48 protein-coding genes (1 of these 48 running past the window's edge) are annotated in these 57,422 nt (G+C 66.2%); 22 read left to right on the forward strand and 26 right to left on the reverse strand.

The genetic code is table 11. The features are described 5' to 3' along the window. Positions 1 to 153: 153 nt before the first annotated feature. Positions 154 to 1,053 carry a LysR substrate-binding domain-containing protein gene (locus AC56K1_RS19830; RefSeq protein WP_497159510.1) on the reverse strand — a complete coding sequence of 300 codons (900 nt, stop codon included), beginning with the start codon at positions 1,051 to 1,053 and terminating at the stop codon, positions 154 to 156. A gap of 105 nt (positions 1,054 to 1,158) precedes the next feature. Here AC56K1_RS19830 and AC56K1_RS19835 point away from each other — a divergent pair, with 105 nt between their 5' ends. After that, positions 1,159 to 2,082: an NAD-dependent epimerase/dehydratase family protein gene (locus tag AC56K1_RS19835; protein WP_497159511.1), complete on the forward strand. Its 924-nt coding sequence runs from the start codon at positions 1,159 to 1,161 to the stop codon at positions 2,080 to 2,082. Positions 2,083 to 2,163: 81 nt separating this feature from the next. Here AC56K1_RS19835 and AC56K1_RS19840 read toward each other — a convergent pair whose 3' ends face one another. After that, on the reverse strand, positions 2,164 to 4,449 hold the full coding sequence (locus tag AC56K1_RS19840) for an OPT family oligopeptide transporter (RefSeq protein ID WP_497159512.1): 2,286 nt from the start codon (positions 4,447 to 4,449) through the stop codon (positions 2,164 to 2,166). Positions 4,450 to 4,557: 108 nt separating this feature from the next. Between AC56K1_RS19840 and AC56K1_RS19845 the strand changes: the two genes are divergently transcribed. From AC56K1_RS19845 to AC56K1_RS19900, 12 genes are all read left to right on the forward strand, one after another. Next, positions 4,558 to 7,011, forward strand: a complete 2,454-nt coding sequence (locus tag AC56K1_RS19845; RefSeq protein WP_497159513.1) for a penicillin-binding protein 1A — start codon at positions 4,558 to 4,560, stop codon at positions 7,009 to 7,011. Positions 7,012 to 7,122: 111 nt separating this feature from the next. After that, positions 7,123 to 7,482 carry a DUF1428 domain-containing protein gene (locus AC56K1_RS19850; protein WP_497159514.1) on the forward strand — a complete coding sequence of 120 codons (360 nt, stop codon included), beginning with the start codon at positions 7,123 to 7,125 and terminating at the stop codon, positions 7,480 to 7,482. Between the two features lie 255 nt (positions 7,483 to 7,737). Further along, on the forward strand, positions 7,738 to 8,130 hold the full coding sequence (locus AC56K1_RS19855; RefSeq protein ID WP_497159515.1) for a phosphonate transporter: 393 nt from the start codon (positions 7,738 to 7,740) through the stop codon (positions 8,128 to 8,130). Positions 8,131 to 8,159: 29 nt separating this feature from the next. After that, complete coding sequence (locus AC56K1_RS19860) at positions 8,160 to 9,503, forward strand: GGDEF domain-containing protein (protein WP_497159516.1); 1,344 nt, start codon at positions 8,160 to 8,162, stop codon at positions 9,501 to 9,503. After that, on the forward strand, positions 9,493 to 11,262 hold the full coding sequence (locus AC56K1_RS19865) for a putative bifunctional diguanylate cyclase/phosphodiesterase (protein WP_497159517.1): 1,770 nt from the start codon (positions 9,493 to 9,495) through the stop codon (positions 11,260 to 11,262). The genes AC56K1_RS19860 and AC56K1_RS19865 overlap by 11 nt, the downstream gene beginning before the upstream one ends. Before the next feature lie 259 nt (positions 11,263 to 11,521). Beyond that, complete coding sequence (locus tag AC56K1_RS19870; protein ID WP_497159518.1) at positions 11,522 to 11,800, forward strand: hypothetical protein; 279 nt, start codon at positions 11,522 to 11,524, stop codon at positions 11,798 to 11,800. A gap of 221 nt (positions 11,801 to 12,021) precedes the next feature. Then, positions 12,022 to 13,026 (forward strand): HDOD domain-containing protein, encoded by a 1,005-nt coding sequence (locus tag AC56K1_RS19875; RefSeq protein WP_497159519.1) that lies wholly within the window; start codon positions 12,022 to 12,024, stop codon positions 13,024 to 13,026. Beyond that, complete coding sequence (locus AC56K1_RS19880; protein WP_497159520.1) at positions 13,026 to 13,970, forward strand: 5'-nucleotidase; 945 nt, start codon at positions 13,026 to 13,028, stop codon at positions 13,968 to 13,970. Before AC56K1_RS19875 ends, AC56K1_RS19880 begins: the two co-directional genes overlap by 1 nt. A 124-nt stretch (positions 13,971 to 14,094) precedes the next feature. Then, entirely contained in the window at positions 14,095 to 17,541 is a 3,447-nt protein-coding gene (mfd, locus tag AC56K1_RS19885; protein WP_497159521.1) for a transcription-repair coupling factor, read from the forward strand. A gap of 18 nt (positions 17,542 to 17,559) precedes the next feature. After that, positions 17,560 to 18,402 (forward strand): phosphoserine phosphatase SerB, encoded by an 843-nt coding sequence (serB, locus tag AC56K1_RS19890; protein ID WP_497159522.1) that lies wholly within the window; start codon positions 17,560 to 17,562, stop codon positions 18,400 to 18,402. 197 nt (positions 18,403 to 18,599) lie between these two features. Next, entirely contained in the window at positions 18,600 to 19,919 is a 1,320-nt protein-coding gene (locus AC56K1_RS19895; RefSeq protein ID WP_497159523.1) for an SGNH/GDSL hydrolase family protein, read from the forward strand. A gap of 113 nt (positions 19,920 to 20,032) precedes the next feature. Further along, positions 20,033 to 20,467 (forward strand): hypothetical protein, encoded by a 435-nt coding sequence (locus AC56K1_RS19900; protein WP_497159524.1) that lies wholly within the window; start codon positions 20,033 to 20,035, stop codon positions 20,465 to 20,467. 66 nt (positions 20,468 to 20,533) lie between these two features. Here AC56K1_RS19900 and AC56K1_RS19905 read toward each other — a convergent pair whose 3' ends face one another. The 3 genes from AC56K1_RS19905 to AC56K1_RS19915 are packed head-to-tail and all read right to left on the reverse strand — an operon-like array spanning position 20,534 to position 22,516. Continuing rightward, complete coding sequence (locus AC56K1_RS19905; protein WP_497159525.1) at positions 20,534 to 20,959, reverse strand: hypothetical protein; 426 nt, start codon at positions 20,957 to 20,959, stop codon at positions 20,534 to 20,536. Positions 20,960 to 20,963: 4 nt separating this feature from the next. Continuing rightward, positions 20,964 to 21,734 (reverse strand): Mut7-C RNAse domain-containing protein, encoded by a 771-nt coding sequence (locus AC56K1_RS19910; RefSeq protein WP_497159526.1) that lies wholly within the window; start codon positions 21,732 to 21,734, stop codon positions 20,964 to 20,966. Next, positions 21,728 to 22,516, reverse strand: coding sequence for a DUF72 domain-containing protein (locus tag AC56K1_RS19915; RefSeq protein WP_497159527.1), 789 nt, complete (start codon positions 22,514 to 22,516; stop codon positions 21,728 to 21,730). Before AC56K1_RS19915 ends, AC56K1_RS19910 begins: the two co-directional genes overlap by 7 nt. 137 nt (positions 22,517 to 22,653) lie before the next feature. Here AC56K1_RS19915 and trxC point away from each other — a divergent pair, with 137 nt between their 5' ends. After that, positions 22,654 to 23,097, forward strand: coding sequence for a thioredoxin TrxC (gene trxC, locus AC56K1_RS19920; RefSeq protein ID WP_497159528.1), 444 nt, complete (start codon positions 22,654 to 22,656; stop codon positions 23,095 to 23,097). 76 nt (positions 23,098 to 23,173) lie between these two features. Then, on the forward strand, positions 23,174 to 23,536 hold the full coding sequence (locus AC56K1_RS19925) for a DUF4870 family protein (protein WP_497159529.1): 363 nt from the start codon (positions 23,174 to 23,176) through the stop codon (positions 23,534 to 23,536). A 105-nt stretch (positions 23,537 to 23,641) separates the two neighbouring features. Here AC56K1_RS19925 and AC56K1_RS19930 read toward each other — a convergent pair whose 3' ends face one another. From AC56K1_RS19930 to phaC, 5 genes are all read right to left on the reverse strand, one after another. Continuing rightward, positions 23,642 to 31,150, reverse strand: a complete 7,509-nt coding sequence (locus tag AC56K1_RS19930; RefSeq protein WP_497159530.1) for a beta strand repeat-containing protein — start codon at positions 31,148 to 31,150, stop codon at positions 23,642 to 23,644. Between the two features lie 199 nt (positions 31,151 to 31,349). Further along, positions 31,350 to 32,516 (reverse strand): cystathionine beta-lyase, encoded by a 1,167-nt coding sequence (locus AC56K1_RS19935; RefSeq protein WP_497159531.1) that lies wholly within the window; start codon positions 32,514 to 32,516, stop codon positions 31,350 to 31,352. 39 nt (positions 32,517 to 32,555) lie between these two features. After that, the gene (gene rimO / locus AC56K1_RS19940; protein ID WP_497159532.1) at positions 32,556 to 34,022 is read right to left on the reverse strand and encodes a 30S ribosomal protein S12 methylthiotransferase RimO; all 1,467 of its coding nucleotides are present in this window, start codon (positions 34,020 to 34,022) and stop codon (positions 32,556 to 32,558) included. Positions 34,023 to 34,147: 125 nt separating this feature from the next. Then, on the reverse strand, positions 34,148 to 34,714 hold the full coding sequence (gene phaR, locus AC56K1_RS19945) for a polyhydroxyalkanoate synthesis repressor PhaR (RefSeq protein WP_497159533.1): 567 nt from the start codon (positions 34,712 to 34,714) through the stop codon (positions 34,148 to 34,150). A 334-nt stretch (positions 34,715 to 35,048) separates the two neighbouring features. Continuing rightward, positions 35,049 to 36,815, reverse strand: a complete 1,767-nt coding sequence (phaC, locus tag AC56K1_RS19950; protein ID WP_497159534.1) for a class I poly(R)-hydroxyalkanoic acid synthase — start codon at positions 36,813 to 36,815, stop codon at positions 35,049 to 35,051. A 52-nt stretch (positions 36,816 to 36,867) separates the two neighbouring features. On the opposite strand from phaC, the gene AC56K1_RS19955 reads away from it, so the two are divergent. Continuing rightward, positions 36,868 to 37,182, forward strand: a complete 315-nt coding sequence (locus AC56K1_RS19955) for a hypothetical protein (RefSeq protein ID WP_497159535.1) — start codon at positions 36,868 to 36,870, stop codon at positions 37,180 to 37,182. 16 nt (positions 37,183 to 37,198) lie between these two features. On the opposite strand, the gene pgeF is transcribed toward AC56K1_RS19955, so the two are convergent. Further along, on the reverse strand, positions 37,199 to 37,984 hold the full coding sequence (gene pgeF, locus AC56K1_RS19960; protein ID WP_497159536.1) for a peptidoglycan editing factor PgeF: 786 nt from the start codon (positions 37,982 to 37,984) through the stop codon (positions 37,199 to 37,201). Next, positions 37,984 to 39,012: an RluA family pseudouridine synthase gene (locus tag AC56K1_RS19965; RefSeq protein ID WP_497159537.1), complete on the reverse strand. Its 1,029-nt coding sequence runs from the start codon at positions 39,010 to 39,012 to the stop codon at positions 37,984 to 37,986. Before AC56K1_RS19965 ends, pgeF begins: the two co-directional genes overlap by 1 nt. Positions 39,013 to 39,109: 97 nt before the next feature. Between AC56K1_RS19965 and AC56K1_RS19970 the strand changes: the two genes are divergently transcribed. Continuing rightward, positions 39,110 to 39,946, forward strand: coding sequence for an outer membrane protein assembly factor BamD (locus AC56K1_RS19970; RefSeq protein ID WP_497159538.1), 837 nt, complete (start codon positions 39,110 to 39,112; stop codon positions 39,944 to 39,946). 48 nt (positions 39,947 to 39,994) lie between these two features. On the opposite strand, the gene yaaA is transcribed toward AC56K1_RS19970, so the two are convergent. Continuing rightward, a complete protein-coding gene (gene yaaA / locus AC56K1_RS19975; protein WP_497159539.1) occupies positions 39,995 to 40,762 on the reverse strand; it encodes a peroxide stress protein YaaA in 768 nt (255 codons plus the stop codon). A 47-nt stretch (positions 40,763 to 40,809) separates the two neighbouring features. On the opposite strand from yaaA, the gene AC56K1_RS19980 reads away from it, so the two are divergent. Further along, positions 40,810 to 41,277, forward strand: a complete 468-nt coding sequence (locus tag AC56K1_RS19980; RefSeq protein ID WP_497159540.1) for a putative toxin-antitoxin system toxin component, PIN family — start codon at positions 40,810 to 40,812, stop codon at positions 41,275 to 41,277. Between the two features lie 26 nt (positions 41,278 to 41,303). Next, the gene (locus AC56K1_RS19985; RefSeq protein WP_497159541.1) at positions 41,304 to 42,461 is read left to right on the forward strand and encodes a pyridoxal phosphate-dependent aminotransferase; all 1,158 of its coding nucleotides are present in this window, start codon (positions 41,304 to 41,306) and stop codon (positions 42,459 to 42,461) included. A 58-nt stretch (positions 42,462 to 42,519) separates the two neighbouring features. Here the strand turns inward: AC56K1_RS19985 and AC56K1_RS19990 are convergent, their stop codons facing one another. From AC56K1_RS19990 to AC56K1_RS20045, 12 genes are all read right to left on the reverse strand, one after another. After that, on the reverse strand, positions 42,520 to 43,611 hold the full coding sequence (locus AC56K1_RS19990; RefSeq protein WP_497159542.1) for a tetratricopeptide repeat protein: 1,092 nt from the start codon (positions 43,609 to 43,611) through the stop codon (positions 42,520 to 42,522). Further along, positions 43,608 to 44,498, reverse strand: a complete 891-nt coding sequence (locus tag AC56K1_RS19995) for an ExeA family protein (protein ID WP_497159543.1) — start codon at positions 44,496 to 44,498, stop codon at positions 43,608 to 43,610. Before AC56K1_RS19995 ends, AC56K1_RS19990 begins: the two co-directional genes overlap by 4 nt. Further along, entirely contained in the window at positions 44,498 to 46,306 is a 1,809-nt protein-coding gene (gene mshL / locus AC56K1_RS20000) for a pilus (MSHA type) biogenesis protein MshL (protein WP_497159544.1), read from the reverse strand. Before mshL ends, AC56K1_RS19995 begins: the two co-directional genes overlap by 1 nt. Before the next feature lie 11 nt (positions 46,307 to 46,317). Next, positions 46,318 to 46,698 (reverse strand): hypothetical protein, encoded by a 381-nt coding sequence (locus tag AC56K1_RS20005; protein WP_497159545.1) that lies wholly within the window; start codon positions 46,696 to 46,698, stop codon positions 46,318 to 46,320. Continuing rightward, the gene (locus AC56K1_RS20010; RefSeq protein ID WP_497159546.1) at positions 46,695 to 47,408 is read right to left on the reverse strand and encodes a type II secretion system protein M; all 714 of its coding nucleotides are present in this window, start codon (positions 47,406 to 47,408) and stop codon (positions 46,695 to 46,697) included. The genes AC56K1_RS20005 and AC56K1_RS20010 overlap by 4 nt, the downstream gene beginning before the upstream one ends. After that, complete coding sequence (locus AC56K1_RS20015; protein ID WP_497159547.1) at positions 47,405 to 48,055, reverse strand: PilN domain-containing protein; 651 nt, start codon at positions 48,053 to 48,055, stop codon at positions 47,405 to 47,407. Before AC56K1_RS20015 ends, AC56K1_RS20010 begins: the two co-directional genes overlap by 4 nt. Continuing rightward, positions 48,052 to 48,984: an agglutinin biogenesis protein MshI gene (locus AC56K1_RS20020; RefSeq protein WP_497159548.1), complete on the reverse strand. Its 933-nt coding sequence runs from the start codon at positions 48,982 to 48,984 to the stop codon at positions 48,052 to 48,054. Before AC56K1_RS20020 ends, AC56K1_RS20015 begins: the two co-directional genes overlap by 4 nt. A gap of 307 nt (positions 48,985 to 49,291) precedes the next feature. Next, positions 49,292 to 49,789 carry a prepilin-type N-terminal cleavage/methylation domain-containing protein gene (locus tag AC56K1_RS20025; RefSeq protein ID WP_497159549.1) on the reverse strand — a complete coding sequence of 166 codons (498 nt, stop codon included), beginning with the start codon at positions 49,787 to 49,789 and terminating at the stop codon, positions 49,292 to 49,294. A 53-nt stretch (positions 49,790 to 49,842) separates the two neighbouring features. Next, positions 49,843 to 50,301, reverse strand: coding sequence for a prepilin-type N-terminal cleavage/methylation domain-containing protein (locus AC56K1_RS20030; protein ID WP_497159550.1), 459 nt, complete (start codon positions 50,299 to 50,301; stop codon positions 49,843 to 49,845). A gap of 45 nt (positions 50,302 to 50,346) precedes the next feature. Next, a complete protein-coding gene (locus tag AC56K1_RS20035) occupies positions 50,347 to 50,838 on the reverse strand; it encodes a hypothetical protein (RefSeq protein WP_497159551.1) in 492 nt (163 codons plus the stop codon). A gap of 44 nt (positions 50,839 to 50,882) precedes the next feature. Next, positions 50,883 to 52,121 carry a type II secretion system F family protein gene (locus AC56K1_RS20040; protein WP_497159552.1) on the reverse strand — a complete coding sequence of 413 codons (1,239 nt, stop codon included), beginning with the start codon at positions 52,119 to 52,121 and terminating at the stop codon, positions 50,883 to 50,885. After that, entirely contained in the window at positions 52,121 to 53,824 is a 1,704-nt protein-coding gene (locus tag AC56K1_RS20045; protein WP_497159553.1) for a GspE/PulE family protein, read from the reverse strand. The genes AC56K1_RS20040 and AC56K1_RS20045 overlap by 1 nt, the downstream gene beginning before the upstream one ends. A 194-nt stretch (positions 53,825 to 54,018) precedes the next feature. On the opposite strand from AC56K1_RS20045, the gene AC56K1_RS20050 reads away from it, so the two are divergent. The 3 genes from AC56K1_RS20050 (at position 54,019) to AC56K1_RS20060 (ending at position 57,197) form a co-directional block, all read left to right on the forward strand. After that, on the forward strand, positions 54,019 to 54,729 hold the full coding sequence (locus AC56K1_RS20050) for a histidine phosphatase family protein (protein WP_497159554.1): 711 nt from the start codon (positions 54,019 to 54,021) through the stop codon (positions 54,727 to 54,729). A gap of 84 nt (positions 54,730 to 54,813) precedes the next feature. Continuing rightward, positions 54,814 to 55,902 carry a phosphotransferase gene (locus AC56K1_RS20055; protein WP_497159555.1) on the forward strand — a complete coding sequence of 363 codons (1,089 nt, stop codon included), beginning with the start codon at positions 54,814 to 54,816 and terminating at the stop codon, positions 55,900 to 55,902. Positions 55,903 to 55,964: 62 nt separating this feature from the next. Then, positions 55,965 to 57,197: an acyl-CoA dehydrogenase family protein gene (locus AC56K1_RS20060; RefSeq protein WP_497159556.1), complete on the forward strand. Its 1,233-nt coding sequence runs from the start codon at positions 55,965 to 55,967 to the stop codon at positions 57,195 to 57,197. A gap of 72 nt (positions 57,198 to 57,269) precedes the next feature. On the opposite strand, the gene AC56K1_RS20065 is transcribed toward AC56K1_RS20060, so the two are convergent. Then, on the reverse strand, positions 57,270 to 57,422 hold the end of the coding sequence (locus AC56K1_RS20065) for a DUF8189 domain-containing protein (protein ID WP_497159557.1). It continues 2,580 nt past the right edge of the window; the window shows 153 of its 2,733 coding nt (coding positions 2,581-2,733); its start codon lies off the right edge, out of view; it ends in the stop codon at positions 57,270 to 57,272.

The raw sequence follows: 57,422 nt of genomic DNA on the forward strand, positions 1-57,422 counted from the left end.
TCGGGGTTTTTACAACCCTAAACCTTTACCTGCAACCCCCTCCCGATACCCTTCAGCAACTCATCTTCGGTAGCCCCTGGCAACTCATCTGCCACTTATCTTGGACACCAGTGCGCGCAGGCGGGGATACAGTTTGCACGCAGGCCAGTTTCGTCAAACCCGCTCCATCGTCGCCCGCAAGGCATCCATCTCCGCCACCATCCACTGCCTGAAGCGCTGCACCTTGAGCATGTGCTCCTTGTGCGGGTTGGCCAGGAAGCGGTAGCCGCTGCCGAAGGGCGCGCTGCGGCAGGCGATCTGGCGCAGTGCGCCCGATTCGATGTCCTGGAAGGCGATCCCGTAAGGCACCAGGGCCACGCCCTGCCCCGCCACCGCCGCCTGCACCAGCACGCCCCAGTGCGTGTAGCCGCGCGAGAAATCGTACTTGCCCTTGAGCGCGCGGTTCTCGTTCAGGAGCTGCAGCCAGGCTTCGGGCGACTGCACCACCAGCAGGCTATGCTGCGGCAGGTCAGCCAGGGTCAAGGCTTCCTGGCCAGGCGCCAGCAGTTCGGGGCTGTACACCGGCACCAGCCGTTCATGGAACAGCACCGAGGGGTCGCCGTCGCTCACCGGCCCGTAGCGCACCGCCACGTCGGTGCTGTCGGCCTGCAGGTCGACCGGCGCGTCGTTCGAATCGATGCGAATGTCGAGTTCCGGATACAGCTTGGTGAAGCGGTGCATGCGCGGCACCAGCCACTTGATCGCGAAGGAATGCGTGGTCGAGATGCGCAGCACCGCTTCCTCGTCGCCGCACTGCAGCGCCGCGACCTTGGCGCGCAGGTCGGCCAGCATGCGGGAGGTAGCAATGGCCAGCTCCTGGCCTTTTTCGGTCAGCGAGATATGACGCGGATGGCGCACAAACAAGGCGAAACCGACGTTTTCCTCGAGCTGCTTGACCTGCAGGCTGACTGCCGCCGGCGTCTTGTGCAGCTCTTGCGCGGCCAGCTTGAAGCTGCCCCAGCGGGCGGCGCAATCGAAGTCGATTAGGCCGGACAGGCTGCGTAGCGGCTTCATGGCGACCCCATGCATAAGTTTTTCTTATTCAATGCTATTACTTTTTCTCGGTTGATGGATTTTGCTGCTTTGCAGAAAATATACTCGATCCTACAAGGAAAAGTCATGCACAAGAATACGTTGGTGATCGGCGGTACCCGGTTCTTCGGCAAGCTCCTGGTCCAGCGCCTGCTGCGCGCCGGCCACCGCGTGACCATCGCAACGCGCGGCTATGCGCCCGACCCGTTCGGCGAGCGCATCACGCGGGTGCGGGTCGAGCGCCGCAACGAGCATGCGATGCGCAACGCCTTCCGCGATGCCTCTTTCGACCTCGTCTATGACCAGATGTGCTATTCGCCGCTGGACGCCGCCATCTCGGTACGCGTTTTTGCGGGCAAGGTCGGGCGCTATGTCATGACCTCGACCATCGATGCCTATCGCGGATTGGCGCCATCAGGTGCAGCCTTGCGTGAAGACGACTTGCAGGTGCGGGCACAAGGGATCGATACGGCCTACCCCTGGCACGACCCGGCGCTGGCCATCGGGAGCTATGTCGCGGGCAAGGTGCAGGCCGAGGCTTACCTGGTGCGCGACGGCAGCCTGCCGGTAGCGACGGTGCGCCTGGCCCATGTGCTCGGCGGGCCAGAGGACTTTACCGGGAGGCTGGCGCATTACGTGGACCTGGTGCGTTTGCGCACTCCCCTGCGCTATTCGAATGCCGGGGCGAAGGTGTCGTTCATGGAGGCGTCGGGGGCGGCGGATTTCCTGGTGTGGGCGGGGTCGCAGGAGTTTCTTGGCGCGGTGAATGCGGGCGATGATGGGGCACTGTCGGCGCTGGATGTGCATTCGCGGGTGGCGCGGGTGCTGGATGAGGCGCCGCATGCGGTGAAGGTAGTCGAACCTGCGCAGCCGGGGGTGTTGTCGCCGTTTGATTTTGGGGCGCCGCTGGTGCTGGATACGTCAAGGGCGAAGTCGCTGGGGTACCGGTTTGGGCATACGGATGAGTGGATGGACGATGTCATTCGCCATCACGATCTCGCGTTCATCTGATCACAGACCAGTTGAACGCGCGGGCGGGTGGACCCGCCCACCCTGCGCAAAACAACGGCCCGGGATTTCCGGGCCGTTCTCTTATCGTTTCGCTTTTTCCCGCGCCACCCGGTAGAGGATGGCGATGATCAGCGCATACGGGATCAGGGTCAGCAGGTTCGCGCTCTCCCCCGCGAAGAACGGGTTCGAGGCCTCGGCCCACTTGACCATGGTGCTGTCGAAATCGGTCAGCACGCCTGCGGTGATGGCGATGATGATGCCGGCCAGCGCGCCGCCGGCGATATAGCCCGAGGCCAGCAGCGTGCCCGAACTGCGGTCGCCCGCGGCCTGGCGCTCCTTGATGTTCATCGCCTGGTTCTGCGGCAGCTTGTCGTTGCGGCGGTCGGCCAGCCAGCGCACCATGCCGCCCACCGCGATCGGCAGCGTCGAGACCAGCGGCAGGTAGACGCCCACCGAGAAGGCCAGCGCCTGCACGCCCGCCATCTCCAGCACCACCGAGATCATCACGCCGAACAGCACCAGGGTCCAGGGCAGTTCCTGGTCGAGGATGCCCTTGATGATGTAGGACATCAGCACCGCCTTGGGCGCATCGTATTTCTTCACCTCGGTGCCGTCGGGACGGGTCTTGTGGGTGCCGTTGATGCCCGGGTCGACCAGGTAGGCCAGCTTGCCCTCGTTCGTCACCAGGTATTTGCCGGCCGGGCCGCCGACCGTGTCGCGCTTTTGCCAGACCTTGTAGGTATTCGCATCCGTCGCGGCCTGAGGGCCCTGCAACTGCGCGGTCTGGGTCAGTTTCGACGCGTCGACCGTGATGCCCGGCGCCACCTGGGCCGCCGGCACGTAGACCGTGCCCGCGTCGTTGAGCTTGAGCAGGATCGGGCCCAGGATCAGGGCCGAGGCGAAGGCGCCGCACAGGATCGCATACTGCTGCATGCGCGGGGTCGAGCCGACCAGATAGCCCGTCTTCAGGTCTTGCGAGGTGGTGCCGGCGTTGCTGGCGGCGACGCAGACGATCGCGCCCACCGACAGCGCGGTGACGTAATACTGGCCGCCGGTCCAGCCCATCAACAGGAAGATCAGGCAGGTGAACAGCAGCGTGGCCACCGCCATGCCCGAAATCGGGTTCGACGAGGAACCGACTTCGCCGGTCAGGCGCGAGGACACCGTAGCGAACAGGAAGCCGAACACCAGGATCAGCAGCGCGCCCAGGAAGTTCATGTGCAGCGGGGTGGCCACCGTGATGATGGCGATGATGGCGAGGCAGCCGATCACCACCCATTTGAGCGGGATGTCCTGGTCGGTGCGCAGGACCGCGCCACCCGCAGTGCCGGCGGCGCCGGCCTTGCCTTTACCCATGCCCGACAGGCCGCCGGTGAGGCCCTTCCAGATGGTCGGCATCGAGCGCACCAGCGAAATCAGGCCACCCGCGGCGACTGCACCGGCGCCGATGTAGAGCACATAGGCGTTGCGGATGTCGTCCGGGCCCATGTCCTTGATGAGCATCGTTCCCGGCGACAGCGGCACGGTGAGCAGCTCGCCGAAGAATTTTATCATCGGGATAAGGAGCAGATAGGACAGCACGCCACCGGCTGCCATGGTGAAGGCAATGCGCGGACCGATGATATAGCCCACGCCCAGCAGCTCGGGCGAGACTTCGGCGCCGGCCGATCCGCCCTTGAGCGGGGCGGCGAATTCGAAGTTGACGTAATCGCGCCAGCCCTTGAACGACACGCTCAGGGTCTTGTACAGCAGGCCGATACCGAAGCCACCGAAGATGATCATGGCGCGGCGCTTGGCCTCAACGGCGGCGTCCGAGCCGGCTTCGCGCACTTCGCCGGCCGCTTCGCGCGAGGTCTCGGTGGCCGCGGCCTTGAGCACTTCAGCGCAGGCCGTGCCTTCAGGGTATTTCAGTTCGCGGTGCGCGTCGACGATCATGGCGCGGCGCATCGGGATCATCATCAGGATGCCCAGCAGGCCGCCCAGCACGCCCACCAGCATCACACGCGAGATTTCCAGGTCGAAGCCGAGGATCAAGATCGCCGGCATGGTCACGCCCAGGCCGAAGGCCAGCGACTCGCCGGCCGAACCGGCGGTTTGGGTGATGCTGTTTTCCAGGATGGTCGATTCGCGCGCGCCGAACTTCTTCGCGGTGTGGAACAGGGTGATCGCGATGACCGCCACGGGAATCGAGGCGCTGACCGTCAGGCCGACCTTCAGCACCAGGTAGAGCGACGAGGCGCCGAAGATCATGCCCAGCACCACACCCATGAGCAGGGCGCGCAGCGTCATCTCGGGCAGTTGCGCGCTGGCCGGAATATATGGCCTGAACGCGGCCGTGGCGTGATCGGGTGGTGGATCGTAAGGCATGGGCTTCCTTCGGAATGCAAACTTAGAGGGGGCTGAATCCGTGACTATCGCACATGCCGAAATGGAATGAAAGCGGTTTAAGGGGGTAAAATCGGGGCTGACGGCCACATGCAGCACCGGCCTTACCTCGAGAGTAAAGTAGTGACCAAGCATGTCAACAACAGCGTCCGGCCGCCGGCGCAGCGTTTTCGCCGCCTGCGCGGTTTCGTCCTCCTGCTCCTCGCCGCAGTGGTCCTGTTCTTCGCGGGCGCCGTGATCTACCTGATGTCCGCGATCCTGCCAAACGTGCCGGACATTGACGCCGTAACGGACTACCGCCCCAAGATCCCGCTGCGTATTTATACGGCCGACAATGTCTTGATCGGCGAATTCGGCGTCGAGCACCGCGACTTCGTGCCGATCGCGAAAGTCCCGCCCCTGATGAAGTCCGCGCTGCTGGCGATCGAGGACACGCGCTTTTATGAACACGGCGGAATCGACTGGATCCGCGCGGCGGGCGCGGCCCGCTCCAATCTGCGCGGCGGCTTCCGCCAGGGCGCGTCGACCATCACGATGCAGGTGGCGCGCAACTTCTTCCTCTCGCGCGAGAAGCTCATATCACGCAAGCTCACCGAGATCGCCCTCGCCTACCGCATCGAGGATGCGCTGACCAAGGACCAGATCCTCGAGCTGTACATGAACCAGATCTATCTCGGCAACCGCGCCTATGGGTTCGCCAGCGCGGCGCGCAGCTATTTCGGCAAGTCGCTCGACGACTTGAGCCTGGCCGAAACCGCGATGCTGGCCGGCCTGCCGCAGAACCCCTCGCGCCACAACCCCGTGGTGAATCCAAAACGCGCGCAGTTGCGCCAGCACGCTGTGCTCAAGCGCCTCTATGAACTGGGAGACATCAGCGAGCCGGATTACCGCGAGGCGCTGGACGAACCGCTGCGCATCAAGCGCGGGGGCCAGGCTTTTGACACCAAGGCCGACTACGTGGCCGAACTGGCGCGCCAGGCGGCGTTCGCGCAGTTCGGCGAAGCCGCCTACGAGCGCGGCATCGTGGTGACCACCACCATCCTCAAGGCCGAGCAGGATGCGGCCTACGAATCGGTGCGCCGCAATGTGCTCGACTACGACCAGCGCCACGGCTACCGCGGCCCGGAAGCGCGCATCGAGCTGCCGCAGGACCTTGACGAGCGCGAGGAAGCCATCGTCGAGGCGCTGCAGAAGCGCCCATCGAGCGACGGCCTGCTGCCGGCGGTGGTGATTGCCGCCTCGCCGAACGCCGTGCGTGTCGAAACCCTGGCCGGAGACGAGATCACCTTGGAGGGCGCCGGCCTCAAATTCGCGGCAAGGGGCCTGGCGCCGGCGGCCCGGGAGTCGCTCGCCATCACGCCGGGCGCAGTCATCCGCATCAGCAAGCGCGGCAAGGACGGCTGGGGCATCACCCAGGTCCCGCAGGTTGCGGCGGCCTTTGTCGCGATCGATGCCGACACCGGCGCCTACCACGCGCTGGTCGGCGGCTTCGACTACAACCTGCAGAAGTTCAACCACGTCACCCAGGCCTGGCGCCAGCCGGGTTCGGCGATCAAGCCTTTCGTCTATGCGGCGGCGCTCGACAAGGGCTATTCGCCGGGCACGCGCATCCTCGACGCGGCGCTCGACATGCCGGGAGAGAACGCCGGCGCCACCTGGTCGCCGCAGAACGACGACGGCGTCTTCAGCGGGCCGATCACGATGCGCTATTCGCTGGCGCATTCGAAGAACGTCACCACCGTACGCCTGCTGCGCGCCCTGGGCGTGGACTACACCCACGATTACCTGGGCCGCTTCGGCTTCGACCTGCCGCGCCACGCCAAGAACATGACCCTGGCGCTGGGCACCGGGGCCGTCACGCCGCTGCAAATGGCGGGCGCCTATGCAGTCTTCGCCAACGGCGGCTACCGGGTCAAGCCGTACTTGATCGCGCAGATCCGCGACGGCAACGGCAGCATAATCCTGGAGAACAAACCGGCGGCGCGGCAGGACGGCGACCGCGTGCTCGATGCGCGCAACGTCTTCATCGCCGACAGCATGCTGCGCGACGTCACCCGCTACGGCACCGGCGCCGCATCGGTGCAAAAACTCGGCCGCACGGATATCGCGGGCAAGACCGGCACCACCAGCGACGCGTTCGACGGCTGGTTCGCGGGCTACGGCGGCAAGGTAGTCGCGGTGGCCTGGATGGGCTACGACGAGCCGCGCTCGCTGGGCGGACGCGAGTTCGGCGCCACGCTGGCGCTGCCGATCTGGATCGACTACATGCGCGTGGCGCTGGCGAAGCTGGCGCCGCAGCCGGAACAGGTCGAACCCGAAGGCGTGGTGCGCGAGAACGACGACTGGATCTATGCCGAGTTTGCGGAGCGGCCTGATTTGCGCGGCATCGACATCGAGCAGGCAGCGGACAATGTCGAGCCGGCCGACGCGGCCGAGCCGGCCGACCCGCTTGACCCGATCGAGGAGGCCGAAGACGCGCCGGCCCAGCCGGCCCCTGTTGCGCCGCCGCCGCCGCCACCGCCCGCGCCTTCGCCGCTGTTCTAGGCTATCCTGACATCGTTCCCGCAAGCCCCTGCGCCTTGCGGGAACCCGGGGGCCATCCCCGGGTCTGTCGCTTAGCGGTTCGCGCTCCGCAACCAACCTGAGGAGATCAGCATGGCCTACGTCGACGGTTTCATCCTTCCGCTTCCAACATCGAATCTCGAGAAATACCGCGAGGTCGCCGCGCGCGCCGGCGCCATCTGGCGCGAGCATGGCGCGCTGCAGTTCCGCGAGTGCATCGCCGAAGACGTCAAGCCGGGCAAGCTGACCTCCTTCCCCCAGGCGGTCAACCTGGAAGACGGCGAGACCGTGATCTTCTCGTGGATCGTCTACGAATCGCGCGAGAAGCGTGACGAGGTCAACGACAAGGTCATGAAAGACCCGCGCATGGCCGACCTCATGAAGCCCGAAGCCATGCCCTTCGACGGCAAGCGCATGGTCTATGGCGGCTTCGACATGCTCGTCGACCTTTAGCCCCTTCCCGAACTGCGGAAACTGACGAGCCCTCCCCCGCACCGCGCACGCCGCAGCAGGCCGCTCCCGGCGCATCCAGCGCGCCGGGTTGCGCACATGCGGCCTGTCACTGTCAATGCTTGTCTGCTGCTTCCATCGAAAGTGACATCCGACAACGAAAAGTGTCAGAACCCACACGCATCCAATTGACAAGCCGGCTGACGGCATGTCAACATCAATTTCCTCAAATCAACTCATCTTCGCCGGAGTCCATTCATGCCTGCAGCCAACTTGTCGTTCTCGTCCGCCGACCTGGCATCACAGCTCGACGACTGCACCCCTGAACAGCTCGACCGGCTCGATTTCGGCGTGATCGGCTTCGACGCCGACACCAAGGTCTGCCTGTATAACGCCTTCGAATCGCAGGCCGCCGGCCTGTCGCCACAGCGCGTGCTGGGCCAGCCGCTGTTCACCAACGTGGCGCCCTGCCTGAACAACTTCATGGTCGCGCAGCGCTTCGACGACGCCATGGAAGATGGCTCCGCGCTCGACGACACCATCGACTACGTGCTGACCCTGCGCATGCGCCCGGTGAAAGTGGCCCTGCGCCTGCTGGCCAGCCCGGGCAGCGCGCACCGCTACGTGCTCGTGCAGCGCCAGCCGCGCTAAGCGGAATGAGCAGCCGGATGGACAATCAGGTGGACGATAGCGAACAGTTGCGCGCCGAGCACGAAGCGCTGATCCAGTTCCTGTACCTGGCGCCGGTGGGCCTGGTGCAGGCCGATATGGATGGCGGGATCGCGATGATGAACCCGATCTCGGCCCAGCTCCTGATGCCGCTCTCGCGCGACGGCGGGCTCGATAACCTGTTCGCCGCGCTCGAGACGGTGGCGCCCGACCTGCGCCACCTGTGCCGCGACTACGACCGCCCGAGCGGCAAGATCTGCGACGGCCTGCACGTACACCTGAACGCCGGCTCGCCGGGCAAGAAGACGCCCCAGATCCTTGCGATCACCCTGCTCAAGCTCGACGCCCAGCGCCTGATGGCCGTCATCGACGATGTTACCCTGCAGGTGCGGCGCGAGCGCCAGCTGCGCCAGAGCGATGCCTGGCTCAACGCCATCCTGACCGGCATCACCGACTACGCGCTGGCGGGGATCGACGCCCGCGGCGCCATCACCGAATGGAACGCGAGCATCGGCCGCGTCACCGGCTTCGGCGAGGACGCCGTCGGCCAGCCCTATTCGATCTTCTGCCCCCCGGACGCGATGACGCCCGAGCGCCTGCTCGATCGCCTGCGCGAGGCCGACAACGACGGCTGGAGCCTGGACGAAGGCAAGCGCATGCGCGCCGACGGCAGCAGCTTCTGGGGCAGCGCCCTGATTGCGCCCCTGCCCGACCGCGAGCCGGACGGCGCGGCCTATTGCCTGATCCTGCGCGACATCACCGACAAGCGCGAAGCGAGCGAGCGGCGCCGGCGCGAAGCCTTCGGCGACTACCTCACCGGCCTGGGCAACCGCCGCGCCTTCTTCGAGGCGGCGGAACAGGAACTCGCGCGCAGCCGGGTGGTGCCGCGCTCCACCTCCGTGATCACGTTTGACGCCGACAACTTCAAGGCCATCAACGACAGCCACGGCCATCCGGGCGGCGACACCGTGCTGCAGCACCTGGCCGCGATCCTCGCCGAGACCTTCCGCGAAGTCGACGTGGTCGCGCGCATCGGCGGCGAGGAATTCGCCGTGCTGCTGCCGTCGACCGACCTGCCGCGCGCGGCGGTGGTGGCCGAACGCCTGCGCTCCCTCGTCGCCTCCCAGGTCGTGCATTTCGAGGGCACCCGCATCCGCTATACCGTCAGTGCCGGCGTGGCCTGCCTGATTGATGCCGAGGGCGGCATCGACCTGCTGCTCAAACGCGCCGACCAGGCCTTGTACGCCGCCAAGCGCGCCGGGCGCAACCGCGTCGAACGCTGGCGCCCCGAATTGGCGGCGGCGCCTGAGCATCAAGCCCAGCCCCGGCCGGAAGGAACGAGCGATGCTGCCTGACCCGAGCGACGCCTATGAAGCCCTGGTCCAGTTCCTCTACCGCGCCCCGATCGGGCTGGCGCAGATGAACGTCGAGGGTACGGTCGACATGCTCAACCCGATGGCCTCGAACCTGCTGATGCCGCTGGCGGGCGAGGAAGGTTTGGACAACCTGTTTGCGGTGCTGGCGCCGATCGCGCCCCAGCTGGCGCAGCTGGCGCGCGAGTTCGCCGCGCCCTCGGGCGTGATCTGCGAAGGCCTGCGCGCCATCCTGCCGCCCGGGATGACCGCACCCGGCGCCCCGCAGGTGCTGTCGATCAGCCTGATGAAGTTCGACACCGACCGCCTGATGGCGGTCGTGGCCGACGCCACGCTCGAAGTGCAGCGCGAGCAGGAAACCCTGTCGCGCCGCCTGCGTAACGCCGCCCGCACCGACCTGCTGACCCGCATGCCGAACCGCGAAGCGGTGCGCGAGCAGCTCGCGCGCATGATCGCGCGGCCGGCGCCGGGCGCCGAACTGCCGGCCTCGCACTTCGCGGTGCTGTTCATGAACTGCGACCGCTTCCGCCGCATCAACGACACCCTCGGCCAGGCCGCGGGCGACGCCCTCCTGGTGCAGATCGGCGAGCGTATCCGCGGCGCCCTGCGCCCGCCGAGCGACCGCATCGACACCCTCAACGGAACCGGCCAGCTGGCCGCGCGCGTGGGCGGCGACGAATTCGTCGTGGTCCTCGACGGCATGCGCTCGCGCGAGGATGCCGAGCGGGTCGCCGGCCGCCTGCTCGACACCCTGGCGCTGCCCTACCGCGTGCAGGGCCACGAGGTGGTCTGCGGCACCAGCCTGGGCCTGGCCTGGGGCGCCGGCTGCGCGCACGATGCCGACGAAGTCCTGCGCGACGCCAGCATTGCCATGGCCGAAGCCAAGCGCGCCGGCGGCGCACGCCACCTGGTGTTCGACACCACGATGCGCGAACGGGCCGCACACCGCGCCGGCATCGAGGCCGAGCTGCGCCAGGCGATCGCCGAAGAGCAGCTCTTCGTGGTCTACCAGCCGGTGGTCGGCCTATTGCCGGGCGGCGGCACCGACCACTCGGCCGGCGTCGAGGCGCTGGTGCGCTGGCGCCATCCGCAGCGCGGGGTGGTGCCGCCAATCGAATTCATCACGGTGGCCGAGGAATGCGGCCTGATCGGCGCGGTCGGCGACTTCGTGCTGGAGCGCTCCTGCCGCGACTTCATGGACTGGCAGGCGCGCCTTGGCGAATCCGCGCCGCGCCTGATCGCCGTGAACTTGTCGCGCGCCCAGCTGGGCCAGCCTGGCTGGATCGACAGCGTGCGCCGCATCCTCGACCTCACCGGGATGCCGCCCGAGCAGCTGCAGCTGGAAGTGACCGAAAGCCTGGCCGCGCAAGACCAGGGCATCCAGCAGCGTCTCCACGAACTGAAGGCGCTGGGCATCCAGCTGGCGCTCGACGATTTCGGCACCGGCTATTCCTCGCTGTCGAGCCTGCACCTGCTGCCGGTAGACACCGTCAAGATCGACCGCTCGTTCGTCAGCCAGGCCGACACCAGCCACCACCACCGCGTGCTGATCGAGGCCACGGTGAAAGTGGCGCAGAGCCTGGGCATGAAGACCGTGGCCGAAGGCATCGAAACCCGGTCGCAGGCCGACGTCGTGCGGGCCCAGTGCTGCGCCAAGGGCCAGGGCTATTTCTATAGCCGGCCACTGCCTGCGCCCGAGCTGCTGGCCTGGCTGGCCAGCCACCAGCACGCCACGGCCTGACCAGCCCGTATGCGCACTCCTGCAGGGGCTGGGGTGGTGCGCCGCGTTCATGCACGAGGCTGCCTTCGCATGATGGTGCACCGCATCCGCGCTGGCTCTACTCTGGGCAAGAACATTCCCTGCCAAGCGAGCTCATGTGTAGGCGAAGTTCCCCTCAGGACGTACGCCCGGTCCTACATGCGCTAAGGTTTCGTTCCTATTTCACGCGCCTCGGCCTGCTCGCATGATGGGATACCCATCCACACCGAGGAGAATACAAATGAAGAACACCTTACAAGGGGCCCTGCTGGGCGGCGTCATGATCCTGGCGCTCAGCGCATGCAAGTCGACCGACCCCGAGACCAGCAGCGGAAGTTCGAGCGCCGGATCGTCGATGAGCTCGGGGAGCACGGGCACAACTGGTGCTGCGGGCGCGAGCGGCACCAATACCGGCACCACGAATGAGGTCATGAGCCCCACGCCGACCCCAATGCCGCCTGCCACCACGACTCCGCAAACAACGACTCCACCGCCTACCGGCACCGAAAAACGCTGGTAGACAGTGCAGGGCCCGGGCCGGTACATGATGGCAAGGCCTGGCGGCAGCCATGCCGCTTGATCGCGTCAAGCCAGCCGCCCGCGCCCAGCCTGTCCCTTGCCACTCAAGCCTGTTCACTGGCCGATTCCGGACATCCCTCCATTATCTGCCCGATAGTTTCCTGCCTCTCCCCTGCAGTCGGATAGAATCGTCACGCCCCTTGGCCTGACTTTCTACCCATTATGAAAAATTGGTTTGCGCGCTGGTTCAGTGGATCTTTCCACCCCGGCCATGCCGCGCCCGCTGCACAGCCTGCTCCTGCGAACTCACCGGCGTCGACCCATTCGCTTCCCGCGGCGGCCACCGGTGTTGTTAATCCGCCACCGCCTCTCGATCTCGACCTGGGCTTTTTCCGCTGGCTGCTCGGGCCCGCCGCGCATGCTGGCGAAGCGCCGGAACAATTGATCTTGGACGAGCTGAGCCGTCTGGTGCGCCAGCCCGAGTCCGCCGCCGGCATGGTGCCGCGCGTGCCCGCCGTCATTCCCCAACTGCTGCGCAGCCTGCGCGACGACAGCATGGCGCCGGCCGACCTGGCGCGCCAGGTGGCGCAGGACGTGACCCTGGTGGCGGAAGTCATCCGCGAGGTCAACAGCCCGTTCTACGGGCCGACGGCGAAGGTCGTCAATATTGAAGGAGCGCTCATGCTGCTGGGCCAGAATGGCTTACGCATGCTGCTGGCGCGGGTCGCCTTCCGCCCCGTGATCAGCGCGCAGACCGGGCGCCTGGCGCGCCAGCTGGCGCCGCAGGTCTGGAGCCAGTCGGAATACTGCGCCCAGGCCGCCGGCATGGCGGCGCCAGGCCTCGGCGCCGATGCTTTCGAAGCCTATCTCGCGGGCTTGACCCAGAACGTTGGCCTGATCGTCGCATTCCGCCTGGCCGACCAGGTCGCCGGCGCGCAAGCCCTGCCGCGCTCCGACGCCTTTGCCCACGCCTTGCAGGACAGCGCGCGCCTCCTGTCGGCGCGGATCGCGGCCTTGTGGGAACTGCCGCCGCCGGTGAGCATGGCGATACTGCAGGCCGGCCAGGCGGATGCGCCGCCCCTGGCGCAGGCGCTCCGGCTGGGCGGCCGCCTGGCCAGGCTGCGCATGCTGCTCGATGCGGGCGTCGAGGGGGCGCTTGGCGCCGCCGCTGCACTCCCGGGCGAGGAGAAGCGTATCTTCGACAGATTACGTAAAGGGGAAGACTGATGGGTTTCCAGATCGAGCAGAAACTGGTCATCGCGGTGGCGTCGAGCGCGCTGTTCGACCTGTCGGCATCGCACCGGGTCTATGTCGACGAGGGGCCCGAGGCCTACCGCGCCTATCAGGAGCGCCACCTCGACGTCATCATCGACAAGGGCGTGGCCTTCTCGTTCATCCGCCGCTTCCTGAACATCAACCGCTGCTTCCCGCAGGAGGCGCCGGTCGAAGTCGTGCTCCTGTCGCGCAATTCGCCCGAGACCGGCCTGCGCGTGATGCGCTCGATCGCGCACTATGGGCTCGACATCTCGCGCGCGGCCTTCATGAACGGCGGTTCGCCCTACTCCTACCTGCCCGCTTTCAATGCTTCGCTGTTCCTGAGCGCGCACGAGGACGACGTCAAGTCCGCGATCGCGATGGACTACCCGGCCGGCCTGGTGCTGCCCTCGCGCATCGCCGACGATGAGGCCGATGCCGAGCTGCGTGTCGCCTTCGACTTCGACGGCGTGCTGGCCGACGACGAGTCGGAAACCGTCTTCAAGCAAAACGGCCTGCTTGAATTCCATGCGCACGAGCGCCTGCACATGGCGCGCCCGCACCAGCCAGGGCCACTGGCCGACATGTTCCAGAAGCTCGCCATGATGCAGCGGCTCGAAGACGAGGCCCAGCGCCGCGACCCGGCCTACCGCCGGATCGTGCGCATCGCGATCATCACGGCGCGCAGCGCGCCCTCGCACGAGCGGGTCGTCACCACGCTCCAGAGCTGGGGCGTATCGGCCGACGAGACCTTCTTCCTGGGCGGGATGGACAAGGCCCGCGTACTGTCGGTGTTCCGGCCGCACATCTTCTTCGACGACCAGCTGACCCACCTGCAGTCGGGGCCGGGCGGCACCATCCCGATGGTGCACGTGCCGTTCGGGATTGCGAACCGTCGCGTTGCCGAAGCTGCCTAGGCGGGGCCGTCCGCAACCCGGCACGCACGTCGCGCACGGCGGCGACCAGCGCCTTCGTCTATAATGGACAGCCCCTTTTGCGAACCTTTTTGCAAACGTTTTTGCAAACATCCACGCGCGCTCAATGCCCTTCGATCTCCAGAAAAACCTCCCGAAACCCGGAACCCGGTTCGCCTTGCCGAACCTGCATGGCTCGAGCGATGCCTACGCGCTCGCCACCGCCGCGCTGGCCCTGAAGGCCAAGGGGCAGATCCTGACCGTGATCGTAGCCAATGCCTCCGACGGCCAGCGCCTGCTGGACGAGATTCCCTGGTTCGCCGAGGGCAAGCTGGCCTGCCACCTGCTGCCCGATTGGGAAACCCTGCCCTACGATGCCTTCTCGCCGCACCAGGACCTGGTCTCGGAACGCCTCGCGACCCTGCACGAGATCCGCAACGGCCAGTGCGACGTGCTGGTCGTGCCGGCCACCACGGCGTTGCAGCGCCTGGCCCCGCCCTCCTTCCTGGCGGCCTACACCTTCTTCTTCCGCCAGGGCGAACGCCTGGATGAAGCCAGGCTCAAGGCCCAGCTGACGCTGGCGGGCTATTCTCACGTTTCGCAGGTGATGTCGCCGGGCGAATACTCCGTGCGCGGGGGCCTGATCGACCTGTTCCCGATGGGGTCCGTGCTGCCCTACCGGCTCGACCTGTTCGGCGACGAGATCGAAACCATTCGCACGTTTGATGCCGACACCCAGCGCTCGCTCTACCCGGTGAAGGAAGTGCGCCTCCTGCCGGGCCGCGAATTCCCGATGGACGAGGCGGCGAGGACAAGCTTCCGCGGCCGCTGGCGCGAGCGTTTCGAGGGCGATCCCTCGCGCTCGCCGATCTACAAGGACATCGGCAGCGGCATCGCCTCGGCCGGCATCGAGTACTACCTGCCGCTGTACTTCGACGAGACGGCCAACCTGTTCGACTACCTGCCGAAGGAAACCACGCTGGCGCTGGTGGGCGACATCGAGGCGGCAATCCTGCGCTTCTGGGTCGATACCGAGTCGCGCTATACATTCCTCAAGAGCGACCGCGAACGCCCGCTGCTCGAGCCGCGCGAGCTGTTTCTCAGCGCCGAACAGTTCTTCACCTGCGCCAAGCCGCACGGACGCTGGACCATCGCCAAGGACCCGGCCCTGCCGGCTTCCGAATTGTCGGCGCCGATTCCCGACATTGCAGTGAACCGGCGCATGGACGACCCGCTGGCCACCCTGCGCGCTTTTGTGGAACGCAGCGACGCGCGCGTGATGATCTGCGCCGATTCCGCTGGCCGCCGCGAGACGCTGCAGCAGTATTTCCACGAATACGGGCTCGAGCTCGCGCCGGTCGAAGGCTTCGAGGGCCTGCGCGCAACGAGCAATCGGCTGGCGCTGGGCGTGGCGCCGCTGCAGGCCGGTTTCGAACTGACCGAGACCCATGCCGGGCGCCTGGTCTTCATTACCGAGACCGAGCTGTATGCGGGCTCGGGCCGCCGCGCCGGCAAGAAGAAACAGGAAGCGACCAGCCAGGTCGAATCCATGGTGCGGGATTTGTCGGAGCTGAAGATCGGGGATCCGGTGGTGCACATCAACCACGGCATCGGGCGCTACATGGGCCTGACCAGCATGGACCTGGGCGAAGGCGAAACCGAATTCCTGCACCTGGAATACGCCAAGGACACCAAGCTGTATGTGCCGGTCTCGCAGCTGCACGTGATTTCGCGCTATTCGGGCACCTCGCCGGAAGACGCGCCCCTGCATTCGCTGGGTTCGGGCCAGTGGGACAAGGCCAAGCGCAAGGCCGCCGAGCAGGTGCGCGACACCGCCGCCGAGCTGCTCAACCTGTATGCGCGCCGCGCCGCGCGCCAGGGCCATGCTTTCGAATACTCCAGCACCGACTACGAGAACTTCGCCGGCAGCTTCGGCTTCGACGAGACGCCGGACCAGGCCGAAGCCATCCACAACGTGATCAAGGACATGACCTCGGGCCGCCCGATGGACCGCCTGGTGTGTGGCGACGTGGGCTTCGGCAAGACCGAAGTCGCGCTGCGCGCGGCCTTCATTGCCGTGATGGGAGGCAAGCAGGTGGCGATCCTGGCGCCGACCACGCTGCTGGCCGAACAGCATGCGCAAACCTTCGCCGACCGTTTCGCCGACTGGCCGGTGAAGATCGCCGAGCTGTCGCGCTTCCGTACCGGCAAGGAGATCAACAACGCGATCAAGGGCATGGCCGACGGCACCCTCGACATCGTGATCGGCACCCACAAGCTGCTCTCGCCCGACGTCCAGTTCACGCGCCTGGGGCTGGTGATCATCGACGAGGAACACCGCTTCGGCGTGCGCCAGAAGGAGGCGCTCAAAGCCCTGCGCGCCGAGGTGGACGTACTCACACTCACCGCGACTCCCATCCCGCGCACCCTCGGCATGGCGCTGGAAGGCCTGCGCGACTTTTCGATCATCGCCACCGCGCCGCAAAAGCGCCTGGCGATCAAGACGTTTGTCCGCAGCGAAGACGGTTCCATCATCCGCGAAGCCTGCCTGCGCGAACTGAAACGCGGCGGCCAGATCTACTTCCTGCACAACGAAGTCGAAACCATCGAGAACCGCCGCGCCATGCTCACGGCGCTGCTGCCGGAAGCGCGCATCGGCGTCGCCCACGGCCAGATGCACGAGCGCGACCTGGAAAAAGTGATGCGCGACTTCGTGGCGCAGCGCTTCAACATCCTGCTGTGCACCACCATCATCGAGACCGGCATCGACGTGCCGACCGCGAACACCATCATCATGCACCGCGCCGACCGCTTCGGCCTGGCCCAGCTGCACCAGCTGCGCGGGCGCGTCGGCCGTTCGCACCACCAGGCCTATGCCTACCTCATGGTGAGCGACGTCATGACCCTGACCAAGCAGGCGCAGCGCCGGCTCGACGCGATCCAGGCAATGGAAGAACTGGGCAGCGGCTTCTACCTGGCCATGCACGACCTCGAGATTCGCGGCGCCGGCGAAGTGCTGGGCGAGAGCCAGTCAGGCGAGATGCTGGAAATCGGCTTCCAGCTGTATTCCGACATGCTGAACGAAGCGGTGCGCTCGCTCAAGGCAGGCAAGGAACCGGACCTGGCCGCGCCTTTGTCCACCACCACCGAGATCAACCTGCACGTGCCGGCCCTGCTGCCTTCTGATTATTGCGGCGACGTGCATGAGCGCCTGTCGATCTACAAGCGCCTGGCCAATTGCGAAAGCCAGGACAAGATCGACGGCATGCAGGAAGAACTGATCGACCGCTTCGGCAAGCTGCCGGAGCCGGTGAAGGCGCTGATCGAGACCCACCGCCTGCGCATTGCCGCCAAGTCGGTCGGCATCACCAAGATCGACGCGCATGGCGAAGCGGCAAACCTGCAGTTCATGGAAAAGCCGCCGATCGACCCGATCAAGATCATCACCCTGATCCAGAAGAACCGCCACATCAAGCTGGCCGGCCAGGACAAGCTGCGCATCACCGCCAGCATGCCCGACCTGGCTGCGCGCGTGACGCAACTGAAAACCACCATCAAACAACTGCTCGCTTAATTACTCGATTTTATGACGATGAACCTGGTACTCCAGGGGCCGCAGGCCTCGCCCGACACGCTGAACCGGCTCGCGCAACTGGCGGGCGCGGCGCGCGTCGTGCAGGTAGGCGGCCACGCGCTGCGCTGCGAAGATGTCCCGTTTTCCGCCCGCATCAAGCAGGACGTCGAAGCCGCCGCCTTTGCGGCCGGGGTGGATGCCTGCTTCATCGAAGCCGGGCGCAAGCTCGCGGACTTCGCCCTGGTGGCGATGGACATGGACTCGACCCTGATCACCATCGAGTGCATCGACGAGATCGCGGACATGCAGGGACTGAAATCCCAGGTGTCCGACATCACCGAGGCTGCCATGCGCGGCGAGATCGATTTCGCCGCCAGCTTGACCCGCCGCGTGGCGCTGCTCGAAGGGCTCGATGCCTCCGCCCTCCAGCGCGTCTATGACGAACGCCTGCGCATCTCGCAAGGCGGCGAAGCGATGCTGCGCGCGGTGCAGGCCGCGGGCCTGAAGACCCTGCTGGTATCGGGAGGCTTCACCTTCTTCACCGACCGTCTCAAGGAGCGCCTGGCGCTCGACTATACCCACGCCAATGTGCTGGAAGTGCTTGGAGGCAAGCTGACCGGCCGGGTACTGGGCGGCATCGTCGATGCGGAAGAGAAAATGCGCACCGTCCAGCGCGTGTGTGCCGATCTGGGTATCGCTCCGCGCCAGGCCATCATCATGGGCGATGGCGCCAACGACCTCCGGATGATGGGCATCGGCGGCCTGTCGGTGGCCTACCAGGCCAAGCCGGTGGTGCGCAGCCAGGCCAATGTGGCGCTGAACTTTTCGGGCCTCGACGGCCTGCTGGCGATCCTCGCCTGAGGCGCCGCAGTTCCACCTGCCTGCCCGCGTGGCAGCTTGACCGGCTTGACACGCGAGGACGGTGGCAATCTGGGCGCGCAGAAAGAGCTCAGACACAGCGCAAACCTCGTGTCGCACACGGTTGGATGCAGCGCAGCGCTGGGCTATGTTGACGGTGCGGCCGCGTCGCGGCTGCATCCAATCGACAGGAGCCTGCCATGACTACCCCGGCCTTCCGCGCGTCGTTCCCCACCCTTCCCGACGCCGGCAAACACGTGCGCGATGACGCACCACCGGACCGCAGCCGCCGGCGCCTGCTGCTCGGCGTGCCGGCCCTCTCGGGTGCGCTCGCCCTCGCGCCTTCCATGGTGTCGGCCCAGAACTGGCGTTCGGAAGGCTGGTGCGCCACCTGGGGCTGTGCACCGGCCGGGCCGCCGCCAGCGGGCAGCACCATGAGTTTCGGCGGCCAGACCGTTCGCCTGATCGTGCGCGCCAGCATTGGCGGCAGCCGCGTGCGCGTTCGCCTGTCCAACGAGATGGGCAGCACGCCCTTGACCGTCGGCGCGGCGCAGATCGGCCGCCGCAACAGCGGCGTGGCCGTGGTGGCCGGGTCCAACCACCCGCTCACTTTCGGCGGCCGCACCTCGGTCACGATCCCGGCCGGCTCGCCCGTGCTGTCCGACCCGGTTACCATGCAGGTGGCGTCATTCACCGACCTGGCCGTGAGCCTGTACTTCCCCGGCAGCGCCAGCGGCACCACGATCCACCGCGACGCCTGGCAGGCAAACTACGTGTCGACCACCGGCAATTTCGCCGCCAGCACCGTGTTCACGGTCGAGCGCACCATGGCCTCCTGGCCCTTCCTGACCGAGGTCGACGTCGACGGCGGCGCACCCGCCGTCGTGGCCATCGGCGATTCGATGACGGACGGCCAGGGCAGTTCCACCAACCTGAACCGGCGCTGGCCCGACTACCTGGCCCGGCGCGTGCAGGCCGAGCTGGGCAGCCTGGGGCGGATCGGCGTGGTCAACCGCGGGATTGCCGGCAACCGCCTGCTGGCGGACGACCCGGCCTTCCTGCTGCCCGGGCGCGAGGTGCTGGAGCGCATCGACCGCGACGTCCTGGCTACCGCCGGGGTGCGGGCCGTGATCATGCTCATCGGGATCAACGACATCGTCTACAGTTCCGGCTCGACGCTGGTGAAGGTCGACGACCTGGTCGGCGGCTACCGCCAGCTGATCGCCCGCGCCCACGCGCGCGGCGTCGCCATCCTCGGGGCCACCATGCCGCCGATGAATGGTTTCATCTACTACAACGCGGCGCGCGAAGCGGTGCGGGTGGGCACCAACAACTGGTTGCGCTCGTCGAACGAATTCGATGCCCTCATCGACTGGGACATGGCGCTGCGCAACCCGGACGCGCCGGATCGACTGCGCCTGGAGTACAACAGCCGCGACTGGCTGCACCCGAACGACGCGGGCTACCAGGCAATGGCCGGCGCGGTGCCGCTGGATGTGCTGGCGAACCTGATCGTCTGAGGCCCGGGCGCGGGCTGCCGTGTTTCCGGTCGCGCAGGGTGTGTAACACTCTGTAATACCGCGCGGCGCTCGAGGGCGAAATTTTTTATCATGGAGGAACCAGGAGGACCGCCATGAAAAAACTCATCTTTGTTACCGCATCGCTGGCCGTGCTGGCCGGTTGCGCCGCGCCCGGCCCGAACCAGTATGGCAGCCGTGCCTACGGCCAGGGTGGCGACCCGGGCCAGTGGCAAGTCGTGTCGGTGACGCCGGTGCCCCTCGGAACGGGCGCCCGCGCCGCCGCAGCCGGCGAGACCGGCACCATCACCTATGGCAGCGCGCCGGTGCTTGCCCGGCGCGAGCCGGTGTACGGCGCGCGACCGGTGTACGGGGCCAATCCGGTCTACGTGCCGCAGCCGGTGTACGTGCCGGAACCGGTGTACCAGCCTCGTTACTATTACCCGCCGGTCTCGATCGGCCTTGGCTTCAATTTCGGCCGCGGCTGGGGCCACCACCGCGGCTGGGGCGGCAGCATCGGGACGCGCTTCCCCTTCCACTACCGCCGATAACGCGGAGGAGCCGGCCACAGCCGGCTTTTTTTCGCAGTCACCGCTGCCGCGAGCCCGGCAATACGCTCAAGCAGGCCCGTGCGAGCCGAACAGATCGTGCGCATCAAGCAGCGCGTAGGCGATCTCGGGCCGTTCGTTCAGGCAGCGCCGGACCGCCGCCGGGACATTCTGGCGGGTCTTCTTGCACAGTCCCGGCTTGTCTTCCAGCACCACGATGATGCCGCGCACCGTGCGGACCTCGTTCGGTCCCGGCTCGATGCGCAGTTCGGCGCCCAGGTTCTTGTGAACCAGGGCCTGCACATGGCGCAGGTCTTCGTAGGTGGTGATGCGCTCGATGCGTTCGATGAGTTTCTGTTCCTGCAGGCGCGTCAGGGCCAGCGGCCGCTGGTCGGCCTCGGGGTCGGCCAGCACACGGCCGCGGTCGCACACGCAGGCGCCGGGCGGGCACTCGGTGCGGATGGGGAAAGCCGGTGGCGGAAGGTGTTCGCTCACGCTGTCAAGGACGGGGGTGGAGGGTCGCGGCCAATTCTACATCAGCCAGGGCCTCGAGCAGGCCGCGCATGCGCTCGTAGTGCGAGCCCTTCCAGTAGATGCGGCCACAGGCGTCGCAGGTGGTGAATTCATTCCGGGACCCGGCTACCCGTAGCGGCAGGCGCTCGAGTACCTCCTCGCGGGCCGCGGCGCGCAGTGGCAGGTTGCAGTGCAGGCAAAGCGAAAAGGGTCGCATGCCGCCGGCCAGCCGCAGCCGTCCGAACAGTTCGCGCAGCTGTCCCGGCGGGTCGATCGCATGCAGGTAGCAGCCCAGTTCCACCGTGCGGCGCTTGAGCAGTTCGCGGTCGCGCGTGAGCAGCACCCGGCCCTCCTCGCGCGCGATGCGCTCGATGTCGTCGTCCTGGTAGCCGTTGTCGTACAGCGTGTCGTAGCCGGCCATGCGCAGCAGCCGGGCCAGTGCGCCGAGGTGGGCGTCAGCCACGAAATGCAGGCACCCGGCCGGCCAGCTGCGTAGCGCCTGCAGTGGCGCAAGGTCAAGCTGGCCGAAAGCCGGATATGCGGCGATGCGATCGCCCTCGCACAGGATGCGGTCGAAGCTGCTCGATACGCCATTCACCAGCAGCAGCTCGACCTCGGTATGCGGCACGCCCAGCGCCTCGATCATGTGCTTGGTGGTGGCCGAGCGTGCGCAGGCGGTGGTGACATCGCGGCCGCGGCGCTCGCGCGGCAGGAAGTCGTTCAGTCCGTCGTAGAAGCGAAAGGTGGCGGTCACCATGGCGCGGCCAGGATGGCATCCTCGTCCAACGGCTGTCCCTCCAGGCCGTGCAGCAGGGCCAAAGCATTGGCGGTCGCCTCGCCCGAGGCGGTATTGTCGAAGATGCACCAGCAGGTCTGCCCGGCTGCGGCGCGCGCTGCCAGCACGCGCCGCACCGACTCGACGTATTCCGGCGTGTAGCGCGAATAATAGATGCGCGGGCTGCCATGCAGGCGCACATAGGTCGACTCGCTGCTGGTCGGGACGTGCGGGCCGGGCTGGCCGGCGGCCGGGTCGGCGATCACCCGCGTGATGCGACTCTCGGTCAGCAATTCGGTGGCCGCTTCCGAGAACCAGCTCGGATGACGCGCTTCGAAGGCGATGGTAGTGCCGAAGATCCCGTGCAGCTGGCGGAAGAATTCGCGCGCAGTCTCGTCGACGAAGCCGAACTTGGGTGGCAGCTGCACCAGCAGGCAGCCGAGCTTCTCGCCCAGCTCCCCGGCTTCGGACGCGAACTGCACCAGCTGCTGCTCGACCTTCTCCATGCGCGCATCGTGAGTGATCGCGCGCGGCACCTTGACCGCGAAGCGGAAGTCCTCCGGGACGCAATCGGCCCATTTGGCATAGGTGGCCGGGCGGTGCGGCCGATAGAAGGACGAGTTGATCTCCACCGCGGGAAAGCCGGCGGCGTAGCGTTCGAGGTGGCTTCCCGCGTCGGGGAACGCGGCGGCCGAGGCCTTGGGCAGGCTCCAGCCTGCGGTACCAGGCAGCAGGCGCCCGGGGGAAGGTGTGTGGTGCGTCATGTGGGTAAGCAAAGTGGCAATGGGGCGATTCTACGAAAAGCCTGGGTCTGGCGGCGCATGGCTGGCCGCGGCCGCCTGCGGCGAAACGGCGAATCGGCTTAGAATAACGGCGTCACCACAGAACCGAGGAGCCCCAGATGAGCGACCCGATCCACGTCGTCTGCCCCCAATGCGACGCCGTCAACCGCCTGGCTAAAGAGCGCCTTCCCGACGCCCCGGTGTGCGGCAAGTGCGCACAGCCGCTGTTCTCCGGCAAGCCGCTCGAGGTTGACGGCGCGCGCTTCGCGAAGCATGTCGCGCGCAACGACCTGCCGGTGCTGGTGGACTTCTGGGCCGAGTGGTGCGGGCCATGCAAGATGATGGCGCCGCATTTTGCCCAGGCTGCCGCGCGGCTGGAGCCTGGGGTGCGGCTGCTCAAGGTGGATACCGAGCGCAACCAGGACCTGTCGGCGCGCTTCGCGATCCGCAGCATCCCGACCATCGCCCTGTTCCGCGGGGGCAGCGAGATCGCGCGCCAGGCAGGCAGCATGGATGCCCGCGGCATCGCGGCCTGGGTGCAGTCGCAGCTGCCCCACGGCTAGCGCCGATCGGTTATCATTCGAGCAACTGCCGGCGCCCCGACACCGGTTTTTATCGTCCTATAACCTGGAGAACGCCATGTCCCAGCAACTCGTCCTGGAGCGCAACGTCGAGGATGCCAAGCAGTTCGCACGCATCCTGTACATCGCGCACGCCCTCACCTTCTTCTTCTCGGTCGGCACCCTGTCGATCCTGGTCCTGATCGTCAACTACGTGAAGCGTCCCGACACCCAGGGCACCATCGTGTATTCGCACCACACCTGGATGATCCGCTCGTTCTGGTGGTACCTGGTCTGGATGGTCGCCGGCGGCGCCCTGTGGATCACCCTGATCGGCATCCCGGTCGCGATGGTGGTCTGGGCCCTGGCCTGGCTGTGGATGGCCTACCGCATCATCCGCGGCTTCCTCGACCTGAACAGCAACAAGCCGATGCCGGTGTAAACCGCTGCGCAGGCAAAAAAACGGGCGCGTCAGCCAGGTTGTGAACCTGGCGACGCGCCCGTTCTATTTGAAACAGCCGGCCCGCGATACGGGCCGGCCCAGCACTTAGTAGACCGGGAAGCCGAAGCCGTCCAGGGCCTGCACACCCACCAGCGTGGCCGCAGTGGCCGCGCCGGTGCCGCCATCAAACGCTTCCGCGCCCGGCAGCGTCACCTCGAGCTTGCTCGAACCGCCCAGCAGGTTGACCCACAAGCCGGCCATGCCGCTGTCAAAGACGTCCTTGTCGGTATCCTGGCCTGGTGGCGGTGCGTCCTCGCCGTTGCCCCAGCCGTTGTTGCCGTGGCTGACCGACAGCTTGAACACATCCGATACCGACAGGCTGCCGGCCGTGCTGCCGGATGCCGCGACCTTGTCGGTTGCGGTGACGCGCACCTCGATCGTGCTGGTCGACTTGGGCGCCATGCCCGAGAAGGTGCCGGTGGCGGCATCGAACTTCAGCCACGACGGCAGGGCTGCGCCGTTGGCCAGCTTGGCCGAATAGGTCAGCGTGTCGCCCTTGTCGATGTCGGTGAAGCTGTTGGCCGCCAGCTGGAACGAGAACGCCTTGTTGAAGTTGATGTACTTGTCGGCCAGCGCTTTCGCCAGTTCCGGCGCGTCGTTGCGGCCCTGTACCGTCACGTCCATCGTCGAGGTGATCGCGCTGCGGCCGTCCATTACGGTGTACTCGAAATGATCGACCACCGAGACGCCGCGGCCCAGCGACTGCACCTTGTCGGTGGCGCTGGCCAGGGCGTAGACGAAGCTGCCGGTCGGCAGGACAGTGAACACGCCGTAGTTGCCGAAGTCGACGTCCGTCACCACGCTGAGCGAGCGGCCGCTGTCGTTCGACAGCACGTTGCCCATGGCGATGAACTGGTCTTCGGTGATCGTCACGGTATCGGCCTGCAGCACCGGCTTTTGCGCTTCGCCCTGGATGGTGATGTCCAGGTTCGCCGCCTTGCTGGTGATGCCGTCGCCGGCCTTGTAGACGAAGGTTTCGACCAGCGTCTGGCCCTGTGCCAGCGCCTTGACTGCCGCGTTCTCGCTGTTGACCACATAGCTGTAGCCGCCATCCTGCGCCAGCACGAGGGTGCCGTAGTTGCCGGCGAACGAGCCTGCCGTCGAGACCTTCAGCACGGTGCCGGTATCGACGTCGCGGTCGTTGGCCAGCACGTTGCCGGTTGCCGCCGTCTTGCCGCCCGCGCCCACCTGGGCCGCATCGGCCACCACCACCGGGGCATCGTTGGTGCCGGTGACGGTGATGTCCAGGCTGGAGACCACCTGCACGGTGCCATCGGTTGCGGTGTAGCTGAAGGATTCGACCACCTTCTCGCCCTGCGCCAGCGCCTGGACGCGGGCGGCAGAGTTATCGAGCTGGTAGGTATAGCTGCCGTCTGCGGCCAGCACCAGGCTGCCGTACTTGCCGGCGTAAGCGCCGGCGCTTGCGACCTGAAGCTGGGTGTCGGCGTCCGCGTCCTTGTCGTTGGCCAGCACGTTGCCGCTGACCGCCACGGCGCCGTCTTCGGCCACAGCGGCGGTATCGACCGTCACGCTCGGCGCATCGTTGCTGCCTGCGATCGTGACCTGCAAGACCGCATCGATCGCGGTGCTGCCATCCGTGGCGGCGTAGGTGAAGCTGTCGACCACGACCTGACCCTGCGCCAGCGACTGCACTTTCGGGTCGTCGTTGTGCAGGCGGTAGGTGTAGCTGCCATCCACAGCCAGCACCAGGGTTCCGTAGGCGCCCTCGAAGCTGCCCGGGGCGGCGACTGCCAGCTGGGTGCCGGCGTCCGCATCGCGGTCGTTGGCCAGCACGTTGCCGCTGGCATCCAGGGCGCCGTCTTCGGCCACCGAGGCCGCATCGGCGCTCACGACCGGGGCGTCATTGCTGCCGGCGATGCTGATCTTCAGCGAGGAAGCGGTCGTTGCGCTGCCGTCGGTGACGGCAAAGCCGAAGCTCTCTTCGAGCTGCTGGCCCTGGGCCAGCGCCTGGACGCGGACGTCGCCGCCGTTGAGGGTGTAGGTATAGCCGCCGTCGGCCGCGATCACCAGCGTGCCGTAGGTGCCGGCGAAGCTGCCCGGGGCGGCGACAGTCAAGACCGTGCCGGCATCGATATCGCTGTCGTTGGCCAGCACGTTGCCGCCGGTAACGACGCCTTCGCCCGCTTGCGCCACGTCGGCGCTCACGACCGGGGCATCGTTGCTGCCGGCGATGGTGACCACCAGGCGCGCGCCGGTATTGGCGATGCCATCGGTGACGGCGTAGCTGAAGGACTCCACCAGCTGCTGGCCGTGGGCCAGCGACTGGACCGCTGCGTTGCCGTTGTCCAGGGTGTAGGTGTAGCTGCCGTCGGCTGCAACCTGCAGGGTGCCGTAGGCGCCCGCATGGCTGCCCGGTGCTGCCACCGTCAAGACGGTGCCGGCGTCGCGGTCGCTGTCGTTGGCCAGCAGGTTTCCGCTGGCGGCTGCGCCGTCTTCGGCCACCTGGGCTGCGTCGCCCCCGGCGCTTGGGGCCTGGTTGGCGCGGCTCACCTTGACTTCGAGGGTCGAGGCCGCGCTGGCGATGCCGTCGGTGGCGGTGTAGTCGAAACGCTCGGTCAGCACGCTGCCGGCCGGGGCCGTCGCAATGGCGGCGTCCAGGGTGTAGGTGTAGCTGCCGTCCTGGGCCAGGACCAGGGTACCGTAGGCGCCCTTGATGCTGCCGGCATTGGCCACCTGCAGCACGGTGCCCTTGTCGATGTCGGTGTCGTTGGCCAGCACGTTGCCGGTCACGTTGGCGGCCTGGCCTTCTTCTAGCTGCGCGCTGTCGAGCGTGGCCACCGGGCCGTCGTTGCTGCCTGCGATCTGGACGTTGACCACGGCGGTCGAGGTGCGGCCCAGGTCGTCGCGGACGGTGTAGCTGAAGCTGTCCTTGAGGGTCTCGCCCTGTGCCAGTTCCTGGAAGCGCGCGCCGATATCGTACTGGACGGTGTCGCCGTTCAGGACCACGGTCGCGCCGACGGCGGAGCCGCCCACCGAGACGATGCGTGCAGCCGGATTGGTGTCGTTGGCCAGCAGGTCGGCCACGGCGATCTGCACCACGCCGCCGTCCTCGCGGGCGTTGACGCTGTCGGCGAGGGCCACCGGCACGCCGCCCAGCAGGCCGACCATGCCGGCGCGGTCGAGCGAATCCCCGTTGTCGAACACGATGCGGTTCACGCCTTCGGTCTGGCCGAGCCAACCGGTCAGCACGACGCTGTCAGCCGTGCCCTTGATGGCCAGCACCAGGTCGTTGCCGGACTGGGTCGCCACCAGGTCGCCCTGGACGATATTGGCGCCAAAGCGCAGCACGTCGGCGCCCTGGGTGTCGACGACGCGGTCGATGCCGTCGCCGCGGTTGAAGCGGTAGGTGTCGTCGCCCGTGCCACCCGACAGGACGTCGTTGCCGGCGGCGCCTGCCAGGGTGTCGTTGCCCGCTTCACCAAGCAGCGCGTTCGCGCCGGCATTGCCGGTGATGAGGTTATCCAGTTCGTTGCCGGCGCCGTCGATGGCGGCCGTACCGCCCAGGGTCAGGTTCTCGACATTGGCAGCCAGGGCGTGGGTAAGGGTTGCCAGCACCGCGTCAACGCCCTCGCCTGCCAGTTCGATGACGGAGTCGCCCGCGTCGTCGACGACATAGCTGTCGTTGCCGGCGCCGCCGCTCAGCGCGTCGGTGCCGAGGCCGCCGTCGACCGTATCGTTGCCTGCGCCTGCTTTAATGGTGTCGCTGCCGGCGCCGCCGACCAGGACGTTGGCAGCCTCGTTGCCGGTGATGGTGTTGTCCAGCGCATTGCCGGTGCCGTTGATGGCGGCAGTGCCGGTCAGGACCAGATGCTCGACGTTGGCGCCCAGGGTGTAGGTCGCGCCGGCACGCACGGTGTCGGTGCCGCCGCCCGCCAGCTCGCTGGCCACGTCGGTGCTCACGTCGACGATGAAGGTGTCGTCGCCCGCGCCGCCGGTCATGACGTCGGCGCCTGCGCCGCCGTCGATCAGGTTGGCGCCGGCATTGCCGGTGATGGCATTGGCCAGGGCGTTGCCCGTGCCGTCCAGGTCTTCGAGACCGGCCAGGACCAGGTTCTCGACGTTCGCGGCCAGTACGTAGTCGATGCTCGAGGTGACCGTATCAGTGCCCGCGTTAAGCGCTTCGACCACCAGGTCGCCGGCGTCGTCGACGATATACGCATCGTTGCCCCCGCCGCCTTGCAGGTTGTCGGCGCCCGTGCCGCCGTCCACGGTGTCGTTGCCGACGCCCGCGATCAGCGTGTCGTTGCCGGCGCCGCCGCTGAGCAGGTTGTTGCCGGCGTTGCCGGTGATCGTGTTGTCCAGCGCATTGCCGGCGCCGTTGATGTTGCCGGTGCCGGTCAGGACCAGGTTCTCGATGTTATCAAGCAGGATGTAGTTGACGCCGGCCTGCACGGTATCGAGCCCTTCGCCTTCCAGTTCCACGGTCACGTCCGCGGTGCTGTCGACGATATAGGTATCGTTGCCGCTGCCGCCGTGCATGGCGTCGGCGCCCAGGCCGCCGTTCAGGGTGTCGTTGCCGGAATCGCCGCGCAGGGTGTCGTCGCCCGCCTCGCCGTTCAGGTTGTCATTGCCCTCGCCACCGATCAGGGTGTCGGCCCCAAGGTTGCCACTGATGCTGTCGTCGCCGCCCTTGCCGTCGAGGACATTGGCGCCGGTGTTGCCGGTGATACTGTTGTTGAGCTCGTTACCGCTGCCGTTGATGTCGGCCGCACCCGTCAGGATCAGGTTCTCGACATTGTCGGTCAGGGTATAGGTGATGCTCGACTGCACCACGTCGGTGCCCGCGTTGCCGGCCTCGAGCACGATGTCGCCGCCGTTGTCGACCACATAGGTGTCGTCGCCGAGGCCGCCCGCCATGCGGTCGCTGCCCAGGCCGCCGTCGAGGCGGTCGTTGCCGGCGTCGCCGTCGAGCTGGTCGTTGCCTGCCTCGCCATGGAGGGTGTCGTTGCCGTCGCCGCCGCTGACGGTGTCGTTGCCGTCGCCGGCATTGACCGTATCGAGGCCGGCGCCGGCGCTGGTGATGTTGTTGCCGCTGTTGCCGGTAATCAAGTTATTCAGCGCGTTGCCGTGGCCGACCAGGTCGCTCGAGCCGGTCAGGACCAGGTTGTCGGCGTTGGCGGCCAGGGTGTAGTCGATGCTCGACTCGACCGTGTCCACGCCCAGGTTGACTCCTTCGTTGACCAGGTCGCCCGCATCGTCGACCACATAGGTGTCATTGCCGGCGCCGCCCGACATGGTGTCGGCCCCCAGGCCGCCGTCGAGGCGGTCGTTGCCGGCGTTATCGACCAGGGTGTCGTTGCCGAGGCCGCCGTACAGCGCATTGCTGTTGTTGTTGCCGGTGATCGTGTTGTCGAGCTCGTTACCGGTGCCGCTAGTCAAGCCATTGCCGGTCAGGGTCAGGTGCTCGACGTTGGCCGTCAGGCTGTAGTCGATGCTCGACTGCACCGTGTCGCTGCCTTCGCCGGCCACTTCGTTCACCGCGTCGCCGGCATTGTCGACCACATAGGTGTCGTCGCCGGTATTGCCGGCCATGTTGTCGGCGCCCGTGCCGCCGTTGAGGACGTCGTTGCCTTCGCCGCCGACCAGGCTGTCGTTGCCGCCGTTGCCGTTGAGCGTGTCGTTGCCGGCCAGGCCGTCCAGGCTGTTGTTGCCGCCATTGCCGTTGATCACGTTGTTCAGGACGTTGCCGGCGCCGTTCAGGTCGAGCGTGCCGGTCAGGGTCAGGTTGTCGGTATTCGAGGTCAGGGTGTAGGTGATGCCGGACTCGACCAGGTCGGTGCCCGCGCCTTCGTCTTCGCCCACCAGGTCGCCGCCATCGTTGACGACATAGGTATCGTCGCCGATGCCGCCCGCCATGCGGTCCGCGCCCGCGCCGCCGTCCAGGCGGTCGTTGCCGGCGTCGCCGTACAGGGTATCGTTGCCGCCGTCGCCATTGAGCAGGTCGTTGCCGTCGCCGCCGTTGACGGTGTCGTCGCCGTCGCCCGCATTGACCGTATCCAGGCCCGCACCGGCGTCGATGGTGTTGGCGCCGCTGTTGCCGGTAATGAGGTTGTTGAGCGCGTTGCCGCCGCCCTTCAGGTCTTGCGTGCCGCTCAGGACCAGGTTGTCGACGCCGTCGGTCAGGAGGTAGTCGATGCTCGACTGCGCCGTGTCCAGGCCGGCATTGACGCCTTCGATGACCAGGTCGCCCGCATCGTCGACCACGTAGATGTCGTTGCCGGCGCCGCCCTGCATGATGTCGGCGCCGAGGCCGCCGTCCAGCGTGTCGTTGCCGCCGTTGTCGACCAGGGTGTCCCGGCCGGCGCCGCCCAGCAGCACATTGCTGCCGCCGTTACCGGTGATGTTGTTGTCCAGTTCGTTACCGGTGGCGTTGATCGACGCAATGCCGGTCAGGGTCAGATTCTCCACCGCGGCGCCCAAAGTGTGGCTGACGCTCGCCAGCACCCGGTCGCTGCCTTCGCCATCGTTCTCGGTCGTCACGTCGCCGGCATTGTCGACCACATAGGTGTCGTCGCCGGTGCCGCCATGCAGGCTGTCCGCCCCTAGGCCGCCGTCGAGGGTGTCGTTGCCGGCCAGGCCGAACAGGGTATTCGCGGCGCTATTGCCGGTGATATTGTTGTCGAGTTCGTTACCGGTGCCATCGACGCTGACCAGGCCGGTCAGTGCCAGGTTTTCGACGTTGTCGGTCAAGGTGTAGCTGATGCTCGACTGGGTGGTGTCGGTACCGGAACCGGCCGCTTCGACCACCAGGTCGCCGGCATTGTCGACCACATAGCTGTCGTTGCCGGTGCCGCCCATCATCTGGTCCGCACCAAGGCCGCCGATCAGGCTGTCGTTGCCGGCCCCGCCGCTCAGGCTGTTGTTGCCGATGTTGCCGATGAGGACGTTATCCAGGCTGTTGCCGATGCCGTCGATGGCGGCGTCGCCCGTCAGGGTCAATTGCTCGACGTTGTCGGTCAGGGCGTAGCTGATGCTCGAGCGCACGATGTCGTTGCCGGCGCCCGCGGCTTCGCTCACGACGTCGCCCGCATCGTCGACCACATAGCTGTCGTCGCCGGCGCCGCCCTGCAGGTTGTCGGCGCCGCTGCCGCCGTCGAGTGCATCGTTGCCGGCATTGCCGACCAGGGTGTCGTTGCCGCCGCCGCCGCTCAGGGCATTGCTGCCGTTGTTGCCGGTGATGGTATTGTCTTGCGCGTTGCCGGTGCCGGCGGTGCCGCCGCTGCCCGTCAGGACCAGGCTTTCGACGTTGTCGGACAGCGTGTAGCTGACGCCCGCCTGCACTGTGTCCTTGCCCTCGTCCGCTTTTTCGACCACCACGTCGGCGCCGTTGTCCACCACATAGGTGTCGTCGCCCGCGCCCCCGATCAGGGTATCCGCACCGGCCAGTCCATTCAGGACGTTGGCGCCCGAGTTACCGGTGATCACGTTGTTGCGCGAGTTGCCAGTACCGTTGATGTCGGCCGTACCCGTCAGGGTCAGGTCGTCGGTGGTCGAGTTCAGCGTGGTGGTGACGGACGAGGTAGTGGTAGTCATCGTTTTTCCTTGTGAGCCTTCAGGCGGGCTTTCCCTAAACGCAAGTTAACTTACTATTGGGCAAGTTTAGCATGAAAGTTTCCGCATGGAAATGACTATCCACAAGCGCCACAATTATTGTTCGTTGGCAACAACCCCCGGGGCGTAAAGACGAAAAAAAACCACCCGGAAGTGGTTATTTTTTGCCAACTGGTCAAATTTAGTCGAGGCTGCCGAGTGCCTGTCCGAGGTCGGCGATCAGGTCGGCGGTGTCTTCCAGGCCGATGTTCAGGCGCACCAGCACGCCCGCATCCTGCCACCTGGCGCGCATGGCGCGGATCCGGTAAGGCATCACCAGGCTGTTCGGGCCGCCCCAGCTGTAGCCGATGCCGAACAGGGTCAAGGCGTCGACGAAGCGGTCGACCTGCTCTTCGCTGTAGCGCGGGTCGAACAGCACCGAGAACAGCCCGCCGGCGCCGGAAAAGTCGCGGCGCCAGTTGGCGTGGCCCGGGCAGTCATCGAAGGCCGGGTGCAGCACCTTCGTGATCTCAGGACGGTCCTTGAGCCAGGCGGCCACCTGGCGCGCGCCCGCGTCGTGCGCATCGAAGCGCAGCTTCATGGTCGGCAGCCCGCGCATGACTAAATAAGCATCGTGCGCGCCGACCCCGTAACCGAGGCGCATGTGGGCCTGCGCCAGCCGGTCGTTGAGTTGACGGTCGCGCGTGATGACGGCGCCCATCAACAGGTCGGCCCCGCCCGACTGGTACTTGGTCAGCGCGTGCATGACGATGTCGGCGCCGACGTCGAAGCCGCGCAGCGCCAGGCCGGCGGCCCAGGTATTGTCCAGCGCGACCAGCACGCCCTGCTCTGTCGCGGCCTGGCAGATCGCGGGCAGGTCCGGCACCTCCATCGACACCGAGCCGGGCGCCTCGGCCCAGATCAACTTCGTGTTCGGCTGGATGAGCGCCGCGATGCCGCTACCGATCATCGGGTCATAGAAACGCGCCGTGACGCCGAAGTCCTGCGACAGCCAGCGTCCCAGCTCGCGGTTCGGGTTGTAGACATTGTCCGGCAGGAGCACGTCGTCGCCGCTTTTGAGCAGCGCGAAGTCGATCATCGCGATCGCCGCCAGGCCCGAAGGCGCCAGCAGGCAGTGCTGGCCGCCTTCGATCTCGGCCAGGCGCGCTTCGAGCGTAAAGGTGGTGGGCGTGCCGTGCAGGCCGTAGGTATAGCCGGTCTTGTCCTTCCACTGGGTTGATCTCATCGCAGCCACGTTCTCGAACAGGACGGTCGAGGCGTGGTGGATCCCGGGCGGGAAGGCATCGAAGCCGGCGGGAGGCATGTAATCGCTATGGATCAGGGAGGTCTGGACCGACTTCTTCTTCATGCAATTGCGCCCTCGCGGCTACGGTTGGCTATTGAATAATCAGGCGACGCTGGCCCACAGGTCGTGGGCATCCGCCTTGGTAATGACGACGTCGATGAACTGGCCGACCGTAGGCTTGGCCTTGCCCGGAGTGAGCGAGCGCTTGATGTGGACCACGCCGTCGATTTCCGGTGCATCGGCGGCGGAACGTGCAATCGCTTCGCGCGCACCGACTTCGTCCACCAGCACGCGCATGGTGCGGCCGACCTTGGCCTGCATGCGCTTCAGGGAAATCTCTTCCTGCAGCAGCATCACGCGCGCACGGCGCTCTTCGCGCACCGCTTCCGGCACCGGATTGGCCAGCTCGTTGGCGGTCGCGCCTTCCACCGGCGAATAGGCGAAGCAGCCGAGGCGGTCGATCTGGGCTTCACGCAGGAAGTCCAGCAGGTATTCGAATTCCTCTTCGGTCTCGCCCGGGAAGCCGGCGATGAACGTCGAGCGGATGGTCAGGTCCGGGTTCATCTTGCGCCATGCCAGGATGCGGTCGAGGTTCTTCTCTCCGCTGGCCGGGCGCTTCATGCGCTTGAGCACATCCGGGTGCGCGTGCTGCATCGGGATGTCGAGGTAAGGCAGCAGGTGCCCGTCGCTCATCAAGGGAATGACCTGGTCGACGTGCGGGTAAGGATAAACATAGTGCATGCGTACCCAGGCGCCGTGCTCGCGCGCCATCGCGCGCAGGGCTTCGGCCAGCTGGGTCATGTGGGTCTTGATCGGGCGGCCCTTCCAGAACCCGAGGCGGAACTTGACGTCCACGCCGTAGGCGCTGGTGTCCTGCGAGATCACCAGCAGTTCCTTGACGCCGGCCTTGAACAGGTTTTCGGCTTCCTGCAGCACCTCGTGGATCGGGCGCGACACCAGGTCGCCGCGCATCGACGGGATGATGCAGAAGCTGCAGCGGTGGTTGCAGCCTTCGGAAATCTTCAGGTAGGCGTAGTGCTTCGGGGTGAGCTTGACGCCGGTATCCGGCACCAGATCCAGGAAGGGATTGTGCTGGGGTCTAGGCAGGTGCAGGTGGACCGATTCCATCACTTCGGTCACCGCATGCGGGCCGGTCACGGCCAGCACCTTCGGGTGCACCTTGGTGATGATGTCGTCGCCCGCCGCATCCTTCTTCGCGCCCAGGCAGCCGGTGACGATCACCTTGCCGTTTTCGGCCAGCGCCTCGCCGATCGCATCGAGCGACTCCTGCACCGCGGCGTCGATGAAGCCGCAGGTGTTGACGATCACGAGGTCGGCGCCGTCATACGAGTTGGCGGTCTGGTAGCCTTCGGCGCGCAACTGGGTCAGGATCTGCTCGGAATCGACCAGCGCCTTCGGGCAGCCGAGCGAGACGAAGCCGACCTTCGGCGCCGCCACGCCCGCGGCCGGGCTCGGAATAACGAGCGCGGCAGCGACAGCGGGAGCAACCACGGCGGCCGCGTTGGCGGTGGCGGAGTCGAGGATCGGATTACGGCGGAGTTCAGTCATGGGCGGATGCAAAGATTCTGGGCAATCCGCGATTGTACCTGAAGCAGGTGGCCGGAGGGGACCGGCGGGGAGGTTTCGCCGGCGTCCGCAACAGGGTGTGCGGGCCGCCGGGTAGCACTTGAATATTACTTCTTGTCGGTCGGCGGCGGGACGATGCCCGGGAAAGGGAAGGCGCCGAACATGGCCGCGCTCTGGCTTTGCATCTGTTCCTGCATCTGGATGAACAGGTTTTTCGACTGGTCGATATAGCTGTTCATCATGCCTTGCATCATCGGGCCCTGGACATTCATGAACTGGGTCCACATTTCCGGGCTGAAGGGCTTGCCCTCGACGGCGCCGGCCGCGCTACTGGTGAACTTGTTCTGGATGTCGGTGAAGGCCTGCACGTTCTTCTCGAGATAAGACCCCATCATGCCCTGCATGGCATGGCCGTAGTAGCGGATGATCTGCGACAGCACTGCGCTCGAGAACATCGGCGCGCCGTTGGCTTCCTCTTCCAGGATGATCTGGAGCAGGATCGCGCGGGTCAGGTCTTCGTTGCTCTTGGCATCGACCACGGTGAACTCGTCGGCGTCGAGCACCAGCTGCTTCACGTCGGTCAGGGTGATATAGGAACTGGTCTGCGTATCGTACAGACGGCGGTTCGGATACTTCTTGATCAGGCGTTCTGCACTCTTTTTCGTACTGCTCATCTCATGTCTCGTCGTTGTGCGCTGCGGCAGGGTGAACCGCGCGCTTTTTTTTGATTGGTGTCCAGAAAACCGGCTCCCGTCCTGCACCGCCGGGCCGGATATTGCCTTGCGGGACGAACAGGATCTAACCATACCACGACCCGCGCGCAGGTGCAGCAATTATTAGACTGCTCACGTTCGTGGGTGTTTTGGCAATGGAGTCGGAGTGGAGCTAGCTTGAAAATCGCCGCAAATCGTATCTATGGACTCCCCTCCTGCTTTGCTTGCCAGAAAAGTCTGGCACGCTTGGCACCATGATGCCGTTAGCAAGAGAATGGAGTCCATCGCTACGGGTTCAGTCTGCTCGGGCTTTGACGTAGCGCCCTGGGGCGGGTTCAGTTGGAACATACCGCTCATTGCCTGCAACTGCAGGCGCCGGCACATCCGCCCCGCCATTCTGCGCCAGGAACTTCGCCCACTCCAGCCACCAGCTACCCTTGTGCTCGAGCGCCCCAGCCATCCACGCCTCGGCCGTCTTCGGCCGCTGCTTGCCGGTTTTCTCGTTGACCCAATAGCTGCGCTTGCCCTTCGACGCCGGATTGATCACCCCCGCGATATGCCCCGATGCGCCCAGCACGTAGCGATTGGCTTTCGGATTCTTTGGGTTGAGCAAATCCATCGACGCAAACGCCCCTTCCCAGGGAACGATATGGTCTTCCTTCGAGCCGTACAGGAAGACCGGCGCATCGATCGCGCCCAGGTCGACCGGCACGCCGCAAACGGTCAAGGCACCCGGCACCCGGAGCTTGTTTTCGAGGTAGGTATTGCGCAGGTACCAGCAGAACATCGGACCCGGCAGATTGGTGCTGTCGGCATTCCAGTACAACAGGTCGAAGGCCGGCGGTTCCTTGCCCTTGAGGTAGTTCTGCTGCACGTAATTCCACACCAGGTCGTTCGGGCGCAGGGCGGAGAAGGTGGTGGCCAGGTCGCGGCCCGGCATCAGGCCGCCCTTGGCCAGCTTCTGCTCGCGCTGGGCCACCTGGGTTTCGTCCACGAATACTTCGAGTACGCCGGTGTCGGAGAAGTCGAGCAGCGTCGTCAGCAGCGAGACGCTGGCCGCCGGCTGCTGGCCGCGCGCCGCCAGCACGGCCAGCGCGGTGGCAGCGATGGTGCCACCCACGCAGAAGCCGAATACATGGGTTTTTTCCTGGCCTGTGATCTCGCGCACTACCTCGATCGCCTTGATCGCGCCCGTCTCGACGAAATCGTCCCAGGTGGTATGCCCGAGCGACTGGTCCGGGTTGCGCCACGAAACCATGAACACGGTATTGCCCTGCTCCACCACGTAGCGCACCAGCGAGTTTTCCGGCTGCAGGTCGAGGATGTAGAACTTGTTGATGCATGGCGGGATCATCAGGAGCGGCACCGCCTTCACGGTCGGCGTGGCCGGAGTGTACTGGATCAGCTGGAACAGCTCGTTCTCGAACACCACCTGACCCGCCGAATTGCCGACATTGCGGCCCACTTCGAAGGCCGATTCGTCGGTCTGCGAGATGCGCCCCTTTTGCATGTCCGACAGCATGTTGGTCAAGCCCTTGGCCAGGCTCTCGCCCTTGGTCTCGAGCAGCTTCTTCTGCGCTTCCGGATTCGTCGCGAAGAAATTGGCCGGCGACATGGCGTCGACCATCTGCTGCACCGCGAAGCGGATCTTCTGGCGCTCGCGCGGGGCGGCTTCGACGGCATCGGCCAAGGCGAGCATGAACTGCGAATTGAGCAAATACGACGCCGCCGAGAAGGCCGACAGCGGGTTCTCCTGCCATTCGGAGGCCGAGAAGCGCTTGTCGTGCAGCTCGGGCTTCTTGCCGACCACGAAGTCCTGCCACAGCTGGCCGGCTTTTTTCAGGTAGTCGTCACGGATGCTTTCCAGCTTTGCCGGCGGGATCCCGGCCCCGGCATCCTTCAGGAGGGCGGCCAGCGGATTGCCGCCGTTCATCGTCGGGGCCATAGCCGGCATCGACTGCGGCATCATCTGGGGAAACTTCGTCCAGCCCTGCCAGACCGTCGGGTCGGCGAACTGGGACATCCAGGTGGCGGCGAAAGCTTGGGGGTCGGGCATGTTCATGTGAGCGTCCGTTGGTAGAATCAGCGTAATACGTCAATGAGAAGAACAAATTATGTGGATCGTCGCAGTTGCATGGATATATGTGGTCGCCCTGATGGCAGCAACCGAGCCGAGCATCGTGCACGGGCTTATGACCTTCCTCTGCTATTGCGTACTGCCATTATCCATTGTTTTTTATCTCACAGGTTCAAAACGACGACGCGCGCGCCGCGAAGCGCTCGCGCGACAAGGCGATGGGTCGGTGCCGATTGGCACGCCGGAGACAACGGTGCCGCCGTTTAAGGCCGGCAAGGCAGGGGCTGGGGATGGGGGCAGAGTCGATGGTGACGCCGATGGCGGGGGCGATGGCGGAGGTGGCGGCGACTAAGCGCCGCCCTGTCGCCTTATCTAATCCAGATCAAACTGGCCTGGCGGCCAGTGACATGGTCGCGCCGGTAGGAATAAAAGCGTTCCGGCGCCGTGGCCGTGCACAGGCCGCCGCCGTGGATGCGTGTGATGCCGTCGCGCGCCAGCATCAGGCGCGCCAGGGCGCCCATGTCGGCCCAAAATTTTGCCGGTTGGTCAAATTTTGGCGCAAAGGCTGCCAGCGTTGCTTCGCCGGGCAGCGCCGCCGTGAAAGCCTCCACCACGTCCTTACCCACCTCGAAGGCAGCCGGCCCAATGGCCGGCCCCAGCCAGGCAGTGATCTCGCCGGCGCCCGCGGCACGCATCGCGCGCACCGTTTCGCCCAGCACCCCGCCCGCCAAACCGCGCCAGCCGGCATGGGCTGCGCCCACCACCTTGCCCTCGAGATCGGCGAACAGCACCGGCAGGCAATCGGCCGTCATCACCGCGCACACCAGGCCGGCGCTCGAGGCAACGCTGGCGTCGCCGGTGCGCAGCGGCTGGTCCGGGCCGACGCTGCTTGCGTCGACCACGTCGGCACCATGCACTTGCGCGATCCACGCCGGGCGGCCCGGCAGGAAGACTTGCAGGCGCTCGCGGTTGACGTGCACGGCCTCCGGATCGTCGCCGCAGTGCAGGCCCAGGTTCAGGCCGCCGCCACCCCTGCCGTCATCGTAAGGCCCCGTGCTGACCCCGCCCGCGCGGCCGGTCGCCAGCGCGCCAATGGAGGCAGGCAGGTCGGGCCAGTCCGGCCAGACCAGTGCGGCAGGGCTCAAGGACGCCATCAGTCTTCGGCGTTCTCGTCGCCCGGCTCGGGTATCCCGGCACGTGCGATCAGTTCCGCGAAATCGGCCGCCAGCGGCACCGTCCACTCGCATTGCTCGCCGGTGGCCGGGTGTACCAGGCCGAGGCGGCGCGCCTGCAGCGCCTGGCGGTGGAAGACCGGGGTCAGGTGCTGTTTGCCATAGGTCGAATCGCCGATCAGCGCAAAGCCCAGGTGCTGCATGTGCACACGGATCTGGTGGGTGCGGCCGGTTTCCAGGTTACAACGCACCAGCGAGACCGGGCGGCGGTCCAGCGTGCCGGTGGACACCAGCTTGTAGTGGGTGATCGCCGGCTTGGAGAACGGGCTCGACGAGACCGCCATCTTGATGCGGTCTTTCGGGTGACGGCCCATGCCGGCATCGATCGTGCCGCGCAGGCGCGGCGTGCCCCACACCAGGGCAAAGTATTCGCGCTTGACGGTGCGCGCCTGCAGCTGGCGCACCAGGTCGGTCTGCGCAGCCAGGGTCTTGCCGACCACCATCAGGCCACTGGTGTCCTTGTCGAGGCGGTGCACGATGCCGGCGCGCGGCACGCCCACCAGCTGCGGAGCGTGGTGCAGCAGGCCGTTGAGCAGGGTGCCCGACCAGTTGCCGGCGCCCGGGTGCACGACCAGTCCGGCCGGCTTGTTGACCACCAGAATGTCGTCGTCTTCATAGACGATATCGAGCTCCATGGCTTCCGGCGTGAAGGCCGTGTCTTCCGGCGCGGCCTGCGGTTCGATGACCACAGTCTCGTCGCCGTAGGCGGTGTCCTTGCCGCGCGCGGTCTTGCCGTCGACCTTGACGAAGCCGGCCTCGAACCACAGCTGCAAGCGGGCGCGCGAGAATTGCGGCACCAGGCCCGCGATCACCTTGTCGAGACGCTGGCCGCAGACCTCCGGCGTCAGGTGCAGGGTGATCGGCGACGCGTCGATGCCTTGCGGAGCGAGCTCGAAGCCGCCCTCCAGGTCATCGTCCAGGAGCGTGTCCAGGTCAGGGTCAAAAGGCATTTCCGCCGAATTCGGCGCAGGAGTTAATATCACGTGAGTCCCATCGGCTATAATCAGCCGTTCGTTGAATCTAGGTAAAACTTTCTTGCAAAGAGCTATGCAAAAAAAATTGTCTGTGTTGGTTGCCGCTTGTGCCTTTGTCGGCCTGTCCGCGTGCAGTATGCTGCCGGAACGGTCCGATGACACCAAAAACTGGTCAGCGGAGAAATTATACGCTGAGGCGCGCGATGAGATGAATGGCGGCCACTATGAAGCGGCAATCAAGCTGTTCGAGCGGCTTGAATCGAACTATCCGTTCGGCACCTATGCCGCGCAGGCGCAGATGGAAATCGCCTACGCCCATTACAAGGCCCAGGACCAGGCCGAGGCCCTGGCCGCGGTCGAGCGCTTCATCAAGCTCCACCCGAACCACCCGCAGGTGGACTATATGTACTACCTGCGCGGCCTGATCAACTTCAACGACCAGTTGGGCTTCCTGAGCTTCATCTATTCGCAGGATCCGACCGAGCGCGACCCGAAAGCCACGCGCGAAGCCTTCGCCGCCTTCAAGGTCCTGGTCGATAAGTTCCCGAACAGTAAGTATGCGCCGGACTCGATCTCGCGCATGAACTATCTGGTCAATGCGATGGCCCAGTACGAAGTGCACGTGGCGAATTACTACTACCGCCGCGGCGCCTTCCTGGCTTCGCTCAACCGCGCCCAGGCTGCGGTGCAGGACTACACCGACGCCCCGGCGCGCGAAGAAGCCCTGTTCCTCATGATCCGCGCCTACGACAAGCTCGGCATGCCGGTGCTGCGCGACGACACCCAGCGTGTCTTCGTGGTCAACTACCCGAACAGCCGCTTCCTGAATCCGAACGCGACCGGTGACGCGCCGTGGTGGAAGTTCTGGGCCAAGTCGGGTCCGAAGCCGTCGCCGAAAGACGCGCTGTAAGAAGTCTGCGAAGGGCGCGGCCGGCAGCGACCGGACCGCGCCATCTCTTCATTCTGCCCGGCGGCGGAACACCCAGTTGCGCTCGTTTGATGCCGCAGGCTCGAAGGCATAGCCGTCGACGTCGAAACCCTTGAGTTTCTCCGGATCCTTGATGGCATGCTGGGCCGCATGGCGCGCCATCAGGCCGCGTGCGCGCTTGGCGAAGAACGAGATGATCTTGTACTTGCCATTCTTCCAGTCCTCGAACACCGGCGTGATGACGGGTACATCGAGCAGCCTGGGCTTGACCGACTTGAAGTATTCTTCCGAAGCCATGTTGACCAGCGCCTTCGCCTTCGCATCTGCAATCTGCCGGTTCAGGGCGTCCGTTACGCTGTCGCCCCAGAACGCATACAGGTTGCTGCCGCGCGCATTCGGCAGGCGCGTGCCCATCTCCAGCCGATAGGGATGCATGCGGTCCAGCGGCCGCAGCAGGCCGTACAGGCCCGAAAGGATGCGCAGGTGGCGCTGGGCGTAGTCGAGTTCTTTCGCGCCGAATGTGCGGGCATCGAGGCCGCCATATACGTCGCCATCGAAGGACATGATCGCCTGGCGCGCCTTGGCGTGGTCTTCGTCCCAGTGGGCGTAGCGCGAGACGTTGAGCATGGCCAGGTTATCGGACAAGTCCATCAGTTCGGCTATTCTGGCCGGCGAACAGGCGCGCAGCACATCGATCAGCTCGCCGGCCTGCGGGATGAATTCGGGCGTGGAGTGCTTCCTGGTGGTGCTTGGGGAATCGAGGTCGAGGGATTTTGCAGGCGACAGGACTATCAGCATTGTTTCAAACAGCTTTACGCAGTAATTTCGAAGAAAATATTTCCGCCATGATACCCGTTCCAAGCAAACCCATCGTCATCGACACCAATGTCTGCCTCGACCTGTTCGTGTTCCGCGACCCGCGCTGGGCTGATTTGCTCGGCGCGCTGGAATCAGGCGAGGCGCAGGCCGTGACGCGCGCCGACTGCCGCGACGAATACCTGGCAGTGCTGCGCTACCCGCACCTGCCGCTGGACGAGGCCTCGCGCGCCGAGGCGGCCGCGCGTTTCGACGCCCTCTTGCGGGTGGTGGCGCCCGACGCCAAGCACGTGCGCCTGCCGGTCTGCACCGACCGCGACGACCAGAAATTCCTGGAACTGGCGCGCGACGCCGGCGCCACGGTCTTGATCACCAAGGACAAGGCCTTGCTCAAGCTGAACCGGCGCACGACCCGCGAAGGCATGTTCCGCATCATGCTGCCCGAAGCCTGGCTCAAGGCCAGGGTGAGTGAACAACAAGCCGGCGCGCTAGAATAGCCGCATCGTCTTCAGTCCTTCATGCCATGACCCCTCCCGTACTGCGCACCCGCCTGCCCCAGGTCGGCACCACCGTCTTCACCCGGATGTCCCAGCTGGCCCTCGAACACCGCGCCGTCAACCTGGGCCAGGGCTTTCCCGATTTCGATTGCGACCCGAAACTGGTCGACCTCGTGAACGACGCCATGCGCGCAGGCCACAACCAGTATCCCTTCATGGCGGGCGTGCCGGCGCTGCGCGAAGCGATCGCCGCCAAGATTCAAGCCCTGTATGGCCGCCGCTACGACGTGGCCAGCGAGATCACCGTCACCACCGGCGCCTCGCAGGCAATCCAGTCCGCGATCCTGTGCAGCGTGCACCCGGGCGACGAAGTGATCGTGATCGAGCCGGCCTATGATTGCTACCTGCCGGCGATTGCCCTGGCGGGCGGCGTGGCCGTGCCGGTCGCGATGCGCCTCGGCGACGCCGGCTACAGCGTGCCCTGGGATGCGGTAGCCGCCGCCGTCACGCCGCGCACGCGCATGGTGGTAATCAACTCGCCGCACAATCCGACCGGCTCGATCCTGCGCGCCGCCGACCTGGAAGCACTGGCCGGCATCGTGGCAGGCACCGACATCCTGGTGCTTTCGGACGAGGTCTACGAGCACATGGTGTTCGACGGCGAACGCCACGAATCGGTGGCGCGGCATCCCGTGCTGGCCGAGCGGGCGTTTGTCATCTCGAGCTTCGGCAAGACCTACCACGTCACCGGCTGGAAGGTCGGCTACGTCGCGGCGCCGGCAGCGCTCATGACGGAATTTCGCAAGGTCCACCAGTACAACGTGTTCACGGTGAATACGCCGATGCAGCACGGGATCGCGGCCTACATGGCAGACCCGCAACCCTACCTCGATTTGCCGGCGTTCTATCAGAAGAAGCGCGATGCGTTCCGCGCCGGGCTGGCCGCTTCGCGCTTCGAATTGCTGCCGTCGGATGGGACCTACTTCCAGTGCGTGCGTTATGGCGCCATCTCGGACCTGCCGGAAGCTGAGTTTGCAACGTGGCTGACGGTGGAAGCGAAAGTGGCGGCGATTCCGGTGTCGGCGTTTTACAGCCGGCCGACGGATTCAAGGATCGTGCGCTTTTGTTTTGCGAAGAAGGATGAGACGCTGGAGCAGGCGCTGGAAAGCCTCTCGCGCCTGTAAGGCCGGCATCACGCTATCCCGTAGCGTCGGCAGGAAACCCGCCCACGCTACAAAAGCATCAGCGCGCCAGCGCTTTGAGCTTGCGCTCCACGAAGGCCTGCAACTCCGCCGCCAGCGTTCCACTGCTCCGCGCCTTCGTGTACGCCTCCGCCGCCTCCACGTTACGCTTCTCCGCCTGCAGAGAAATCCCCAGTCCCATCCACCACACGCCGTTTTGCGGCGCGGTGCGCAGCGCCGCCTGGTAATGCTCGGCCGCTTCGCGGTGCCGCCCTTCGCGCTGCAGCGCGCCAGCCAGGAAGGCATGGTATTCGCCATTGCCCGCCGCATAAGGCAGGGTGCGCAGCAGGGTGTCGATCGCCGGGCCGCCGCGCTCGATCTGCAGGCGTGCCAGCAGCATCGCCAACGACGGCTGGCGCGGATCGAGCGCCAGCGCGGCCTGCAGCTGGCGCGCCGCTTCGTCCGGGCGCCTGGCTTCCACCAGCAGGCTGACCAGGGTCTGGCGCGAGGCTTCGTGGCGCGGGTCGGCGCGCAATGCAGCCTGCAAGTGCCCGATCGCTTCGCTTACCCTGCCCTCTTCCAGGCTGGCCAGCGCGCGGCGGTAGCCATTCTCGGCACGCTGCGCCGTGGTCTCGACGCGCCCGCCGGCCGCCTTGACCGGTGCGGCCGGCTTCACAGCAGCCTTGTCCGGCGCCCCGGCCTTCGCAGGCGCCTTTGCCTCCACCGGCTCGCGCCTCAAGGCTTCTGTTTTCACCGGCCTGGGCTCGGCCTTTACCGTTTTCTTCGGCTCCGGCGGAGGCGCTTCCACGACCGGCTCCGGTTCGCCAGGCGCCGGGTCCGGCGCCTTCGCCACCACTGGTTCGGCTACCGGCGCAGGCAGCACCGGCGCAGGCGCAGGCCCGGCAACGGGACCCACCACCGGGGCTAGCGCCGCCTTCACCGGCGCTTGAACAACCGCCCCTTGCTGCAGCCGCCACGCCATATACCCCGACGCGCCCAGCCCCAGCACCAGGCCGCCGGCCAGCGCCATGCGCAGCCACGGGAAACCGCGCTCGGGCGCGAGCACGGTCTTGATCTCCGGCGACACCGCGGACGGCCCGGGGTGACCGCCGCGCGCGTCGAGGTCCTGCAGCATCCTGTTAATCAGGCTCATCGTACGAATGCCCATGCAATGCCGGCCGCGGCGCCGGCCAGCACGCCGCTGGCGGCCAGCCAGGGCCAGTAGCGGCGCTTGGCGCCGACGGTGTCGATCGCCGCCGTCATCACGTGGCCGGCGCCCACCTGCTGCTTGCCCTGCCCGTAGGCCAGCATCAGCGACTTGTGCGCCAGGATGTTCACCAGGCGCGGCACCCCGCGGCTGTAGGTGAACAGGCGGCGGATCGCGCTTGCCGAGAACAGGCGCGCGCCCGTGAAACCGGCCACGCGCAAGCGGTGCGCCACATAGTAATCCAGGTCGTCGCGCGAGAGCGGGCCGAGGTGGTAATGGAAGGTGATGCGCTGGGCCAGCTGGCGGATCTGGTCGAGTTCGAGCTTGCGGTTCAGTTCCGGCTGGCCGAACAGCACGATCTGCAGCAGCTTGCGCTTCTCGGTCTCGAGGTTCGTCAGCAGACGCAGCGCCTCCAGGCTCTCCACGGGAATCGCCTGCGCTTCATCGAGACACAGCACCACCTGCAGGCCATGCCCCGCCAGCTCCAGCAGGCGGCCATTGATCGCCTTGAGCAGCTGGTGCTGATCGACGTCGCGCTCCAGCGCGATCTCGAGTTCGTCGGCCAGCGCCAGCATCAGCGTGCGCGGCTCGAGGTAAGGGTTCGGGATGTAAGCGGTGACGAAACCGTCACCCAGCGTGGCCATGAACTTGCGGCACAGGAGGGTCTTGCCGGTGCCGACTTCGCCGGTGATCTTGATGAATCCTTCGCCGCTGCGCGCCGCGATCAGGAGCGTGTTGAGGGCTTCCTGCGAGCGCGGGCTGCCGAAGAAGAAGCTGGTGTCGGGTGTGATCCCGAATGGCGGCTCGCGCAGGCCGAAGTGTGCCGCGTACATTACTTGCTTCCCGGCTGGGCCGAACGGGTCACGCCCTGGCTGGACGGGTTCAGGCCGTCGATGCGGCGGCTGGTGTCGAGCAGGTCCTGGCTCCAGTCGTTGGCGCCTTCGACGATGGTCGGCTTGATCAGCACCACCAGTTCGCGCTTCTGGTTGACGCGCTTCTTGTTGCGGAACAGCGCGCCCAGCACCGGCACCCGGTCGGCGCCGGGTAGTTGGTCGGTGTCGCCGGTCGAGGCCTGGCGCATCAGGCCGCCGATGGCGACCACGCGGCCGTTCTGGCCGCGCACGATGCTGTCGAGCTCGCTGGTAGAGGATGCCGCCAGCGGCAGGTTGAGCGTGCCGCCGGTGCCGAGGTTGACGCCCTTGTTGACGGTCGTGACCTGGCTCACCGACGGGTGCACGTGCAGCAGGATGTTGCCCTTGTCGTCGATCTGCGGGGTCACGTCCAGCACCACGCCCGAGAAGAACGGCTGCAGCGTGATGCTCGGCGTGGTCGTGTTGCCCGACGCCGTGCTGTTGGTGGTGGTGGTCACGCCGGTGACGTAGAACTCGTCGGTGCCGATCTTGAGCACGGCCTTCTGGTTGTTCATCGCCGCCACGCGCGGGCTCGAGAGCACGTGCACGGTGCCCTGCGACTCCAGGAAGGAGATCAGCGCCGCGAAATTATTGGTCTGGAACGCGAAGCCGAACAGCGAGCCGGCCGCATTGGCCGCCTGCGACAGCGAGAAGCCGGTGCTGGCCGCCAGTCCCGCGCCGTTGGTGATCAGCCCCGGCTGGCCGCCGTCGAAAGGCAGCGGGGCCAGGTTGGCGCCCGGCGAGATCATGCCGCCGGAGACACGGTTGGCGTGCCCGCCGCGGAACGAGGCGAAGGACGCCCAGTTGATGCCGCTCTGGAAGCTGTCGTTCAATTCCACTTCGAGGATCTTCGCTTCCAGGATCACCTGGCGGTCCACCGAGAGCTGGGTCGCCTTCAGGTACATGTCGACGCTGCGCAGTTCGTCGGGCATGGCGCGGATCACCAGCACGCCCGACTGCGGGCTGATCACCACGCTGCGCCCGCCCTCCTTCGAGCCGACGATGGCCTCGACCGCCGCCTTCAGGTCGGCCCAGAAATCGTTCACCGAGGTCGTGTTGACGTCGGTGCTCTCCATCAGCACGCCGCTGCTGCCGTTCGGGTTGCCGTTGTTGCCATTGTTATTGCCCTGGTTGCCCTGGTTGCCCTGGTTGTTGCCCCCGTTGCCACCGCCACCGCTGTTGCTGGTGCCGGCGCTCGCCACCGAGGTCGAGGTCACGCGCAGGTTCGAGCTGCCACGCCGCTGCGCCACCAGGTAGTTCACGTGAAACATGCGGGTCTGCATGGTGAGCGGGCGGATGGTGATGCGGGTGCCGTCGATCTTGTAGTCGTAGCCGTACATCTCCTTGACCGCCTCGAGCGTCTCGACCAGCGTGACGTCCTTCAGGTTGGCGCTGATGCTGCCGCCCACGTCCGGATGCACCAGCATGTTGTAGCGGGTTCCGGCCACGATCGAGCGGAAGAACTGCTGCGCCTGCACGTTGTTGAACGAGACGTTGAAGCGCTCTTCCAGCGCCGGGCGCGCCTTGGGCAGGCTGCCCGCCAGCGCCGCGGCCGGCGGCAGCAGCGCATTGGCGACGGCGTCGTCCATCGCCGGTGCAGCACTCGGCTGGCTGTTGGCGCGCGCCATTTCGCGGCCGATCGCGTCATAGGTGTCCTGCTTCGGCGCGGACTGGCAACTGGCCAGCAGCAGCGCGCCGGCAAGGGCGCCGCAAGTCAAGGAGGTGCGCATAAGTGCTTCCCTCAATTGGCCAGCCTGGCGCCGGCGCCGGCGGGCGAGCCTGGTACCGGTGCGGCCGGATGCAGCTGCAGCACCTGGCGTTCGCGCCCGCGCACCAGCTCGACCTCGGTCTGGCTCATGCGGGCCACGCGCGCGCCCTTGAAGCTGTCGCCCAGGCGCACCGTCTCGCCGTCGATCACGGCGACGTGGCGGCCGCCCTGGCGTGGCGAAATCAGCACCGACTGCAGGCGCGGCAGGCCGTCGCCGGCAGCGTCCGCGCCTGCGCGCAGGCCCAGCATGGCCGGCGGCCGGGTCGGATCAAGCAGCTGGGCCCTGGCCTGCTGCGCCACGAAGGGGGAAGCCAGCACGAGTGCGGCGAGGGTCAGTGCGGTCGATGTCTTCACAGCTTCATCCAATTCCGGTCGAGACTCAGGGTATAGAGCGTGAGCGTGAGGCGGGAGGCCGGATATTCCTCCACGTCGAGCTGTGCTTTGCCCCAGAACAGCCGGGTCGGCATCGCTTCGAGTGCGCTCATGTAGTTGATCATGTCGAGATAATTGCCGCGTACCGTCACTTCGACGCCATGGCGGTACAGCAGATCGGCAGGCTTGGCGGCCGCAGCATCGGCGGACATGGGCGCGCCGGCAGCGGTGGCTGTCGTGGCCGTACCAGCCGGTGCGGCGCTCGCCGAAATCGTTTCGACGGGCAGCGTGCGCAGCGCCACCAGCTGCAGGCGGCCGTTGGCGCGCAGGATCGCGTCGACCAGCGGCGCCATGCGCTCCGGCGGCACCAGCCCGTCCTGCATCGCGAGCAGCGATTCGCCGAGGCGCGCGGTTTCCTGCTTCAGGTTGTCGAGGCGGCTGCGGGCCTGGGCATCGGGGTCGACCTGGTAGGCCTCGACCCTGGCGACGATCTCGGTATCGATGCCCATCATGTTGTTGCGCTGCTGGAGGATCTGTTCCAGCAAGGCTTCCTGGGTGCGGTAGATCGGCGAGAGCACCAGCTGGTAGCCCACAAAAGTGACCAGCACCACCGCCGCGCCAAAGACCAGCGCACGTTCGCGCAGGGTCAGCGCGTCGACGCGCGCGGCAAGCTGGACCAGGCGCTGTTTCATGGACGCGGGGCCTCCGTGCTGGCCGGCAGCGACTGCAGGCTGAATTCCACATACGGTGCCGGTGCCCTGGTCTGCTTGCCCTGCGCGTCCGTGGTCGTGAGCTGCTCGGCCTGCTTGATCTGCAGGCTGGCAAACGACTTGCCCTGCAACAGCGGCTCCTGGGTCAGGCGGCTGATATAGCCGGGCACGAGCGCCGGGTCGAGCGTGCGGCCCTGGATACCGATGTCCTGGCCGGCGATGGTCACGCTAGTGAGCCACAGGCTAGGGACGCTCTGGCGCGCGAAGGCCTGGAAATAGCCGGCGAAGCCGGCGGTCGAACCCAGTTCGCCGCGCTGGAGCACGCCGGAGACGTGGCGCAGGCCCGCCAATTGAGCATCGGCCTGCTGGATCTGGGCGTCGATCTCGGCGGTTTTTTTACGCGGCGCGAATTCTGCATTCACCGAGGCCAGGCGCGCCTGCTTGCGCGCCAGCTCGGTGGCGCCGGCGTCGGCCTCGGCCTGCATGCGCGTGGTCTGCGCGCGCAGCACCACGTTCAGGCCCGCGATACCGGCAACCAGCACCAGCAGCGCCGCGCCCATCATCGGCGCGCTCAGGATCTTCTTCTGCGGCAGGAAGGCCGGGTTGAACAGGTTGATCTGCTGGCTCATGCCGCGGCCTCGGTGCGCAGGGCCGCGCCCAGCGGCAGGAAGAAGCGGGCCTGCTGCGCCGGGTCGGCCAGCTCGGGGGTGCGGCTGAAATCGAAGACGCTGGCCAGGTCGAGCGTCTCGACCGGCATGTACATATTGCTCGACAGGTATTCGTCCAGGCCGGTCACGGGCGATGGCGCCAGCAGCAGCCTGGACACGCTGATGAAGGAGAACTGGCGCTCGAAGTTGTCGAGCGAGCGCTGGAGCTCGAGCGTGATGCGGTCGAAGCTCGCATGCTTGCGGTCGTGGTCCGGTTCGAGCAGCAGCTCCAAGGTCACGTCGAAGCGGCGCGACAGGTAGAGCTCGCCGCGGAAGGACACGGTCAGCAGCCCGCCGTCGGCGCCGAAGGACAACATGGCGACGCCGCGTCCTTCGGGTTCCAGCATGGCGGAGATATTGCGTTGTGCCATTTCCGGGATATCGATCACGGCCAGGTCGATCTTCGCGTCCAGGAACAGTTTCTGGCGCGGGGCGATCACGCTGTTGCGCGCGGCAATGGCAAAGATCGACTGCTGGGCGCGCGCGCCGCCGCCCTGGTCCACAGGGATGTCGAGCACGTCCACCGTGGCCTCGGCCACTGGGAAGTCGAGCATGTCCTTCAGGCGCCAGCGGATGGCCGTGCGCATTTCTTCCTTCGGCACATTGGGCGACTCAACGCTGAGGACCTGGTATTCGCCGCCGCCCAGCAGGGTCGCGCAGCAGCAGGCATCGGCCTGCCCTTCGCGGCCGGCTTTTTCCAGCACCGCGTCGGCCTGGCCAGGAAGGAAGTGCGCAAAGCGCACCAAGGGCTTGCCGTCGCCGCGCCGGACGCTGGCGGCGGCCACGCCGTCGCGCTGGACAGCGATGGCCAACCACCCTTCCTTCTTTTTGGCTTTTTTAAAGAAACGCATCAAGCGGCAACTGTCCTGTCGGCGAAGAAATGAATTGGTCCAACAAAGACTTGATTATATTCAAGACGGACCTCTATCGATCAAAAAAAGCGGTGCAACAACGGAAAACAAACGGGTTTTTCGCTCTTGTGAGGGCTTTTCGTCCCGATACATGCCTTGGGAGAAACCTGGCGGCGGATAAGCGACATCGATTGTGAATTTGGCAATCCTGCCGCGCCATGTTCGGGCGCTTGGGAAGCGGGTTCGAAAGCGCTCAAACAGGCCTGCCCGGGCCGCCGCAATGAACTCGGGGCGGGAAATCAAGGGTTCAGCCGCAGCTGAAATTGCGCGTGCCTTCCAGTCTGCCTTCGGTAATCGACGGGCTGCGGTTGGCGGCGGCAGGCGGCTGGTAGCTGACGAAGCAGCGCATTTCGTTGGCGTCGCTCACGCCCTTCGGACGCACGATCAGCTCGTCCTTGAAGGTTTCGAATTCGTAGTCGTCGGCGCTCAAGCCCGCCAGTTCGGCGAATTTGCGTGCCTCGGCGTCGGTGCCGGCGGCCGGATAGCCGTTGGTCAGCGCGACCTGCACGCCTTCCATGGTCACCGTGGTGGCGCTGCGGTCGAGCAGGGCCTGGGCATGGGCCATGGCCGCGGCCGCGACGATGGCGCCCCGGGCGGCCTTCAGGCTCGCGGCCCTGGCGTCGCCGCCCATGCTGGCAAATCTAGGCAGCGCGGTGGCGGCCAGGATGCCGAGGATGACAATCACGACGACCACTTCGATCAACGTGAAACCACCCTGGGCGACAAGGGCGAAACGATTCTTCATCGGATCCTCATGTCATCCAGGGTGGCAGGTGGTCCAGCCAGGCTGGGCCGGGATTACTTGCAGTTCAGCGCAGTCAGGTCGGCGATCACCGGTGCAGCAGTAGCCGTTGCAGCGGTGTAGGTGAAGCCGCAGGTGCCGGCGGTGGCGGTGCCGCTCAGGACAACCTGCAGCGCGCCGTTGACGATGGTGGCGGTGTAGTCAGGCGAGCTCAGGCCGGCGGCGGTTGCCAGCACGACGTCGGCAGCCGCGTAACGGTTCGCGACAGGAACGCTGGTGCCTTCCAGGACAACGGCGGTATCGGCGTTGTTGATCAGCGCCTTGGCGTGCACCATGGCCGAGGTCGAAGCGACGGCGCCCTTGGCGGCCTTCATGCTGGCCAGGCGGGCGTCACCGCCCAGGTCGGCGAATTTCGGCAGCGCAGTCGCGGCCAGGATACCCAGGATGACGATGACGACGATCAGTTCGATCAGGGTGAAACCGCCTTGGTTGCTGGCCTTGAAATTATTGTTCATGAAGCGCTCTCCGTTAAAAGAATTGGTGCGGACGACCCGCGTTTTTTAGTGGTGATTGGATGCCACCCGGTCCCCTACTGACCTGAGCGCCAGCCCGAGAATCGCTACGTTCCGTCCATTCCTGCCGGCTGGAGCGAGCTCGCGCAACAATTCTACCTTGAACTTGAGCAATTTTGATGTCCTTGGAGTAAAAGTGTCGTTACTTTGCAAAAAGTTGATCGTCTTATCAAAGCGGTCGAAATACCAGTACCCCGGCTTGATGGTGCCGGCGCGCGGCCGGTAGTACTCGCCCTGGTAATTCCGGGGCGGATGGGCCAGCCAGGTCACCGGGTTTTCCAGGGCCAGCGCCTCCAGGGCTTCGGGCCCGGCGCCGGACATGCGCGCCACCCGCACCGCCATCGCCGTGCGCGCCGCCGACACGACCTGCATCGCGGCTGCGCGTTCGAGCAGCGCGTGGTATTCGAGCACCCGGGCCAGCACCCAGCCCGCGAGCAGCAGCGACAGCGCGGCCAGGACCATGCATTCGAGGCGGCTCAAGCCGCGCCTGAACCCTGCTCCTCGTGGCGTGGCCGGTGCGCGCTTCATTTCGGATGCAGTGCAGCCTTGCCCAGGTCCCAGATCGGCAGGAAGATGCCCAGCGCCAGCACCAGCACCATCACGCCCAGGAAGGTGATCAGGATCGGCTCGATCTGGCTCGACAGCGTCTTGAGTTCGTAATCGACCTCGCGCTCGTACATCAGCGCGATCTCGTCCATCAGGTCGTCGAGCGAACCGGACTCCTCGCCCACCGCGATCATCTGCAGCACGACCGGGGTGAACACGGCGGCGGCGGTCGCCGTGCGCAGGATGCTTTCGCCGCGCTCGACGCCGTCGCGCATCTGCTCGATGCGCGAACTGAGGTAGGCGTTGTCCGAGGTCTGCGACACCACGGTGAGTGCCTGCACGATCGGCACGCCGCTGCGCATCGACAGCGCGAAGCTGCGGGCAAAACGCGCCATCGTGGCCTTGTGGATGATCTTGCCCGCGATCGGCAGGCGCAGCTTGTAGCTGTCCCAGGCCAGCCGGCCCTTGACGCTGCGGCTCCAGCGGATGAAGCCCGCCACCGCGCAGGCAGCCAGGCCGGCCATCAGCGGCCAGTAGCGCACCGTGAAATCCGAGGTGCCGATCAGGATCCGGGTCATCAGGGGCAGCTCGGCGCCGAACTGCTTGAACACCGAGGTGAAGCTCGGGATCACGAACACGTTCACGATGATCATCGCGATGATCATGGCGATGACCACGAAGCTCGGATAGCGCAGCGCGGTCTTCACGCGCTCGCGCATGTCACGGTCGAATTCCAGGTGGTCGAACAGGCGCAGGAAGACGTCTTCCAGGCGGCCGGTCATCTCGCCCACCCGCACCATCGACAGGTAGAAGCTGTTGAATACGTTCGGGTGGCGCGCCATCGACGAGGACAGTTCGCGGCCCGAATCGAGCGATTCGCGCAAGTCCTTGATAACCCGCCCGAACGACTTGTTGATGGCCGACTCCTGCAGGCCCGCCAGGCCGCGCATGATCGGCACACCGGATTTGAGCAGGGTATAAATCTGGCGGCTGAACAGCTGCACGTCCATCGACGTGACCTTCTTCTCGGTCAGGCGCGCCCACAAGCCGTCGCCGCCATCCCTGGAGGCCGGCCCCTTGCGGCTGGGGTTGATCTCGATCGGCGTGGCGCCGCTGCCGAACAGCTGGTCGGCGACCGCCCCGCTGTCGGCGCCTTCCAGCACCCCTTGCAGGAGTTCGCCGCGCGCGTTGCGGGCCTTGTAGGCGAAGAAGGCCATCAGTCGTCGAGCTGGTTACTGATGCGCATCGCTTCGGCAATCGTGGTGCGGCCCTGCACGGCCAGCTGCACGCCATGGCGGCGCAAGGTCTCGCCTTCCATCGCCGCATGCGCGACCTTCAGGAAGTGGGCCGGGTCCGGGTGGTTGGCGGCGTCGGTGACGGCGCGCGTCATCTCGAGCAGCTCGTACACGCCGGTACGGCCGCGGAAACCCGTGCCGTTGCAATGCGAGCAGCCCTTCCCATGGAAGAACTGGGTGGTGGCGGCATGCTGGCCCAGCTCGGGCTGCAGCCAGGTGATCTCGCCGGGCGTCGGCTGGCATGGCGTGGAGCAGCTTTCGCAGATCACGCGCACCAGGCGCTGGGCCAGCACGGCCTGGAGCGAACCGCCCACCATGTAGCGCGGCACGCCCATGTCCATCAGGCGCAGCGGGGTGCTGGCGGCATCGTTGGTGTGCAGGGTGGACAGCACCAGGTGGCCGGTCATGGCGGCGCGCAGGCCGATCTGGGCGGTTTCCTGGTCGCGCATCTCGCCCACCAGCACGATGTCCGGATCCTGGCGCAGCGCCGAGCGCAGCACGCGCGCAAAGGACAGTTCGATCTTGTCGTTGACCTGCACCTGGTTGATGCCGGCGAGGCGGTATTCGACCGGGTCTTCGACCGTGATCAGCTTCTTCTCGACCGAGTTCAGTTCGGACAGCGCACTATAAAGAGTAGTGGTCTTGCCGCTACCCGTTGGGCCGGTAACCAGCACCAGGCCATTGGGGCGCTGCACCAGCGCGCGGAAGCGTTCGACGATCCGCGGCGGCATGCCGATCGCGTCCAGGCGCAGCGTGGTGCCGCCCTGGTTCAGCAGGCGCATGACCACCGATTCGCCGTACTGGGTCGGCATGGTCGAGATACGCACGTCGATGCGCTGGTTGCGCACCTTGACCGCGAAACGCCCGTCCTGCGGCAGGCGCTTTTCCGAGATATCCAGGTCCGCCATCAGCTTCAGGCGCAGGGCCAAGGGCGTTGCGACCTTGATGTCGGCTTCGGTCTGCAGGTGCAGCACGCCGTCGATGCGGAAGCGAATCTGCAGGCGGCCATCCTGCGGCTCGATGTGGATGTCGGAAGCGCGCACCTGGGCGGCATCGTCGAACACCGACTGCAGCAGCTTGACGATGGGCGCCTCTTCCAGGCCCGGATTGGCGGCCAGCGCGCCGAAGTCGATCGAGGTATCGCCCAGGTCGGCCTCGACCTCGCGCGCGAAGTCGGTGATCTCGCCGGTGCGGCGGTAGATGCGGTCGATCGCGGCCAGCACTTCGGTCTCGTTGACCACTGCCAGCTCGACGCCTTTTTTCAGCAGGCGCGCGATCTCGTCATAGGCAAACAGGTCGGTCGGGTCGGACACGCCCACCAGCATGGTCTCGCGGCGGTCTTCCAGCACCAGCGCGCGGAAGCGCCGCGCGGCCGTCTCCGGCAGCAGGCGCACCAGTTCGGCGTTGATGTTGTAGAACTTGAGGTGGATATAGGGGATGTTGAGCTGGCGTGCGAGCGCGCCGGAGATCTGCTCCTCGGTCACGAAACCGCTTTCGACGAACACCCGGCCCAGCTTGCGCCCGGTGCGCTTCTGGTCCGCCAGCGCCTGCAACAGCTGTTCTTCGGACAGCAGCTTTTGCTGGATCAGCACTTCGCCCAGGCGAATTTTTTCCGGCCTTGCCATGTACATCCCTTTTTTTATATCTTGCAACGAACATTTTATGCCAGAACGAGAATAAATTGACTGTTGGAATTACCGGCCAGCATGCAAAGTGTCGCCGTTTTGCCTCGCCAAATTGGCATGGCGTGTAAGATCGCTGGACAAGCTGACAAGGACGGCAGGCTTTCCGGACTGCCGCCGGCATTGACGGAGACCCCATGAACCCATCCAGCGAACGCGCCCAGCGCCGCCGCATCTACCTGATGCGCCACGGCAGCGTGACCTATTTCGACGACAGCGGCAAACCCTTCCTGCCTGAATCCGTGGCGCTCAACGAAACCGGCCAGGCCCAGGCCGACGCCGCCGGCCAGGCTTTTTTCGACGCCGGCGTGCGTTTCGACCGCGTGATCACCTCGAACCTGCCGCGCACGGTGGAGACGGCGCGGCGGGTGCTGGCCGCTTTGGCCCAGGACATCGAGCCGGAGGTGTGGCCCGAATTGCACGAAATCCGCGGCGGGCGCCTGTCAACCATTCCCACCGACGAACTGCGGCGCGCATTTACCGGGGCGTTCGAAGGCGTGGTGCAACAGGACCAGCGCTTCCTCGGCGGCGAGTCGGTCGGCGAGATGATGGACCGGGTGCACCCGGCGGTCGACCGCCTGCGCGCCAGAGGCGACTGGGACACCGTCTTGCTGGTCCTGCACGGCGGCGTGAACTGCGCGATCCTGTCGCTGGCCCTCACCGGGCAGCGGATGTTCCTGGGCGGCCTGTCCCAGGCGGCCGGCTGCATCAATGCGCTCGACGTCGGCGAGGACGCGCGCGACTGGGTGGTGCGCTTCGTGAACTATGTGCCCCCTGGCCCGCTGCAGCCGGGCGCCCGCACCACCACGATGGAGCAATTGTTCGAGCAATACCGCAAGGGCCGCTAAGCCGTCATTCTAAATAGCACGCCCGTACACATTTCTGACCGGCCGGGCTAGAATGAAGAACACACACACAACAACGGAGACGCGATGTTCGAGGAAATGATGGGCACAAAGCCAGTGTCCGAACGCCAGAAATTCGATGTCGATGCGCTCGACTTTTTCTTGCGCGCCCAGGTCGAAGGCTATCCTGGCGGGCCGGGTGCCACGCTCGCGGTCGAGCAGTTCAAGGGCGGCCAGTCGAATCCCACTTTCAAACTCAGTGCGGGCAGCGGTGAGGGACAGCGGCAGTATGTGCTGCGCACCAAGCCGGGGCCTGCCGCCAAGCTGCTGCCCTCGGCGCACGCCATCGACCGCGAGTTCCGCGTGATGCGGGCGCTGCATGGTGCGGGCTTTCCGGTGCCGCGCCAGCTGGCCCTGTGCCTGGACGAATCCATCATCGGCCGCGCCTTCTTCGTCATGGAATTCGTCGAGGGCCGGGTGCTGTGGGACCAGTCGCTGCCCGGGATGAGTCCAGGCGAGCGCGCCGCCATCTACGACGAGCAGAACCGCGTGATCGCCCTGCTCCATACGACCGACTACGCCGCCATCGGCCTGGGCGACTACGGCAAGCCGGGCAACTATTTCGCGCGCCAGATCGAGCGCTGGACGAAGCAGTACCAGGCCTCGCGCACCGAAACCATCGAGGCGATGGACCGTTTGATCGAGTGGCTGCCGCACAACATCCCGGCTGGCGAAGACACCAGCATCGTGCATGGCGACTACCGGCTGGACAACCTGATCTTCCATCCGACGGAGCCGCGCATCATCGGTGTGCTCGACTGGGAACTGTCGACGCTTGGCCATCCGCTGGCGGATTTTTCCTATCACTGCATGAGCTGGCACATCCCGCCGGGCAAGTTCCGCGGCATTGGCGGCCTGGACCTGGCCGGGCTCGGCATCCCCTCGCTGGACGATTACGTGGCGCGCTATTGCGAGCGCACCGGCAAGACGATCCGCGCGGAAGACTTCGACTTCTACCTGGCCTACAACATGTTCCGCCTGGCCGGCATCATGCAGGGCATCATGAAGCGCTATGTGGACGGCACCGCCTCCAGCGCCCAGGCCCTGGAGAACGGCAAGGCGGCGCGGCCGATGGCCGAGATCGCCTGGCAGTTCGCCACCCGCAGCCGCGCCTGATGGCCCCCGGCTGATGCAGCCGGGCGAGACGCTTCGACCGAATCGACGACAAGGAAAAACACATGGATTTTGCCTATTCCAACCGCTGCCAGGAACTGCAGGCGCGCCTGCTCGCCTTCATGGACGAACACATCTACCCCAACGAGCGCGCCTTTCTTGATGAAATCGCGGCCAATGCACGTGACAAGGGCACGCGCTGGCTGCCGCTCGACCTGATCGAGCGGCTCAAGCCGCTGGCGCGCGACGCCGGCCTGTGGAATATGTTCCTGCCAACATCAAGCCGCGTGCCGGAGGGCCTGTCGAACCTCGACTACGCCCCGTTGTGCGAGATCATGGGCCGGGTGCCCTGGGCACCGGAAGTGTTCAATTGCTCGGCGCCCGACACCGGCAACATGGAAACGCTGGAGCGCTACGCCTCCGAGGACATCAAGACGCGCTGGCTGGAGCCGCTCCTGCGCGGCGAGATCCGCTCGGCCTTTGCCATGACCGAGCCGGACGTCGCCTCCTCGGATGCGACCAATATCGCCACCCGCATCGAGCGTGACGGGAACGACTACGTCATCAATGGCCACAAGTGGTGGATCTCGGGTGCGGGCGACCCGCGCTGCAAGCTCTTCATCGTGATGGGCAAGACCGACCCGCATGCGGCCCGCCACCAGCAGCAGTCGATGATCGTGGTCCCGGCCGACACGCCCGGCATCACCATCGTGCGCCCGCTGCCGGTGTTCGGCTACGACGACGCCCCGCACGGCCACTGCGAGATCCTGTTCGAGAACGTGGTGGTACCCGCCGCCAACATGCTGCTGGGCGAAGGGCGCGGCTTCGAGATCGCCCAGGGGCGCCTGGGCCCGGGGCGCATCCACCATTGCATGCGCGCCATTGGCGTGGCCGAGCGCGCCTTGGAACTGATGTGCAAACGGCTCGAGTCGCGCGTGGCCTTCGGGCGCAGGATTTCCGAACAGGGTGTCTGGCGCGAGCGCATTGCCGAGTCGCGCATCCGGATCGACACCGCGCGCCTGTTGACGCTGAAAGCCGCCTACATGATGGACACGGTGGGCAACAAGCAGGCGGCAGCCGAGATCGCGATGATCAAGGTGCTGGCGCCCACCGTCGCCCAGGACGTGCTGGACTGGGCGATCCAGGCCCACGGCGCGGCCGGCGTGTCGGACGACTTCCCGCTGGCCTACCAGTGGGCCGGGAACCGCACCCTGCGCCTGGCAGACGGCCCGGACGAAGTGCACCGCAATGCCGTGGCCAAGCTGGAGCTGGCGAAGTACGCGGCGCCGAAGGGCTAGCCCAGGGCCCTGCCGCGGCCACCCCGCCCACCCTCGGGCGACCCACGCACCGCCGCGGGTCGCTCCCCTGCCCTAGCCCGCGTTCTGGGCCACCTCGATCGAGTCGATGATCCCGCCGAGGGTCCCCCATTCGCTCCAGCCATTGTTCGGCGCCGTCTGCCAGCGGTGCCACAAGGCCTGGTCGGAACCGCGCGCGAACAATTCCATGCGGCCGTCGGCATTGTT

The organism is Telluria sp. ZB4P37 (assembly GCF_059685855.1).

Bases quoted from the DNA above. Each gene is read 5' to 3' on its own strand.
- AC56K1_RS19830 (WP_497159510.1), bottom strand. From the start codon at position 1,053: ATGAAGCCGCTACGCAGCCTGTCCGGCCTAATCGACTTCGATTGCGCC.
- AC56K1_RS19835 (WP_497159511.1), top strand. From the start codon at position 1,159: ATGCACAAGAATACGTTGGTGATCGGCGGTACCCGGTTCTTCGGCAAG.
- AC56K1_RS19840 (WP_497159512.1), bottom strand. From the start codon at position 4,449: ATGCCTTACGATCCACCACCCGATCACGCCACGGCCGCGTTCAGGCCA.
- AC56K1_RS19845 (WP_497159513.1), top strand. From the start codon at position 4,558: ATGCAGCACCGGCCTTACCTCGAGAGTAAAGTAGTGACCAAGCATGTC.
- AC56K1_RS19850 (WP_497159514.1), top strand. From the start codon at position 7,123: ATGGCCTACGTCGACGGTTTCATCCTTCCGCTTCCAACATCGAATCTC.
- AC56K1_RS19855 (WP_497159515.1), top strand. From the start codon at position 7,738: ATGCCTGCAGCCAACTTGTCGTTCTCGTCCGCCGACCTGGCATCACAG.
- AC56K1_RS19865 (WP_497159517.1), top strand. From the start codon at position 9,493: ATGCTGCCTGACCCGAGCGACGCCTATGAAGCCCTGGTCCAGTTCCTC.
- AC56K1_RS19870 (WP_497159518.1), top strand. From the start codon at position 11,522: ATGAAGAACACCTTACAAGGGGCCCTGCTGGGCGGCGTCATGATCCTG.
- AC56K1_RS19875 (WP_497159519.1), top strand. From the start codon at position 12,022: ATGAAAAATTGGTTTGCGCGCTGGTTCAGTGGATCTTTCCACCCCGGC.
- AC56K1_RS19880 (WP_497159520.1), top strand. From the start codon at position 13,026: ATGGGTTTCCAGATCGAGCAGAAACTGGTCATCGCGGTGGCGTCGAGC.
- mfd (WP_497159521.1), top strand. From the start codon at position 14,095: ATGCCCTTCGATCTCCAGAAAAACCTCCCGAAACCCGGAACCCGGTTC.
- serB (WP_497159522.1), top strand. From the start codon at position 17,560: ATGAACCTGGTACTCCAGGGGCCGCAGGCCTCGCCCGACACGCTGAAC.
- AC56K1_RS19895 (WP_497159523.1), top strand. From the start codon at position 18,600: ATGACTACCCCGGCCTTCCGCGCGTCGTTCCCCACCCTTCCCGACGCC.
- AC56K1_RS19900 (WP_497159524.1), top strand. From the start codon at position 20,033: ATGAAAAAACTCATCTTTGTTACCGCATCGCTGGCCGTGCTGGCCGGT.
- AC56K1_RS19910 (WP_497159526.1), bottom strand. From the start codon at position 21,734: ATGGTGACCGCCACCTTTCGCTTCTACGACGGACTGAACGACTTCCTG.
- AC56K1_RS19915 (WP_497159527.1), bottom strand. From the start codon at position 22,516: ATGACGCACCACACACCTTCCCCCGGGCGCCTGCTGCCTGGTACCGCA.
- trxC (WP_497159528.1), top strand. From the start codon at position 22,654: ATGAGCGACCCGATCCACGTCGTCTGCCCCCAATGCGACGCCGTCAAC.
- AC56K1_RS19925 (WP_497159529.1), top strand. From the start codon at position 23,174: ATGTCCCAGCAACTCGTCCTGGAGCGCAACGTCGAGGATGCCAAGCAG.
- AC56K1_RS19930 (WP_497159530.1), bottom strand. From the start codon at position 31,150: ATGACTACCACTACCTCGTCCGTCACCACCACGCTGAACTCGACCACC.
- AC56K1_RS19935 (WP_497159531.1), bottom strand. From the start codon at position 32,516: ATGAAGAAGAAGTCGGTCCAGACCTCCCTGATCCATAGCGATTACATG.
- rimO (WP_497159532.1), bottom strand. From the start codon at position 34,022: ATGACTGAACTCCGCCGTAATCCGATCCTCGACTCCGCCACCGCCAAC.
- phaR (WP_497159533.1), bottom strand. From the start codon at position 34,714: ATGAGCAGTACGAAAAAGAGTGCAGAACGCCTGATCAAGAAGTATCCG.
- phaC (WP_497159534.1), bottom strand. From the start codon at position 36,815: ATGAACATGCCCGACCCCCAAGCTTTCGCCGCCACCTGGATGTCCCAG.
- AC56K1_RS19955 (WP_497159535.1), top strand. From the start codon at position 36,868: ATGTGGATCGTCGCAGTTGCATGGATATATGTGGTCGCCCTGATGGCA.
- pgeF (WP_497159536.1), bottom strand. From the start codon at position 37,984: ATGGCGTCCTTGAGCCCTGCCGCACTGGTCTGGCCGGACTGGCCCGAC.
- AC56K1_RS19965 (WP_497159537.1), bottom strand. From the start codon at position 39,012: ATGCCTTTTGACCCTGACCTGGACACGCTCCTGGACGATGACCTGGAG.
- AC56K1_RS19970 (WP_497159538.1), top strand. From the start codon at position 39,110: ATGCAAAAAAAATTGTCTGTGTTGGTTGCCGCTTGTGCCTTTGTCGGC.
- yaaA (WP_497159539.1), bottom strand. From the start codon at position 40,762: ATGCTGATAGTCCTGTCGCCTGCAAAATCCCTCGACCTCGATTCCCCA.
- AC56K1_RS19980 (WP_497159540.1), top strand. From the start codon at position 40,810: ATGATACCCGTTCCAAGCAAACCCATCGTCATCGACACCAATGTCTGC.
- AC56K1_RS19985 (WP_497159541.1), top strand. From the start codon at position 41,304: ATGACCCCTCCCGTACTGCGCACCCGCCTGCCCCAGGTCGGCACCACC.
- AC56K1_RS19990 (WP_497159542.1), bottom strand. From the start codon at position 43,611: ATGAGCCTGATTAACAGGATGCTGCAGGACCTCGACGCGCGCGGCGGT.
- AC56K1_RS19995 (WP_497159543.1), bottom strand. From the start codon at position 44,498: ATGTACGCGGCACACTTCGGCCTGCGCGAGCCGCCATTCGGGATCACA.
- mshL (WP_497159544.1), bottom strand. From the start codon at position 46,306: ATGCGCACCTCCTTGACTTGCGGCGCCCTTGCCGGCGCGCTGCTGCTG.
- AC56K1_RS20010 (WP_497159546.1), bottom strand. From the start codon at position 47,408: ATGAAACAGCGCCTGGTCCAGCTTGCCGCGCGCGTCGACGCGCTGACC.
- AC56K1_RS20015 (WP_497159547.1), bottom strand. From the start codon at position 48,055: ATGAGCCAGCAGATCAACCTGTTCAACCCGGCCTTCCTGCCGCAGAAG.
- AC56K1_RS20020 (WP_497159548.1), bottom strand. From the start codon at position 48,984: ATGCGTTTCTTTAAAAAAGCCAAAAAGAAGGAAGGGTGGTTGGCCATC.
- AC56K1_RS20025 (WP_497159549.1), bottom strand. From the start codon at position 49,789: ATGAAGAATCGTTTCGCCCTTGTCGCCCAGGGTGGTTTCACGTTGATC.
- AC56K1_RS20030 (WP_497159550.1), bottom strand. From the start codon at position 50,301: ATGAACAATAATTTCAAGGCCAGCAACCAAGGCGGTTTCACCCTGATC.
- AC56K1_RS20040 (WP_497159552.1), bottom strand. From the start codon at position 52,121: ATGGCCTTCTTCGCCTACAAGGCCCGCAACGCGCGCGGCGAACTCCTG.
- AC56K1_RS20045 (WP_497159553.1), bottom strand. From the start codon at position 53,824: ATGGCAAGGCCGGAAAAAATTCGCCTGGGCGAAGTGCTGATCCAGCAA.
- AC56K1_RS20050 (WP_497159554.1), top strand. From the start codon at position 54,019: ATGAACCCATCCAGCGAACGCGCCCAGCGCCGCCGCATCTACCTGATG.
- AC56K1_RS20055 (WP_497159555.1), top strand. From the start codon at position 54,814: ATGTTCGAGGAAATGATGGGCACAAAGCCAGTGTCCGAACGCCAGAAA.
- AC56K1_RS20060 (WP_497159556.1), top strand. From the start codon at position 55,965: ATGGATTTTGCCTATTCCAACCGCTGCCAGGAACTGCAGGCGCGCCTG.